This is a genomic window from Pseudomonas sp. GD03875 (genome assembly GCF_029840585.1).
Classification (GTDB): Bacteria; Pseudomonadota; Gammaproteobacteria; order Pseudomonadales; family Pseudomonadaceae; genus Aquipseudomonas; species Aquipseudomonas paralcaligenes.
This window is the reverse complement of record NZ_JAOCCV010000034.1, coordinates 1-54,905: the sequence shown is the minus strand read 5'-3', so window position 1 is coordinate 54,905 and position 54,905 is coordinate 1. Positions and strand designations below refer to the sequence as shown.

56 protein-coding genes and 1 pseudogene (1 of these 57 running past the window's edge) are annotated in these 54,905 nt (G+C 67.3%); 36 read left to right on the top strand and 21 right to left on the bottom strand.

Annotated elements, in window-relative coordinates; all coding sequences use genetic code 11:
• On the bottom strand, nt 1–592 hold the 5' end (the start) of the coding sequence (locus N5D30_RS22220) for a thiolase family protein (protein WP_279910705.1). 653 nt of this gene lie to the left of the window's left edge; only the first 592 of its 1,245 coding nucleotides appear in the window; the start codon lies at nt 590–592; the stop codon falls past the left edge of the window.
• A 9-nt stretch (nt 593–601) separates the two neighbouring features.
• Nucleotides 602–1,834 (bottom strand): acyl-CoA dehydrogenase, encoded by a 1,233-nt coding sequence (locus tag N5D30_RS22215; protein ID WP_279910704.1) that lies wholly within the window; start codon nt 1,832–1,834, stop codon nt 602–604.
• Between the two features lie 125 nt (nt 1,835–1,959).
• On the opposite strand from N5D30_RS22215, the gene N5D30_RS22210 reads away from it, so the two are divergent.
• From N5D30_RS22210 to N5D30_RS22195, 4 genes are all read left to right on the top strand, one after another.
• Entirely contained in the window at nt 1,960–4,602 is a 2,643-nt protein-coding gene (locus tag N5D30_RS22210; RefSeq protein ID WP_279910703.1) for a LuxR C-terminal-related transcriptional regulator, read from the top strand.
• A gap of 117 nt (nt 4,603–4,719) precedes the next feature.
• Nucleotides 4,720–5,979: an ATP-binding protein gene (locus tag N5D30_RS22205; protein WP_279910702.1), complete on the top strand. Its 1,260-nt coding sequence runs from the start codon at nt 4,720–4,722 to the stop codon at nt 5,977–5,979.
• Nucleotides 5,980–6,064: 85 nt separating this feature from the next.
• Nucleotides 6,065–6,625: a response regulator transcription factor gene (locus N5D30_RS22200; protein ID WP_220815411.1), complete on the top strand. Its 561-nt coding sequence runs from the start codon at nt 6,065–6,067 to the stop codon at nt 6,623–6,625.
• Between the two features lie 104 nt (nt 6,626–6,729).
• Complete coding sequence (locus N5D30_RS22195) at nt 6,730–7,671, top strand: AEC family transporter (RefSeq protein WP_279910701.1); 942 nt, start codon at nt 6,730–6,732, stop codon at nt 7,669–7,671.
• Between the two features lie 10 nt (nt 7,672–7,681).
• Here the strand turns inward: N5D30_RS22195 and N5D30_RS22190 are convergent, their stop codons facing one another.
• The 5 genes and pseudogenes from N5D30_RS22190 to gatC form a co-directional block, all read right to left on the bottom strand.
• Nucleotides 7,682–8,053: a carboxymuconolactone decarboxylase family protein gene (locus N5D30_RS22190; protein ID WP_279904674.1), complete on the bottom strand. Its 372-nt coding sequence runs from the start codon at nt 8,051–8,053 to the stop codon at nt 7,682–7,684.
• Nucleotides 8,054–8,066: 13 nt separating this feature from the next.
• A pseudogene (locus N5D30_RS22185) lies at nt 8,067–8,478 on the bottom strand (septal ring lytic transglycosylase RlpA family protein).
• Nucleotides 8,479–8,546: 68 nt separating this feature from the next.
• The gene (gene gatB / locus N5D30_RS22180) at nt 8,547–9,995 is read right to left on the bottom strand and encodes an Asp-tRNA(Asn)/Glu-tRNA(Gln) amidotransferase subunit GatB (protein ID WP_220813869.1); all 1,449 of its coding nucleotides are present in this window, start codon (nt 9,993–9,995) and stop codon (nt 8,547–8,549) included.
• A 14-nt stretch (nt 9,996–10,009) separates the two neighbouring features.
• Nucleotides 10,010–11,461, bottom strand: coding sequence for an Asp-tRNA(Asn)/Glu-tRNA(Gln) amidotransferase subunit GatA (gatA, locus tag N5D30_RS22175; RefSeq protein ID WP_279904676.1), 1,452 nt, complete (start codon nt 11,459–11,461; stop codon nt 10,010–10,012).
• A gap of 16 nt (nt 11,462–11,477) precedes the next feature.
• Nucleotides 11,478–11,765 carry an Asp-tRNA(Asn)/Glu-tRNA(Gln) amidotransferase subunit GatC gene (gatC, locus tag N5D30_RS22170; protein WP_220813871.1) on the bottom strand — a complete coding sequence of 96 codons (288 nt, stop codon included), beginning with the start codon at nt 11,763–11,765 and terminating at the stop codon, nt 11,478–11,480.
• A 218-nt stretch (nt 11,766–11,983) separates the two neighbouring features.
• Between gatC and mreB the strand changes: the two genes are divergently transcribed.
• The 9 genes from mreB to N5D30_RS22125 all read left to right on the top strand — a co-directional run bounded on the left by mreB (nt 11,984) and on the right by N5D30_RS22125 (nt 23,158).
• Nucleotides 11,984–13,021: a rod shape-determining protein MreB gene (mreB, locus tag N5D30_RS22165; RefSeq protein ID WP_021701292.1), complete on the top strand. Its 1,038-nt coding sequence runs from the start codon at nt 11,984–11,986 to the stop codon at nt 13,019–13,021.
• A 78-nt stretch (nt 13,022–13,099) separates the two neighbouring features.
• Complete coding sequence (gene mreC / locus N5D30_RS22160) at nt 13,100–14,095, top strand: rod shape-determining protein MreC (RefSeq protein WP_220813968.1); 996 nt, start codon at nt 13,100–13,102, stop codon at nt 14,093–14,095.
• A complete protein-coding gene (gene mreD, locus N5D30_RS22155) occupies nt 14,095–14,583 on the top strand; it encodes a rod shape-determining protein MreD (protein ID WP_279904677.1) in 489 nt (162 codons plus the stop codon). Before mreC ends, mreD begins: the two co-directional genes overlap by 1 nt.
• Before the next feature lie 76 nt (nt 14,584–14,659).
• Nucleotides 14,660–15,244, top strand: a complete 585-nt coding sequence (locus N5D30_RS22150) for a Maf family protein (RefSeq protein WP_279910700.1) — start codon at nt 14,660–14,662, stop codon at nt 15,242–15,244.
• Nucleotides 15,245–15,301: 57 nt separating this feature from the next.
• A complete protein-coding gene (gene rng, locus N5D30_RS22145; RefSeq protein WP_220813874.1) occupies nt 15,302–16,759 on the top strand; it encodes a ribonuclease G in 1,458 nt (485 codons plus the stop codon).
• A gap of 13 nt (nt 16,760–16,772) precedes the next feature.
• The gene (locus N5D30_RS22140; protein WP_279910699.1) at nt 16,773–20,612 is read left to right on the top strand and encodes a YhdP family protein; all 3,840 of its coding nucleotides are present in this window, start codon (nt 16,773–16,775) and stop codon (nt 20,610–20,612) included.
• 46 nt (nt 20,613–20,658) lie between these two features.
• Complete coding sequence (locus N5D30_RS22135; RefSeq protein ID WP_279910698.1) at nt 20,659–21,513, top strand: carbon-nitrogen hydrolase family protein; 855 nt, start codon at nt 20,659–20,661, stop codon at nt 21,511–21,513.
• Complete coding sequence (tldD, locus tag N5D30_RS22130; RefSeq protein ID WP_279910697.1) at nt 21,510–22,967, top strand: metalloprotease TldD; 1,458 nt, start codon at nt 21,510–21,512, stop codon at nt 22,965–22,967. The genes N5D30_RS22135 and tldD overlap by 4 nt, the downstream gene beginning before the upstream one ends.
• Nucleotides 22,967–23,158, top strand: coding sequence for a hypothetical protein (locus tag N5D30_RS22125; protein ID WP_220813878.1), 192 nt, complete (start codon nt 22,967–22,969; stop codon nt 23,156–23,158). The genes tldD and N5D30_RS22125 overlap by 1 nt, the downstream gene beginning before the upstream one ends.
• Nucleotides 23,159–23,188: 30 nt before the next feature.
• Here N5D30_RS22125 and yjgA read toward each other — a convergent pair whose 3' ends face one another.
• Nucleotides 23,189–23,710 (bottom strand): ribosome biogenesis factor YjgA, encoded by a 522-nt coding sequence (gene yjgA, locus N5D30_RS22120; RefSeq protein ID WP_220813879.1) that lies wholly within the window; start codon nt 23,708–23,710, stop codon nt 23,189–23,191.
• An 89-nt stretch (nt 23,711–23,799) separates the two neighbouring features.
• Between yjgA and pmbA the strand changes: the two genes are divergently transcribed.
• The 6 genes from pmbA to N5D30_RS22090 all read left to right on the top strand — a co-directional run bounded on the left by pmbA (nt 23,800) and on the right by N5D30_RS22090 (nt 29,090).
• Nucleotides 23,800–25,146: a metalloprotease PmbA gene (pmbA, locus tag N5D30_RS22115; RefSeq protein WP_279910696.1), complete on the top strand. Its 1,347-nt coding sequence runs from the start codon at nt 23,800–23,802 to the stop codon at nt 25,144–25,146.
• A gap of 146 nt (nt 25,147–25,292) precedes the next feature.
• Nucleotides 25,293–25,685 (top strand): FagA protein, encoded by a 393-nt coding sequence (locus tag N5D30_RS22110; protein ID WP_220813881.1) that lies wholly within the window; start codon nt 25,293–25,295, stop codon nt 25,683–25,685.
• Nucleotides 25,678–27,066 (top strand): class II fumarate hydratase FumC, encoded by a 1,389-nt coding sequence (gene fumC, locus N5D30_RS22105; protein WP_279910695.1) that lies wholly within the window; start codon nt 25,678–25,680, stop codon nt 27,064–27,066. Before N5D30_RS22110 ends, fumC begins: the two co-directional genes overlap by 8 nt.
• Before the next feature lie 37 nt (nt 27,067–27,103).
• Nucleotides 27,104–27,553 carry a tetratricopeptide repeat protein gene (locus N5D30_RS22100; RefSeq protein ID WP_220813883.1) on the top strand — a complete coding sequence of 150 codons (450 nt, stop codon included), beginning with the start codon at nt 27,104–27,106 and terminating at the stop codon, nt 27,551–27,553.
• A 12-nt stretch (nt 27,554–27,565) separates the two neighbouring features.
• Nucleotides 27,566–28,183 carry a superoxide dismutase gene (locus N5D30_RS22095; protein ID WP_279910694.1) on the top strand — a complete coding sequence of 206 codons (618 nt, stop codon included), beginning with the start codon at nt 27,566–27,568 and terminating at the stop codon, nt 28,181–28,183.
• A 16-nt stretch (nt 28,184–28,199) separates the two neighbouring features.
• On the top strand, nt 28,200–29,090 hold the full coding sequence (locus N5D30_RS22090; RefSeq protein ID WP_279910693.1) for a ZIP family metal transporter: 891 nt from the start codon (nt 28,200–28,202) through the stop codon (nt 29,088–29,090).
• Between the two features lie 175 nt (nt 29,091–29,265).
• On the opposite strand, the gene N5D30_RS22085 is transcribed toward N5D30_RS22090, so the two are convergent.
• From N5D30_RS22085 to N5D30_RS22040, 10 genes are all read right to left on the bottom strand, one after another.
• On the bottom strand, nt 29,266–29,538 hold the full coding sequence (locus tag N5D30_RS22085; protein WP_279910692.1) for an HPr family phosphocarrier protein: 273 nt from the start codon (nt 29,536–29,538) through the stop codon (nt 29,266–29,268).
• Nucleotides 29,539–29,546: 8 nt separating this feature from the next.
• The gene (rapZ, locus tag N5D30_RS22080; protein ID WP_220813887.1) at nt 29,547–30,404 is read right to left on the bottom strand and encodes an RNase adapter RapZ; all 858 of its coding nucleotides are present in this window, start codon (nt 30,402–30,404) and stop codon (nt 29,547–29,549) included.
• A 13-nt stretch (nt 30,405–30,417) separates the two neighbouring features.
• Entirely contained in the window at nt 30,418–30,882 is a 465-nt protein-coding gene (ptsN, locus tag N5D30_RS22075; protein WP_220813888.1) for a PTS IIA-like nitrogen regulatory protein PtsN, read from the bottom strand.
• Between the two features lie 13 nt (nt 30,883–30,895).
• Nucleotides 30,896–31,204, bottom strand: a complete 309-nt coding sequence (gene raiA / locus N5D30_RS22070; RefSeq protein WP_220813889.1) for a ribosome-associated translation inhibitor RaiA — start codon at nt 31,202–31,204, stop codon at nt 30,896–30,898.
• A 156-nt stretch (nt 31,205–31,360) separates the two neighbouring features.
• A complete protein-coding gene (locus N5D30_RS22065; RefSeq protein ID WP_220813890.1) occupies nt 31,361–32,863 on the bottom strand; it encodes an RNA polymerase factor sigma-54 in 1,503 nt (500 codons plus the stop codon).
• Nucleotides 32,864–33,005: 142 nt separating this feature from the next.
• Complete coding sequence (lptB, locus tag N5D30_RS22060; protein ID WP_220813891.1) at nt 33,006–33,731, bottom strand: LPS export ABC transporter ATP-binding protein; 726 nt, start codon at nt 33,729–33,731, stop codon at nt 33,006–33,008.
• Nucleotides 33,731–34,276 (bottom strand): lipopolysaccharide transport periplasmic protein LptA, encoded by a 546-nt coding sequence (lptA, locus tag N5D30_RS22055; RefSeq protein ID WP_220813892.1) that lies wholly within the window; start codon nt 34,274–34,276, stop codon nt 33,731–33,733. Before lptA ends, lptB begins: the two co-directional genes overlap by 1 nt.
• The gene (lptC, locus tag N5D30_RS22050; RefSeq protein ID WP_279910691.1) at nt 34,263–34,832 is read right to left on the bottom strand and encodes an LPS export ABC transporter periplasmic protein LptC; all 570 of its coding nucleotides are present in this window, start codon (nt 34,830–34,832) and stop codon (nt 34,263–34,265) included. Before lptC ends, lptA begins: the two co-directional genes overlap by 14 nt.
• Before the next feature lie 8 nt (nt 34,833–34,840).
• Entirely contained in the window at nt 34,841–35,365 is a 525-nt protein-coding gene (locus tag N5D30_RS22045) for an HAD family hydrolase (RefSeq protein WP_220813894.1), read from the bottom strand.
• Nucleotides 35,365–36,339 (bottom strand): KpsF/GutQ family sugar-phosphate isomerase, encoded by a 975-nt coding sequence (locus N5D30_RS22040; RefSeq protein ID WP_279910690.1) that lies wholly within the window; start codon nt 36,337–36,339, stop codon nt 35,365–35,367. Before N5D30_RS22040 ends, N5D30_RS22045 begins: the two co-directional genes overlap by 1 nt.
• Nucleotides 36,340–36,578: 239 nt before the next feature.
• Between N5D30_RS22040 and N5D30_RS22035 the strand changes: the two genes are divergently transcribed.
• The 10 genes from N5D30_RS22035 to hisC all read left to right on the top strand — a co-directional run bounded on the left by N5D30_RS22035 (nt 36,579) and on the right by hisC (nt 44,488).
• Nucleotides 36,579–37,388 (top strand): ABC transporter ATP-binding protein, encoded by an 810-nt coding sequence (locus tag N5D30_RS22035; RefSeq protein WP_220813896.1) that lies wholly within the window; start codon nt 36,579–36,581, stop codon nt 37,386–37,388.
• On the top strand, nt 37,388–38,185 hold the full coding sequence (gene mlaE, locus N5D30_RS22030; protein ID WP_220813897.1) for a lipid asymmetry maintenance ABC transporter permease subunit MlaE: 798 nt from the start codon (nt 37,388–37,390) through the stop codon (nt 38,183–38,185). Before N5D30_RS22035 ends, mlaE begins: the two co-directional genes overlap by 1 nt.
• Entirely contained in the window at nt 38,185–38,652 is a 468-nt protein-coding gene (mlaD, locus tag N5D30_RS22025) for an outer membrane lipid asymmetry maintenance protein MlaD (RefSeq protein WP_220813898.1), read from the top strand. Before mlaE ends, mlaD begins: the two co-directional genes overlap by 1 nt.
• Before the next feature lie 2 nt (nt 38,653–38,654).
• Nucleotides 38,655–39,299 (top strand): ABC transporter substrate-binding protein, encoded by a 645-nt coding sequence (locus N5D30_RS22020; protein ID WP_279904747.1) that lies wholly within the window; start codon nt 38,655–38,657, stop codon nt 39,297–39,299.
• Nucleotides 39,296–39,604: an STAS domain-containing protein gene (locus tag N5D30_RS22015; protein ID WP_279910689.1), complete on the top strand. Its 309-nt coding sequence runs from the start codon at nt 39,296–39,298 to the stop codon at nt 39,602–39,604. Before N5D30_RS22020 ends, N5D30_RS22015 begins: the two co-directional genes overlap by 4 nt.
• Before the next feature lie 115 nt (nt 39,605–39,719).
• Complete coding sequence (locus N5D30_RS22010; RefSeq protein ID WP_220813900.1) at nt 39,720–39,959, top strand: BolA family protein; 240 nt, start codon at nt 39,720–39,722, stop codon at nt 39,957–39,959.
• A 14-nt stretch (nt 39,960–39,973) separates the two neighbouring features.
• A complete protein-coding gene (murA, locus tag N5D30_RS22005; RefSeq protein ID WP_220813901.1) occupies nt 39,974–41,239 on the top strand; it encodes a UDP-N-acetylglucosamine 1-carboxyvinyltransferase in 1,266 nt (421 codons plus the stop codon).
• Between the two features lie 12 nt (nt 41,240–41,251).
• Nucleotides 41,252–41,881, top strand: a complete 630-nt coding sequence (gene hisG / locus N5D30_RS22000) for an ATP phosphoribosyltransferase (protein WP_279904693.1) — start codon at nt 41,252–41,254, stop codon at nt 41,879–41,881.
• Between the two features lie 124 nt (nt 41,882–42,005).
• Nucleotides 42,006–43,316 carry a histidinol dehydrogenase gene (hisD, locus tag N5D30_RS21995; RefSeq protein ID WP_279910688.1) on the top strand — a complete coding sequence of 437 codons (1,311 nt, stop codon included), beginning with the start codon at nt 42,006–42,008 and terminating at the stop codon, nt 43,314–43,316.
• Nucleotides 43,317–43,432: 116 nt separating this feature from the next.
• Nucleotides 43,433–44,488 (top strand): histidinol-phosphate transaminase, encoded by a 1,056-nt coding sequence (hisC, locus tag N5D30_RS21990; protein ID WP_279910687.1) that lies wholly within the window; start codon nt 43,433–43,435, stop codon nt 44,486–44,488.
• A 249-nt stretch (nt 44,489–44,737) separates the two neighbouring features.
• Here hisC and algW read toward each other — a convergent pair whose 3' ends face one another.
• Nucleotides 44,738–45,901: a Do family serine endopeptidase AlgW gene (algW, locus tag N5D30_RS21985; RefSeq protein WP_279904696.1), complete on the bottom strand. Its 1,164-nt coding sequence runs from the start codon at nt 45,899–45,901 to the stop codon at nt 44,738–44,740.
• Between the two features lie 201 nt (nt 45,902–46,102).
• On the bottom strand, nt 46,103–46,558 hold the full coding sequence (locus N5D30_RS21980; RefSeq protein ID WP_279910686.1) for a hypothetical protein: 456 nt from the start codon (nt 46,556–46,558) through the stop codon (nt 46,103–46,105).
• Between the two features lie 124 nt (nt 46,559–46,682).
• Between N5D30_RS21980 and N5D30_RS21975 the strand changes: the two genes are divergently transcribed.
• The 4 genes from N5D30_RS21975 (at nt 46,683) to cysN (ending at nt 50,837) form a co-directional block, all read left to right on the top strand.
• Nucleotides 46,683–47,039, top strand: coding sequence for a helix-turn-helix transcriptional regulator (locus N5D30_RS21975; protein ID WP_220813907.1), 357 nt, complete (start codon nt 46,683–46,685; stop codon nt 47,037–47,039).
• Nucleotides 47,040–47,096: 57 nt separating this feature from the next.
• On the top strand, nt 47,097–47,855 hold the full coding sequence (locus tag N5D30_RS21970) for a Nif3-like dinuclear metal center hexameric protein (RefSeq protein WP_279910685.1): 759 nt from the start codon (nt 47,097–47,099) through the stop codon (nt 47,853–47,855).
• Nucleotides 47,856–48,008: 153 nt separating this feature from the next.
• On the top strand, nt 48,009–48,926 hold the full coding sequence (gene cysD / locus N5D30_RS21965) for a sulfate adenylyltransferase subunit CysD (RefSeq protein WP_279910684.1): 918 nt from the start codon (nt 48,009–48,011) through the stop codon (nt 48,924–48,926).
• A gap of 12 nt (nt 48,927–48,938) precedes the next feature.
• On the top strand, nt 48,939–50,837 hold the full coding sequence (gene cysN, locus N5D30_RS21960; protein ID WP_279910683.1) for a sulfate adenylyltransferase subunit CysN: 1,899 nt from the start codon (nt 48,939–48,941) through the stop codon (nt 50,835–50,837).
• A gap of 305 nt (nt 50,838–51,142) precedes the next feature.
• Here cysN and N5D30_RS21955 read toward each other — a convergent pair whose 3' ends face one another.
• Nucleotides 51,143–51,577 (bottom strand): DUF1043 family protein, encoded by a 435-nt coding sequence (locus N5D30_RS21955; protein WP_220813911.1) that lies wholly within the window; start codon nt 51,575–51,577, stop codon nt 51,143–51,145.
• A 132-nt stretch (nt 51,578–51,709) separates the two neighbouring features.
• Between N5D30_RS21955 and N5D30_RS21950 the strand changes: the two genes are divergently transcribed.
• The 3 genes from N5D30_RS21950 (at nt 51,710) to zapE (ending at nt 54,874) form a co-directional block, all read left to right on the top strand.
• Nucleotides 51,710–52,342 (top strand): alpha/beta fold hydrolase, encoded by a 633-nt coding sequence (locus N5D30_RS21950; RefSeq protein WP_279910708.1) that lies wholly within the window; start codon nt 51,710–51,712, stop codon nt 52,340–52,342.
• Between the two features lie 17 nt (nt 52,343–52,359).
• Nucleotides 52,360–53,703, top strand: a complete 1,344-nt coding sequence (locus N5D30_RS21945) for a tryptophan--tRNA ligase (protein WP_279910682.1) — start codon at nt 52,360–52,362, stop codon at nt 53,701–53,703.
• 76 nt (nt 53,704–53,779) lie between these two features.
• Entirely contained in the window at nt 53,780–54,874 is a 1,095-nt protein-coding gene (gene zapE / locus N5D30_RS21940; RefSeq protein WP_220813913.1) for a cell division protein ZapE, read from the top strand.
• The last annotated feature ends 31 nt before the right edge of the window (nt 54,875–54,905 follow it).

Here is a 54,905-nt window from a genome sequence, read left to right as displayed (position 1 = left end):
AGTTCTTCGCCGCGATCATGGCGAAATGGCGGGCGGTGGAGCCGTGCCGCTTCATGTGCTTCTTCGCCATCATGGCGTAGATGTCCATGAACACCGAGCGGCTGCTGCCGGCGCCGGCGGCGTCGAAGGGCTCGCCGATGGCCTCGGCGAGCTTCTTCACCACGTTCACCGCGCCGTCAGGGTCTTCCACGTCCACCGCGCTGGAGAAGGCGCCCAGGCTGCGCGCCTTGTCCTCGTGGAACAGCTTCTCGTAGCCGCACACCAGCGCCACGTCGTAGCAACCGGCGCTGACCATGGCGCAGGCCTGCTGGAAGGCGGTGGAGGAGGAGGCGCAGGCGTTCTCCACGTTGACCACCGGAATCCTGCCGATGCCCAGGCCGCGCAGCACCACCTGGCCACGGATCATCTCCTGGCCGGTGACCACGCCGGCCGCCGCGTTGCCCATCCAGGCCGCCTGCAGCTGCGACTTGTCCAGGCCGGCGTCGGCCAGGGCCAGCTCGATGGCCTGGCCGGCCAGGCGCTTGAGGGTCTTGTCCAGGTGCTTGCCGAACGGGACCATGCCCACCCCGGCGATATACGCATTCATCTTCATGGCGGGGCCTCAGAGCTGGGAAATCAGGGTGCCGCCCTTGATGGCGAGCATTTCGTTGCAGCCGTCCTCGATCATCGAGGCGCGGGCGTCGCGCAGCAGCTTCTCCACCGGGTACTCGCGGGTGACGCCGTTGCCGCCGAGCATCTGGATGGCCTGGGAGGCGACGTCGAAGGCGGTCTGGGTGGCGGTGATCTTGCTGGCGATAGAGCCCTGCAGCGCCGGGGCCGGCGCCACCTCGTTGAACAGCACGGCGCGGCGCGCCAGGGCGCGGGCCGCCTCGACCCGGGCGAACATGTGGAACAGGCGGTGGCGCACGTTCTGGTGCTGGACGATCGGCACGCCGCCCTGCTTGCGCTGGTGCGCGTATTCGTAGGCGTGCTCGTAGGCGGCGCGGGCGGCGCCGGTCCACATCACGCCCATCAGCGCGTTGGCCTCGGCGAGCACGCCCTGCTCGGCGCGCACGTAGTCCTCGGGGCCGGCCACCAGGTGGTCCAGCGGCAGGCGGACGTTGTCGAAGTACAGCTCGCCCTGGGGCAGGGCACGCTGGCCCATCTTGTCCAGCGGCGCGCCACGGCTGACGCCGGCGCTGTCCAGCGGCACCAGCACCACGCAGCGGCGGTCCTCGCCCGAGCCGTCGTCGAAGCCGCAGAACAGGATGCAGGTCTGGGCGATGGGACCGTTGGAGACCCAGGCCGACTTCTGCCCGTTGATCACGATGTGCTCGCCCTGGAGTCTGGCGTGGCAGTTCAGGCGGCCGTGGCCGACGCCGGGGTGGCGGGCGTGGCCGCTGCTGTCGAGCATGTCCGAGCCGTGGTCCGGCTCGGTGATGCCCCAGCAGCCGATCGGCCTGTCGGCGTAGCGCGCGATCAGGTCGTGGCGCTCCAGCTGGTGCAGAACGATGCCAGGGATCATCGCCGCGCCGAGCACAACCGCCAGACCGCCGTCGCCGTAGCCCAGCTCCTCGAACACCAGGCACATCAGGCGGGCGCGCTCGGTGGCCGGCAGCTCCAGCATGTCGCCCAGGCTCAGGCCGAGCTTGTCGAACTCGACGAATACCTGCCACAGCGGCGAATTCGCGGCGATGACCTGGTCCGGCTCCATCCGGTCGAGCAGCTGGCCAAGGGGCCGCATGACCTTGCGGGCGAAGCGCCGCGCGTTGAGCTGGATGACCGATTCCAGCTCGTTGAGATCGGCATCGAGGCCGGTGGGTTCGAGTTCGACCCTCGGGGCATTCCCGGACATTGTTGTTCTCCCTGGCAGGTGATGGCGCCCGGCAACAGCGGCGTTTCGTGGCTGTCCCGGGGTGGGTGAGTTGGATACTATTCGGGGACAATTCCAAGATTGACCCCCTTAATGGGGGATGCCAGATGCCCACTGCCGCCACGCCTACACCGCTGTTCTCGCCCCTCCTGGCGACCAAGCTCATGCCGCCCCGCCGGGGGCGCGGCACCCTGCCGCGACCGCGCCTGGAACACCTGATCGAGCGCATCGCCGAATCCAGTCTGAGCGTGCTCAAGGCCCCGCCCGGCTTCGGCAAGAGCACCCTGGCCAGCGCCTGGGCGGAGGCCGCGCTGGCCCGCGGCGCCCAGGTGGCCTGGTTGACCCTGGACGAGAACGACGACTCGCCGGAACGGCTGCTGCTCTACGTGGCGGCGGCGATCCGGCGTGGCTTCGACGGCGGGGGAGAGGGCGACGAAGACCTCTCGATGCTGCCGGCGCAGCACCTGGCCACCCTGTTGCTGAACGACCTGGAGCGGCGCTCGGAGCACTGCTTCCTGTTCATCGACGACTACCACAGCGTGCCGCCGGAAACCCTGGTCGCCGCCTTCGATCCGCTGGTGCGCTACGCGCCGGAGAACCTGCACCTGGTGTTCTGTGGGCGCACCGACCTGCCGCCGAGCTTCTTCGTCCACCTGTATCGCGACACCTGCCTGGAGGTGGACGCCGCCCAGCTGCGCTTCGACCTCGACGAGACCCGCGACCTGCTGCTGCGCAACGGCGGGCAGACGCTGGAGGCCGGCGAGCTGGTGGCCCTGCACCACGCCACCGAGGGCTGGATCGCCGCCCTGCGCGCCAGCCTGCTGTCGCTGCGCCAGCGCCCGGCCGGTGGCGCAGCGCTGCCGAAGAACATCAGCGGCCTGCTCGACGAGCTGCTAGCGCAACTGCCGGAGGAACTGGTGCGGCAGTTGGCCTGCCTGGCCGCCGTGGAGAAGTTCAGCGCCGCGCTGGCCGAGCGTCTGACCGGCTGCGCCAGCGGCCAGGCGCTGATCGACGAGCTGGAGCGTCGCCAGCTGTTCCTCGCCGGCCTCGACGCCAGCGCCGAATGGTTCAGCCTGCACCCGCTGTTCCGCGAGCACCTGCGCCGGCGCCTGCACCCGCCGCAACTGGCCGAGGCGCTGCACGTCGCCGCGCGCTGGTTCGCCGAGCAGCGCTCGTGGCCGGACGCGGTGCGCTGCGCGCTGGCCGCCGGCGACGACGAGAGCGCCTGCGAGTGGGTTGCCCACTGCGCCATGGGCATGGTCGAGCGCGGCGACATCATGATCCTGCTCGACTGGCAGCGGCAGTTGCAGGGCCACCTGCTGCAGAGCCCGTGGCAGCTCAAGTTCGCCCTGGCCTGGGGCGCCGCACTGGGCATGAACTGCGGCTCGGCCCGGCAGCTGCTGGACGAGGTGCGCGGCAGCGCGCAGGACGGCGGTGCCATCCTGCAGTGGCAGTGCCAGGCGCTGGAGGCCACGCTGCTGGCCCTGGAGGACCACGTCTCGGCCGGCGCCCGGCTGGCCGCCGCCTGCCTGCCGCACCTGGGCGAACACCCCTGGATCATCAACACGCTGTTCAGCGTGGTGAGCTTCGGCCACCTGTGCGAGAGCCGCTGGGAGGACTTCTACGTCGTGCCGCCGGTGCGCGGCAATCCGCTGGAGCACAGCCGCTACCTGTTCAACCAGGACTATCGCCTGTGCATCCTGGGCTTCGGCGAACTGCTGCAGGGGCGCCTCGCCCAGGCCACCGCGCTGCTCGAGGAGGCCCTGGGCTTCACCGGCCACCCGTTGCTGCGCGCCCTGCCGGCGGCCTTCCTGATCCAGGTGCACTACCTGCGCGGCCAGCTCGACCAGGCCGCCCGGCTGAGCCTGGAATACCTCGAACTGGTCACCCTGGGCGCGCCGCTGGACTTCGTCGCCAGCACGCTCACCACCCTGGTCAGGCTGAGCAGCCGCCACGCCGGGCAGCATGGCGCCCGCCACTTCATCGAACAGGGCGAGCGCCTGGCCCAGGCCCGCAAGTGGCCGCGCCTGCACGTCCACATGCTGCTGGAGCGCACGCGCTTCGGCCTGCTCGAACACAAGCCGCAGGAGGCGCTGGCCTGCAGCCAGCAGCTCGACAACCTGCTGGCCCAGGAGCAGGCCAGGGCCACCGAGTGCCACGACGACTACGCCTACCTGGCCTGCCTGGCCGCGCTCTGGTGCGAGGCCGCCGGCACGCCGCGCCAGGCCGACCTGGAGCAGGCCGAGGCGCTGCGCCTGCGCGCCCGGCGGCACAACCGGCGGCCGATGCAGATCCGCCTGGGTGGCGCCCTGGCCCTGGTGTACTGGCGCCAGCGGCGGGGCGAGGCCGCCACGGCCTGCCTGCTGGAGGCGGTGCAACTGGCGCAGGACTGCGACGCCTGGCAACTGCTGTTCGACCTGCCCGGGCTCGACGCCCTGCAGCAGCTGGCGGCGCATGCGCTGCAGGCCCCGGCGCCGGACGAGGAGCAGCGGAACCTGCTGCGGCGCCTGCTGCCGTCCGCCGACGGCATCGACGCGCCGCCGCCGGATCGCGCGGCGAACGCTCTGACCGGCAAGGAGCGTCACGTGCTGGAGCTGGTCGCCCAGGGCAAGTCCAACAAGGAAATGGCCCGGCTGCTGGGCATCGCCCCCGAGACGATCAAGAGCCACATGAAGAAGATCTTCGCCAAGCTGGAGGTCGAGAGCCGCGCCCAGGCCGCCGTGGTAGCCAAGGCCAACGGCCTGATCTAGCGCGGAACCCGTTCTCCGCGACCGTGGCGAGCGGGCCGGCGGCACTGCGTCCGGTTGACGCAGGTAGCCGGCCACCCCGGACCTCTGGTTATACTCGCCGGCATGTCACCTTCCTCCATGTACGCCCCCGTCCAGCTGTTGTCCGCGAGCCGCCAGAATCTCTGGCGGCTGACCTTGATCCGCCTGCTGGTGCTCGCCGCCCAGGCCGGCTCGGTGGGCATCGCCTACCTGTCGGACCTGCTGCCGCTGCCCTGGCTGCCGCTGTGCATCACCCTCGGCGTGTCGCTCTGCCTGTGCCTGCTGACCGCCCTGCGCCTGCGCGGGCCGTGGCCGGTCACCGAGCTGGAGTACACGGTGCAGCTGGCCTGCGACCTGGTGATCCACAGCGTCCTGCTGTACTACTCGGGCGGCTCCACCAACCCATTCGTCTCCTACTACCTGGTGCCGCTGACCATCGCCGCGGCGACCCTGCCCTGGTTCTTCTCCATGTTCCTCGCCGGGCTGGCGCTGACCGGCTACACGGCGTTGCTGATCTGGTACCACCCGCTGCACCTGAACAACGTGCAGCACGAGGCCATGCTGATCAGCCTGCACCTGTTCGGCATGTGGCTGAACTTCCTGCTGTCCGCGGCCTTCATCACCTTCTTCGTGGTCAAGATGGCCGGCGCCCTGCGCCGCCAGGACGAGTTGCAGGCGCTGCGCCGCGAGGAGGGCATGCGCGACCAGCAGCTGCTGGCCGTGGCCACCCAGGCCGCCGGCGCGGCCCACGAGCTGGGCACGCCGCTGGCGACCATGAGCGTGCTGCTCACCGAACTGCGCCAGGAGAACCGCGACAAGCCCGCCCTGCAGGACGACCTGGCCCTGCTGCAGGAACAGGTCAAGCTGTGCAAGGACACCCTGCAGCAACTGGTGCGCGCCGCCGAGGCCGAGCGCCGCCAGGCGGTGGAGGAGCAGACCGCGGTGCAGTGGCTGGAGACGACCCTCAACCGCTGGCACCTGATGCGCCCCGAGGCCACCTACCGCTTCCAGTGCCTGGGCGCGGGCGCGGTGCCGCGCCTGCTGCCGCCGGCGGACCTGACCCAGGCCCTGCTCAACCTGCTCAACAACGCCGCCGACGCCTGCCCGGACAAACTGGACATCCGCCTGGACTGGGACGAGCAGTGGATCGCCCTGAGCATCCGCGACCACGGCGTCGGCGTGCCGCTGGCCATCGCCGAGCAGATCGGCCGGCCCTTCTTCACCACCAAGGGCAAGGGCTTCGGCCTCGGCCTGTTCCTCAGCCAGGCCAGCGTGACGCGGGCCGGCGGTTCGGTGAAACTCTACAACCACGAAGAGGGCGGGACGCTGACGGAACTGCGCCTGCCCAGGCTGGCGTAGCCGGGCGAACATCGATCGGGTGTCGCCTGCGGTGTGCGCGGCGCACCCTACGGCGGCTTCGGACGCGACACTACGGGAGAACGACATGTCTGACGAACAGTTGAACGAGCAGGAAGAGCAGCCGCACCTGCTGCTGGTGGACGACGATCCCACCTTCACCCGGGTCATGGCGCGGGCCATGGAGCGCCGCGGCCTGCGCGTGAGCGTGGCCAACTCGGCGGAGGAGGGCCTGGTGCTGGCCAAGGACGACCTGCCGGACTACGCCGTGCTCGACCTGAAGATGGACGGCGACTCCGGCCTGGTGCTGCTGCCCAAGCTGCTGGAGCTGGACGGCGAGATGCGCGTGGTGATCCTCACCGGCTATTCGAGCATCGCCACCGCGGTGGAGGCGATCAAGCGCGGCGCCACCAACTACCTGTGCAAGCCGGCCGACGCCGACGACGTGCTCACCGCGCTGCTCTCCGAGCATGCCGACCTCAATACGCTGGTGCCGGAAAACCCGATGTCGGTGGACCGCCTGCAGTGGGAGCACATCCAGCGCGTGCTGGCCGAGCACGACGGCAACATCTCCGCCACCGCCCGCGCCCTGGGCATGCACCGCCGCACCCTGCAGCGCAAGTTGCAGAAGCGCCCGGTCCGTCGCTGATCGCAGGTGAAACCCCGCGCCGAACCGCGCGGGTTGCACCCGCCCTACGGCTTTCCTGCTGTTATCATTAGCCCCCTAACCAAATAGTCAGGTTCGGGGCTCCCATGCTTGCCGTCATCCAGCAGACCGTCGCCATCACCGCGCCGGTCTTCTCCATGTTGTTCCTCGGGGTGGCCCTCAAGCGCCTCGGCCTGATCGACGCGCACTTCATCGCCACCGCCTCGTCGCTGGTGTTCAACGTCAGCATGCCGGTGATGCTGTTCCTCGCCATCCTCCACGCCGACCTGGCGACGGCGCTGCAGCCGGCCGTGCTCGGCTACTTCGCCGTCGCCACGCTGCTTGGCTTCCTGCTGGCGTGGGGCTGGGCGATCTGGCGGGTGCCACGCGCCGAGCGCGGGGTCTACGTGCAGGGGGCGTTCCGCGGCAACAACGGCATCATCGGCCTGGCCCTGGCGACCAGCCTGTACGGCGACTACGGCCTGTCCCTCGGCGGCATCCTCGGCGGGGTGGTGATCCTCTGCTACAACACCCTCTCGGTGATCGTGCTGGAGACCTACAACCCCGCGGGCAGCACCCGGCCCTGGGCGCTGCTCAAGAGCATCCTGCGCAACCCGCTGATCATCGGTGTGCTGGCGGCGATCCCGTTCGCCTACTGGCGGATCGGCCTGCCGGCCTGGCTGATCACCTCGGGCCAGTACCTGGCCGAACTGACCCTGCCGCTGGCGCTGATCTGCATCGGCGGCACCCTGTCGCTGGCCTCGCTGCGGGCGAGCAGCGGGCTGGCCATCGGCGCCAGCCTGATGAAGATGATCTGGCTGCCGCTGCTGGCCACCGCCGGCGCCTTCGCCCTGGGTTTCCGCAACGCCGAGCTGGCGATCCTGTTCCTCTACTTCGCCAGCCCGACGGCGGCGGCCAGCTTCGTCATGGCCCGGGCGGCCGGCGGCAACCACGAACTGGCGGCGGCGATCATCGTGATCACCACCCTGGTGGCGGTGGTGACCACCAACATCGGGCTGTTCGCGCTGCGCTGGGGCGGCTGGATCTGATCGCCGGGCCTCAGCCCTGCTGCTCGATCACTTCCTGGGCCGCGCGGAAGGCGTCGATGGCCGCCGGCACGCCGGCGTAGACGGCGCAGTGCAGCAGCGCCTCGCGGATTTCCTCCACGCTGCAGCCGTTGTTCAGCGCGCCGCGCACGTGGCCCTTCAGCTCCTGCGGGCATTTCAGGGCGGTCAGCGCGGCCAGGGTGATCAGGCTGCGGGTCTTGCGGTCCAGGCCGTCGCGGTTCCACACGCCACCCCAGGCGTGCTCGTTGACGAAGTCCTGCAGCGGCTGGGTGAATTCGGTGGCGTTGCCGAGGGCGCGGTCGACGAAGGCGTCGCCCATGACTTCCCGGCGTACCTGCAGGCCTGGTTTGCGTTCTTCGCTCATGAAAGGTGCTCCGTCAGTCGAGTGATTGCACGCGGACCGGCGCGGTGCCGCTCCGCAGCATGTCCAGTTGCTCGGCCGCCCGGCGCGAGACGTCGATGATGCGTCCGCGTGTGCGGGCCGCGGTCGTTGATGCGCACCACCACGCTGCGGTCGTTGTTCAGATTGGTCACCCGGACCCGGGTGCCGAAGGGCAGGCTGCGGTGGGCGGCGGTCAGCGCGTGCTGGTCGAAGCGCTCGCCGCTGGCGGTCTTCAGCCCGTGATGGCGGGCGCCGTAGTAGGAAGCCTTGCCGGTCTCGCCGGCGCCGCCACCCAGGGTGGAGCAGCCGGCGACAGCGCCGAGCAGGCCGAGCAATGCCAGTGTCCGTAGCCCGGATGCAATCCGGGGAGCGCGTTCCCGGATGGTATCCGGGCTACCGGTGAGCATCGCGCGATTCTCCAGGGCATGGAGCGGCCAACGCATGGGTTGGCGCTCTCAGGAAAAGAAGGGCCGGCTCACCCTTCGAGTTTTTTCTTCAGCAGTTCGTTGACCTGGCCGGGGTTGGCCTTGCCCTTGGAGGCCTTCATGGCCTGGCCGACGAAGAAGCCGAACATCTTGCCGCGCTTGGCCTCGTCGCTGGCGCGGTACTGCTCGACCTGCTCGGCGTTGGCCGCCAGCACTTCGTCCAGCATGGCCTCGATGGCGCCGGAGTCGGTGACCTGCTTGAGGCCCTTCTTCTCGATCACCTCGTCGGCGCTGGCGCCTTCGCCGGCGGCCAGGGCCTCGAACACCATCTTGGCGATCTTGCCGCTGATGGTGTTGTCCTTGATGCGCAGGATCATGCCGCCCAGCTGCGCGGCGGACACCGGCGACTGGTCGATCTCCAGGTTGTCCTTGTTGAGCAGGCTGGACAGCTCGCCCATTACCCAGTTGGCGGCCAGCTTGGCGTCGCCGCAGGTCTGCTGGACCTGCTCGAAGTAGTCGGCCAGCTCGCGGCTGGCGGCCAGCACGCTGGCGTCGTAGGCGGACAGGCCGAACTGCGACTCGAAGCGCTCGCGCTTCTGCACCGGCAGCTCCGGCAGGCCGGCGCGCACCTCGTCGAGGAAGCTCTGCTCGATCACCACCGGCAGCAGGTCGGGGCAGGGGAAGTAACGATAGTCGTTGGCTTCTTCCTTGCTGCGCATGGAGCGCGTCTCGTTGGCCGCCACGTCGTACAGCACGGTCTCCTGGACGATCTTGCGGCCGGATTCCAGCTCGTCGATCTGCCAGGCGATCTCGGTGTTGATGGCGCGCTCGATGAACTTGAACGAGTTGACGTTCTTGATCTCGCGGCGGGTGCCGAACTCGGCCTGCCCCTTGGGCCGCACCGAGACGTTGCAGTCGCAGCGCAGCGAGCCTTCGGCCATGTTGCCGTCGCAGATGCCGAGGTAGCGCACCAGGGCGTGGATCGCCTTGGCGTAGGCCACGGCTTCCTTGGCGCTGCGCATTTCCGGCTCGGAGACGATTTCCAGCAGCGGCGTGCCGGCGCGGTTCAGGTCGATGCCGCTCATGCCGTGGAAGTCTTCGTGCAGGCTCTTGCCGGCGTCTTCTTCCAGGTGCGCGCGGGTGATGCCGATGCGCTTGACGGTGCCGTCTTCCAGGGTGATGTCGAGGAAGCCCTTGCCGACGATGGGGTGGTCCATCTGGCTGGTCTGGTAGCCCTTGGGCAGGTCCGGGTAGAAGTAGTTCTTGCGCGCGAAGACGTTGGTTGGCGCGATCTCGGCGTCGATTGCCAGGCCGAACTTGCAGGCCATGCGCACGGCCTCGGCATTCAGCACCGGCAGGGTGCCGGGCATGCCCAGGTCGACCAGGCTGGCCTGGGTGTTGGGCTCGGCGCCGAAGGTGGTGGCGCTACCGGAGAAGATTTTCGATTGGGTGCTGAGCTGAGCGTGGATCTCGAGCCCGATCACGGTTTCCCATTGCATGTCTTGATCCTTCCTCAGAATCCGCTCGGTGCTTGTTTGTGCCAGTCGCTGACCTGCTGGTACTGGTGCGCGACATTCAACAGGCGACCTTCCTGGAAGTAGTTGCCGAGCAACTGCACGCCGACCGGCAGGCCGTCGACGAAGCCCGCGGGCATCGACAGGCCGGGAATGCCGGCCAGGTTGGCGGTGATGGTGTAGATGTCTTCCAGGTAGGCGGAAACCGGGTCGTCGTTCTTCGCGCCGAGCTTCCAGGCCAGGTTGGGCGTGGTCGGGCCGAGGATCACGTCGACCTCGTTGAAGGCGGCGACGAAGTCGTTCTTGATCAGCCGGCGGATCTGCTGGGCCTTGATGTAGTAGGCGTCGTAGTAGCCGGCGGACAGGGCGTAGGTGCCGACCATGATGCGCCGCTTCACCTCCGCGCCGAAGCCTTCGCCGCGCGAGCGCTTGTACAGGTCCTGCAGGTCCTTCGGGTTCTCGCAGCGGTAGCCGAAGCGCACGCCGTCGAAGCGCGACAGGTTGGAGCTGGCCTCCGCCGGGGCGATCACGTAGTAGGCCGGGATCGCATGCTGCATGTTCGGCAGGCTGATGTCCTTGACCGTGGCGCCGAGTTTCTTCAGCGCCTCGACCACCGCCAGCACGGCGTCGGCGATGCGGCTGTCGAGGCCGGCGCCGAAGTATTCCTTCGGCAGGCCGATGCGCAGGCCGGCCAGCGGCTGGGTCAGGGCGGCCAGGTAGTCGTCGACCGGCTGGTCGACGCTGGTCGAGTCCTTCGGATCGAAGCCGGCCATGGCGCCGAGCAGCAGGGCGCAGTCCTCGGCGGTGCGGGCCAGCGGGCCGCCCTGGTCGAGGCTGGAGGCGTAGGCGATCATGCCCCAGCGCGAGACCCGGCCGTAGGTGGGCTTGATGCCGGTGAGGCTGGTCAGCGCGGCCGGTTGGCGGATTGAGCCGCCGGTGTCGGTACCGGTAGCGGCCGGCAGCAGGCGCGCGGCCACGGCGGCGGCGCTGCCGCCCGAGGAGCCGCCCGGTACGCGGGTCAGGTCCCAGGGGTTCTTGACCGCGCCGTAGTGGCTGGATTCGTTGGCCGAGCCCATGGCGAACTCGTCCATGTTCAGCTTGCCTAGGGTCACGGTGCCGGCGGCGGCCAGCTTCTCGACCACGGTGGCGTCGTAGGGCGCCTTGAAGCCGGTGAGGATCTTCGAGGCGCAGCTGGTCAGCACATCTTTCGTGCAGAACAGGTCCTTGTGGCCGATCGGCGCGCCGAGCAGGGCGCCGTCTTCACCATTGGCGCGGCGGGCGTCGGCGGCCTTGGCCTGCTCCAGCGCCAGGTCGGCGGTGACGGTGATGAAGCTGTTCAGTTGCGGGTCGAGCTGCTGGATACGGGCCAGCAGGGCGCCGGTCAGCTCGGCGGAGGAGAAGGTCTTGTCCTTCAGGCCGCGAGCGATCTCGGCCAGGGTCAGTTGATGCATGGGAAAACCCTTTCCTTTATTCGATGACTTTCGGCACGAGGAACAGGCCGCTTTCCACGGCCGGGGCGACCGCCTGGTAGGCGTCGCGCTGGTTCTTCTCGGTGACCACGTCGGCGCGCAGGCGCTGGGTGGCTTCCAGCGGGTGGGCCAGCGGCTCGATGCCGGTGGTATCGACCGCCTGCATGGCGTCGATCAGGCCGAGGATGCTGTTGAGGGTCGCGGTGGTTTGTGGAACTTCGCCTTCGCTCAGGCCGAGACGGGCCAGATGGGCGATTTTTTCCACGTCGGAGCGTTCGAGCGCCATCGTGATTCTCCAGGAAGCGGGCGGATGACCGGGCGGAAGCGGGACGGGGAACGGATACCGCGCGGGGCGGTCAGATGCCGCGTTTTGTGGGCCTAAAGCCCGGAAAAGCGGGCAATTTAGCACAGAGCGCGCCTTGCCCAAAAGGCCGCTCGTTGATAGAGTTTGCCGCACTTTTTTACCCAGCGTTTTCATCGCGCTCTGTCTAGGGCTTCTTTCCCATGTTCAAGAAACTGCGTGGCATGTTCTCCAGCGATCTGTCGATCGACCTGGGCACGGCCAATACCCTGATCTATGTCCGCGAGCGTGGCATCGTCCTCAACGAACCTTCCGTGGTCGCCATCCGTAGCAGTGGCAACCAGAAATCCGTGGTCGCCGTCGGCACCGAGGCCAAGCGCATGCTGGGCCGGACCCCGGGCAACATTTCCGCCATTCGTCCGATGAAGGACGGCGTGATCGCCGACTTCAGCGTCTGCGAGAAGATGCTGCAGTACTTCATCAACAAGGTTCACGAGAACAGCTTCCTGCAGCCGTCGCCGCGCGTGCTGATCTGCGTGCCGTGCAAGTCGACCCAGGTCGAGCGCCGCGCCATCCGCGAATCCGCCCTCGGTGCCGGTGCCCGTGAAGTGTTCCTGATCGAAGAGCCGATGGCCGCCGCCATCGGCGCCGGCCTGCCGGTCGAAGAGGCCCGCGGCTCGATGGTCGTCGACATCGGCGGCGGCACCACCGAGATCGCCCTGATCTCGCTGAACGGCGTGGTCTACGCCGAATCCGTCCGCGTCGGCGGCGACCGTTTCGACGAAGCCATCATCACCTACGTGCGCCGCAACTACGGCTCGCTGATCGGCGAGTCCACCGCCGAGCGCATCAAGCAGGAAATCGGTACCGCCTACGCCGGCGGCGACGTGCGTGAAGTCGACGTCCGTGGCCGCAACCTGGCGGAGGGCGTGCCGCGCAGCTTCACCCTCAATTCCAACGAAGTGCTGGAGGCTCTGCAGGAGTCGCTGGCGACCATCGTCCAGGCGGTCAAGAGCGCCCTGGAGCAGTCCCCGCCGGAACTGGCCTCGGACATCGCCGAGCGCGGCCTGGTGCTGACCGGTGGCGGCGCGCTGCTGCGCGACCTGGACAAGCTGCTGGCCCAGGAAACCGGCCTGCCGGTGATCGTCGCCGAAGACCCGCTGACCTGCGTGGCCCGTGGCGGTGGTCGTGCCCTGGAGATGATGGACCGTCACTCCATGGACCTGCTGTCCACCGAGTGATCCTGAAGTGGTGACCCGAAGCCGGAAGCTGGTTCTTCCGGCTTCGTGTTTTCCAGCCGTCAGCCGAGGGTAGCCATCATCAAACCGCTATTTGCCAAGGGGCCATCGCTGGGAGTACGACTGCTGGTGCTGGTCGTGCTTTCGGTCGTGCTGATGGTGGTGGATGCGCGTTTCGAGGTGCTTCATCCGCTGCGCTCGCAGGTCGGCGTCATCACCGAGCCCGCCTACCGCGTGGCGCGCATGCCGCTGACCCTGTGGGAAGGGGCGACCCAGCAGTTCACCAGCCGCAGCGAGCTGATGGCCGAGAACGAGAAGCTCAAGGCCGAGGCGCTGCTGATGCAGGGCCGCCTGCAGAAGCTGGCCACCCTCACCGAGCAGAACGTGCGCCTGCGCGAGCTGCTCAATTCCGCCGCCCTGGTGGACGAGCGGGTGCTGGTCACCGAGCTGATCGGCGTCGACCCCAACCCCTTCACCCACCGCATCCTGATCGACAAGGGCGAGAAGGACGGCCTGTTCCTCGGCCAGCCGGTGCTCGACGCCCGCGGCCTGATGGGCCAGGTGGTCGAGGTGATGCCCTATACCGCGCGCGTGCTGCTGCTCACCGATACCAACCACAGCATCCCGGTGCAGGTGAACCGCAACGGCCTGCGCGCCATCGCCGCCGGCAGCGGCAACCCGGAGCGGTTGGAGCTGCGCCACGTGGCCGACACGGCGGATATAAAGGAAGGCGACCTGCTGGTCAGCTCCGGCATGGGCCAGCGCTTCCCGGCCGGTTACCCGGTGGCGACCGTCAGCGAGGTCATCCACGACTCGGGGCAGCCCTTCGCCATCGTCCGCGCCGTGCCTACCGCCGCGCTGAACCGCAGCCGCTACATGCTGCTGGTGTTCACCGACGACAGGACGCCGGAGGAACGCGCCACCGAGGCGGCCGAAGCGCAGGAGGCCGCGGATCGCGAGGCCGCCGATGCCGCCCGCGCGCAGCCGGCGCCCGCCGCGCAACCGTCGCAGACGCCAGCCGGTTCTGCGCCGCCCGCCGCACCTTCCGCACCGGCTGCAGAACGAGGGAGTCGCTGATGGCGCAGGCGAGGGCACGCAATGGCTGGGTGATCTGGCTGACCCTGGTACTGGCACTGCTGCTGAGCGTCGCCCCCATGCCGCCGTTCATGGAAATCGGCCGCCCTCTGTGGCTGGCGCTGTTCCTGACCTTCTGGGTGCTGGTGCTGCCGCATCGCATCGGCATGATCAGCGCCTGGTGCCTGGGGCTGGTGGAAGACGTACTGTTCGGCTCCCTGCTGGGGCAGAACGCGCTGATCCTGACCCTGATCATCTTCCTGGTGCTGTCCCTGCACCGGCGCCTGCAGATGTTCCCCATGTGGCAGCAGAGCCTGGTGCTGCTGGTGGTGTTCGGCATCGCCCAGCTGGTGCAGCTGTGGCTCAACGCCCTGACCGGCAATCGGCCGCCGACCCTGGCCTTCGTCCTGCCCGCGCTGATCAGTGCCTTGCTCTGGCCCTGGGTGTTCGCCATCCTGCGGGGACTGCAGCAGCGTTTCGCCGTGCGCTGAGGCTGCACGTTCGTCCTTCTTGAGCGTCCCGCGCCTGCGGCGGGGCCGCCCATCCACTCTGACAGGGAGATGTCACATGGCCACGCTCCACCTGGCCTCGGGTTCCCCTCGCCGGCGCGAACTGCTGGCGCAGATCGGTGTGCCCTTCGTCACGCTAATCGCCTCCATTGATGAAACGGCATTGCCCGACGAGCCCGCGCAGCGCTATGTAGAGCGCCTGGCGCGGGAGAAGGCGCAGGCCGGGCTGGCCACGCTGGAGCGGCCGGAAGGCGCCGTGGTGCTCGGTGCCGACACCGCCGTCGTGCTCGACGGGCGGATTCTCGGCAAGCCGAACGACCGCGCCGACGCCTTGTCTACGCTGGCTGCGCTGTCCGGACGGGAGCACGAGGTGATGACCGCCGTGGCGCTGGCCGCCACCGACCGCGTCGGATCGCGGGTGGTGGTCAGCCGGGTGCGCTTCCGCCCGTTGCGGCCCGGCGAGGCCGAGGCCTACTGGGCCACCGGCGAGCCGCGCGACAAGGCCGGCGGCTATGGTATTCAGGGATTGGCGGCGGTCTTCGTCAGCCAGCTCGAAGGCAGCTATTCGGCCGTGGTCGGCCTGCCGCTGTGCGAAACCGCGCAGTTGCTGGAGGTGTTCGGCATTCCGTGCTGGCAGAGCTGATCTGCCGGCCCACAACAGACAGCGCGCGGCGCCTGGCCGCCACGCAGAGTAGGACGCATGAGCGAAGAGATCCTGATCAACATCACGCCGATGGAGTCGCGCGTGGCGGTGGTGGAAAACGGTGTGCTGCAGGAGGTGCATGTCGAGCGCACCCAGAAGCGTGGCATCGTCGGCAACATCTATAAGGGCAAGGTGGTGCGGGTGCTGCCGGGCATGCAGGCCGCGTTCGTCGACATCGGCCTGGAGCGCGCGGCCTTCATCCATGCGGCGGAGATCTCGACCCGCGAGGGCAGCGCGCAGGAGTCCATCGGCGCGCTGGTCCACGAGGGGCAGAGCCTGGTGGTGCAGGTGACCAAGGACCCGATCGGCACCAAGGGCGCGCGCCTGACCACCCACCTGTCCATCCCGTCGCGCTACCTGGTGTACATGCCGCGCACCAGCCACGTCGGCATTTCCCTGAAGATCGAGGACGAAGGCGAGCGCGAGCGCCTCAAGAAAGTGGTGGCCGACTGCGTGGCGGCCGAGGGCATCGAGGAAGTCGGCGGCTTCATCCTGCGCACCGCCGCCGAGGGCGCCGGTGCCGACGAGATCCTCGCCGACATCCGCTACCTGCGTCGCCTGTGGGAGCAGATCGCCGGGCAGATGCAGACCGCCACCACGCCCTCGGTGATCTACGAGGACCTGTCCCTGGCCCTGCGCACGCTGCGCGACCTGGTCAACCCGAAGATCGAGAAGATCCGCGTCGATTCGCGGGAAACCTTCGGCAAGATCACCCAGTTCGTCGACGAGCTGATGCCCGAGGTCGCCGACCGCCTGGAGCACTATCCCGGCGAACGGCCGATCTTCGACCTGTACGGCGTCGAGGACGAGATCCAGCGCGCCCTGGAGCGCAAGGTGCCGCTCAAGTCCGGTGGCTACCTGATCGTCGACCCGGCCGAGGCGATGACCACCATCGACGTCAACACCGGCGCCTTCGTCGGCCACCGCACCCTCGAAGAGACCATCTTCAAGACCAATCTCGAGGCGGCGACCGCCATCGCCCGCCAGCTGCGCCTGCGCAACCTGGGCGGGATCATCATCATCGACTTCATCGACATGGAGGACGAGGAGCACCAGCGCCAGGTCCTGCGCACGCTGGAAAAGCAGCTGGAGCGCGACCATGCCAAGACCAACATCATCGGCATCACCGAGCTGGGCCTGGTGCAGATGACCCGCAAGCGCACCCGCGAGAGCCTCGAACAGGTGCTCTGCGAGCCGTGCAGCGCCTGCCAGGGGCGCGGCAAGCTGAAGACGCCGGAGACCATCTGCTACGAGATCTTCCGCGAGATCCTGCGCGAGGCCCGCGCCTACCAGGCGGAAGGCTACCTGGTGCTGGCCGAGCAGAAGGTGGTCGACCGCCTGCTCGACGAGGAGTCGGGCAACGTCGCCGACCTGGAGGCCTTCATCGGCCGCACCATCAAGTTCCAGGTGGAAAGCATGTATTCCCAGGAACAGTACGACGTGGTGCTGCTGTGAACCGGCGCGCCGAATGAACTTCCTCCTTGGCCTGGTCGCCAGGCTGCTGCGCTGGGGACTGGGGCTGTGCGCGCTGGGGCTGGTACTGGCCGCGCTCTACGTCAGCCTCGGCCGCGAACTGGTGCCGCTGGTGGCCGAGTATCGCGAAGAAGTCGAGGCCAGGGCCGCGACGGCGCTGGACATGCCGCTCGCCATCGGCAGCCTGGAAGGCGGCTGGCGCGGTTTCTCGCCGATACTCACCGCCCACGACGTGCTGCTGGGCGAGGGCGACAGCGCGGTGCGCCTGGACCAGGTGCGGGTGGTGCCGGATGTGCTGGCCAGCCTGCTGGCGCGCCAACCGCGCCTCGCCAACCTGCAGCTCGAAGGGCTGCAGCTCAGCCTGCGGCAGGACGGGGAAGGGCGCTGGGCGGTGGAAGGCCTGCCGCAGCGCGAGCCCGCCCGCCCACTCGACCCGCAGAAGCTGATCGACGGCCTGGCCATGGTCGAGCGGGTCTCGCTGCTGGGCAGCCAGCTGACCTTCGAGCCCTTCGAGCAGGCGCCGCGCAGCCTCACCTACATCGACGTCACCCTGCGCAGCGGCGTGGTGCGCCATCGTCTCGACGGCCGCCTGCGCCTGCCGGACGGCCAGCCGCTGGCGTTCAGCCTGCGCACGCGCCTGGATCGCGCGGACTGGCGCGCGAGCAGCGCCCAGGCCTACCTCAGCCTGCCGCAGAGCGACTGGGCCGCCTGGCTGCCCGCAGGCCTGACCCGCGACTGGCGGCTGAGCAAGGCCCAGGCCGGTGGTGAGTTCTGGCTGGACTGGGACCAGGGCCAGGTGCAACGCGGCGTCGCCCGTCTGCACGCGCCGGAGATCGCCGGTCGCTACGCCGGGCAAGAGCCGGTGGAGATCGATGACCTGAACCTGAACGCCTACTTCGAGCGCCGCGCCGACGGCTTCGACCTGCTGCTCGACTCCCTCGCCCTGAGCCTCGGCGAGACGCGCTGGGGCGAGGTGCAGCTGGCGCTGGCACAGCAGCTCGATGCCGACGGCCAGATCGAACGCTGGCGGCTGAGCGCCGACCACCTCGACCTCACGCCGCTGACCCCGGTGGTACTGGCCCTGGCGCCGCTACCGGAGGCGGCCGGCGAGGCCGTCGGCGAACTGGACCCACGCGGCACGCTGCGCAACGTGCAGCTGGAATACTTCCCGCAACTGACCGACGCCAGTCGCGTGCGCTTCTCCGGCAACCTCGACCGGGTCAGCATCGGCGCCTGGCACGGCGTGCCGGCGGTGGAAAACGCCAGCGGCAGCGTGCGCGGCGACCTGGGCGGCGGCGAGGGCCTGGCAGACAGCGAGAACTTCGGCCTGCACTTCCCCAACCTGTTCCCCGAGATGTGGCACTACCGCCAGGCCGGCGCCCGGCTGCGCTGGGAGCTGGACGACGAGGGCTTCACCCTGTACAGCCCCTACCTGCAGGTGGTGGGCGAGGAAGGGCGGATCGCCGGCGACTTCATGGTGCGGCTGAAGAAGGACCCGGCCCAGGAAGACTACATGGACCTGCGCGTCGGCCTGCACGACGGCGACGCCCTGAAGGCCAAGAAATACCTGCCGACCCGCTCGCCAGGGCTCAGCCCGGCGCTGGCCGAATGGCTGCAGACCGCCATCCGTGGCGGCCATATCGAGGACGGCTGGTTCGAGTACCAGGGCGCCCTGGCCAAGGAGGCCGCCGACGAAGCGCGCAGCATCGGCCTGTACTTCCTGGTCGACAACGCCGAACTGGCCTTCCAGCCGGGCTGGCCGGTGCTGCGCGACGCCCGCGGCGAGGTGCTGATCGAGGACGACGGCGTCGAGGTGCGGGTGCCCGAGGCGCGCATCCTCGACAGTCGCGTCAGCAACGTCACGGTCAACGTGCCCAGGGCGCCGCGCGGCCAGGCGCCGCGCCTGGCCCTGGAGGGAGAGGTGCAGAGCAGCCTGCCCGACGCGCTGAAGATCCTGCGGGAGGCGCCGATCGGCACCGCCGACATCTTCGCCGGCTGGCAGGGCCAGGGCCCGCTGAGCGGCAGGTTGAAGCTGGACATACCGCTGGCCAAGGGCGAGAAGCCCCAGGTACAGGTGGACTTCGCCACCGAGGGCGCGCGGTTGGAGATCGCCACGCCGAAGCTGGCCTTCAACCAGCTCAAGGGCGCCTTCCGCTTCGACACCGCCCGCGGCCTCAGCGCGCCGGACATCCGTGCCCACGCCCTGGGCCACGCGGTGCGCGGCCGCGCCCTGGCCGACGGCGCGCGAGGCAACGCCCGTACCCGCATCGAGGCCAGCGGCCGGATTCCGCTGGAGCAGCTGACCGGCTGGCTGGGGGTGACCCAGCCATTGCCGGTGAGCGGGGAAATCCCCTACCGGCTCGACCTGGCCCTGGACGGCGGCAACAGCCAGTTGCGCGTCGACTCCGACCTCAAGGGCCTGGCCGCCGAGCTGCCGGCGCCCTTCGCCAAGGCCGCTTCGGATTCGCGTGCCGCCAGCTGGCGCATGACCCTGCAGGGCGCGGAGCGGCGCTACTGGTTCGACTACGGTGGCGTCGCCAGCCTGGCCTTCGCCGGGCCGGTTGAGCAACCCTTGCAGGGCCGAGGCGAACTGCGCCTCGGCGGCGAGGCCGCCAGCCTGCCGCCGGGACAGGGGTTGCGCGTGGTCGGTCGCGTCGACGAACTGGACTGGAGTGCCTGGCAGGCCGCCGCCAAGCCCTACCTGGGGCTGGCCGACGACGGCCAGAGCCGCCAGCTCTTCCGTGGCGCCGACCTGCGCATCGGCCGCTTCGACGGCTTCGGCACCCAGGTCGACGACCTCGGCGTCAAGCTTGCCCGGGCCAACGCGGCCTGGCGCCTGGACCTCGACAGCGCCCTGCTGGAGGGCCGGGTCACGCTGCCCGACGCTGGCGGCGCACCCATGGTCATCGACCTGGCGCGCCTGAGCTTCCCGCCTGCCGAGCCGCGCAGCGAGGCAGCGGCCGACGAGCCGGATGCCCCCGACATGCTGGCCGCCGTCGACCCGCGGCAGATTCCCGCGCTCGACCTGCGCATCGCCCGGGTCATGCAGGGCGACGTGCTGGTCGGCGCCTGGTCGCTCAAGGCGCGGCCGACTTCGACCGGCGTGCGCTTCGACGACCTGTCCCTGCAGCTCAAGGGCCTGCAGCTGGGCGGCAGCGCCGGCTGGGATGGCGCGCCCGGCGCCAGTGGCAGCTGGTACAAGGGGCGCCTGGAGGGCGACAACCTGGCCGACGTGCTCAAGGCCTGGGGCTACGCGCCCAGCGCCACCAGCGAGCGCTTCCGCCTGGACGTGGACGGCAGCTGGCCCGGCTCGCCGGCCTGGTTCAGCATGAAGCGCCTGTCCGGCCGCCTGGACGCCAGCCTACGCCATGGCCAGTTCGTCGAGGTGCAGGGTTCGGCCTCCGCGCTGCGCGTGTTCGGCCTGCTCAACTTCAACTCCATCAGCCGCCGCCTGCGCCTGGACTTCTCCGACCTGCTCGGCAAGGGCTTCAGCTACGACACCACCAAGACCCTGCTGGTCGGCAAGAGCGGCGTGTTCGTGACCCGCGAGCCGCTGCGCGTGGTCGGCCCGTCCAGCACCCTGGAGCTGGACGGCACCCTCGACATGGCGCGGGACGAGATAGACGCCAAGCTGCTGGTGACCCTGCCGGTGACCAACAACCTGCCGCTGGCCGCGCTGATCGTCGGCGCGCCGGCGGTGGGTGGCGCGCTGTTCGTGGTCGACAAGCTGCTCGGCGACCGGGTCGCCCGCTTCGCCAGCGTGCAGTACCGGGTCAAGGGCCCCTGGCAGGAGCCCGAGATCAGCTTCGACAAGCCCTTCGAGGCGCCGCGGTGAAGCCAGCCCAGGCGACATGGGTTAGCATGCGGGCAAGGAGGCGTTCATGTCCCTCGCCGTAATCCAGATGGTCAGCCAGGACGATGTCCCGGCCAATCTCGCCGCCGCCCGTCGCCTGTTGCAGGAGGCGGCCGAGCGTGGCGCGCGCCTGGCCGTGCTGCCGGAAAACTTTGCCGCCATGGGCCGTCGCGACCAGGCCGCCCTCGGTCGCGCCGAGGCCGATGGCAGCGGCCCCATCCTGCCCTGGTTGAAACGGACCGCCCGCGACCTCAGGTTATGGATAGTCGCGGGCACCATTCCCCTGCCGCCGGACGGACGGCCCGAGGCCCGCGCCCACGCCTGCTCGCTGCTGGTCGACGAGGATGGCGAACGGGCGGCCCGCTACGACAAGCTGCACCTGTTCGACGTCGATGTGGCCGACAGCCGCGGCCGTTACCGGGAGTCGGACGACTATGCTTTCGGGGAGCAGGTGGTGGTGGCCGAGACGCCGGTGGGACGCCTCGGCCTGAGCGTGTGTTACGACCTGCGCTTCCCCGAGCTGTACACCCGGCTGCGCGAAGCCGGCGCCGAACTGATCAGCGCGCCGGCGGCCTTCACCGCCGTCACCGGCGCCGCCCACTGGCAGGTGCTGACCCGCGCCCGCGCCATCGAGACCCAGTGCTACGTGCTGGCGGCGGGGCAGGGCGGCAGCCATCCGGGCGGCCGCGAGACCTTCGGCCACTCGGCCATCATCGACCCCTGGGGGCGGGTGCTGGCCGAACGATCCAGCGGCGAAGCGGTTCTGCTCGCCGAACGCGACGCCGCCGAACAGGCGGCCGTGCGCCAGCGCATGCCGGTGGCACGCCACAGACGATTCATCGCGCCGGTCCAGCCCGGTCCGGCGCCCACGGAGCAGTTATGAGCGACATCCTCGGCCGCGTCAGCGGCCACCTGCTGGCCCCCGGCAACCTGACCATCGAGCAGTTGCCGGCCATCCTCGGCGAACTCGCCGGCCCCGGCATCGACGCGGCGGACCTGTACTTCCAGAGCCAGGTCTCCGAGTCCTGGGTGCTGGAAGACGGCATCGTCAAGGAAGGCAGCTTCAACCTCGACCAGGGTGTGGGCGTGCGCGCTCAGTCCGGCGAGAAGACCGGCTTCGCCTACAGCAACGCCATCCACGCCGAGGCCCTGGGCCAGGCGGCGCGTGCCGCCCGCTCGATCGCCCGCGCCGGCCAGCAGGGCCGGGTGCAGGCGTTCGCCAGCCCGGCGGTCACCGCGCTCTATGCTCAGGACAACCCGCTGGAAGTGCTGGAGCGCGCCGAGAAGGTCGAGCTGCTCAAGCGCATCGACGTGTTCACCCGCACCCTCGACCCGCGCATCAAACAGGTCACCGTCAGCCTGGCCGGGGTCTGGGACCATGTGCTGGTGGCCGCCAGCGACGGCAGCCTGGGCGCGGACATCCGCCCGCTGGTGCGCTTCAACGTCAGCGTCATCGTCGAGCAGAACGGCCGCCGCGAGCGTGGCGGCCATGGCGGCGGCGGGCGTACCGACTACCGCTACTTCCTCGAACGCGACGGCAACGGCGAGGAGCGCGCCATGGGCTACGCCCGCGAGGCGCTGCGCCAGGCGCTGGTCAATCTGGAAGCGGTCCCCGCGCCGGCCGGTACGCTGCCGGTGGTGATGGGCGCCGGCTGGTCCGGCGTGCTGCTGCACGAGGCGGTCGGCCACGGCCTGGAAGGCGACTTCAACCGCAAGGGCAGCTCGGCCTACAGCGGCCGCATCGGCCAGCCGGTGGCGTCCAAGCTGTGCACCATCGTCGACGACGGCACCCTGGCCGGCCGCCGCGGTTCGCTGAGCCTGGACGATGAGGGCACCCGCACCCAGTGCACCACGCTGATCGAGAACGGCGTGCTCAAGGGCTACATGCAGGACAAGCTCAATGCCCGCCTGATGGGCGTGGCGCCGACCGGCAACGGCCGTCGCGAGTCCTACGCGCACCTGCCGATGCCGCGCATGACCAACACCTACATGCTGGCCGGCGAGAGCGACCCGGAAGAAATCATCCGCTCGGTGAAGCGCGGTATCTACTGCGCCAACCTGGGCGGCGGCCAGGTGGACATCACCAGCGGCAAGTTCGTGTTCTCCACCAGCGAGGCCTACCTGATCGAGGACGGCAGGATCACCACCCCGGTCAAGGGCGCGACCCTGATCGGCAACGGCCCGGAAGCCATGAGCAAAGTGTCCATGGTCGGCAACGACCTGGCCCTGGACAGCGGCGTGGGCACCTGTGGCAAGGACGGCCAGTCGGTGCCGGTGGGCGTCGGCCAGCCGACCCTGAAGATCGATGCGATCACCGTCGGCGGTACCGGTGCCTGATGCTGGAGGTGCTGTTTCACCTGCTGTTCGAGGTGCTGCTGTACGGCAAGGGCTACTGGACGCTGCGCCTGCTCTCGGGCGGGCGGATCAAGCCGGACAAGTGGAATGACGGAGTCGTCACCCTGATAGGGCTGCTCGCCACTGCCGCCTGGTGCGTGCCGCTGGTGATCTGGCTGGCGAGCGATAGTTGAGGCATGGCCCGGATCGCCCGGGCCGCCGTGTTACTTGAGGCCGCGCTGGACCTCGTCCAGGTCGCGGATGTACTTGAAGATCTTGCGCGCGGCGCTCGGCGGCTTGTTTCGCGTCGCCTCGTGCTGGGCATGACGGATCAGGCTGCGCAGGTGCTGGCGGTCGGCTTCCGGGTAGTCGGCGACGAAGCTCTCCAGGGTGGCGTCGTCGCCCGCGATCAGGCGGTCGCGCCAGCGCTCGAGGGCGTGGAAGCGCTCGTTGTATTCGCGGGTGGAGCTGTCGACCTGGTCGATCAGGGCGAGGATGCCCTCGATGTCCTGGTCGCGCATGAGCTTGCCGATGAACTGGACGTGGCGTTTCTTGGCGGCATTGGCCGTGTGTTTCGGGGCCTCGGCCAAAGCCTTGCGCAGGCCGTCGGTGAGCGGCAGCCTGGCGATCAGATCGGGCTTGAGGGTGGTCAGGCGGGCGCCGAGGTCCTGCAGGGCATGCAGCTCGCGCTTGATCTGGGTCTTGCTCTTCTCGCCGGAGAAGTCTTCGTCGTAGGAATCAGCCATGGGGGCGGTCCGAATGGAAACGTCGCCATGATAACGAGTCAGGGGTTGCCTGTCCCTCGCGGGCGGCGGCTCCAGCAGTGGAGTGCAACATGAGTTCAGCACAAGCAGTGGGCCCGCAGGCCCTGCCGGACCTGCAGGCGCAGGTCGAGCGGATCATCGCCGAGGCGCGCCGCCAGGGCGCCAGCGCCTGCGAGGTGGCGGTGTCGATGGAGCAGGGGCTGTCCACCACGGTGCGCCAGGGCGAGGTCGAGACGGTCGAGTTCAATCGCGACCAGGGCTTCGGCATCACCCTCTACGTCGGCCAGCGCAAGGGCTCGGCCAGCACCTCGGCGAGCGGCGAGGCGGCCATCCAGGAGACGGTGGCGGCGGCCCTGGCCATCGCCAAACACGCCTCCGAGGACGCGTCCGCCGGCCTCGCCGATGCCGCGCTGATGGCCCGCGAGCTGCCCGAACTCGACCTCTACCATCCCTGGGCGATCACCCCGGAGCAGGCGGTGGAGCTGGCCCTGGCCTGCGAGTCGGCCGCCTTCGCCACCGACCCGCGTATCGGCAATGCCGACGGCACTAGCCTCAGCACCCACCAGGGCTGCCGGGTCTATGGCAACAGCCACGGCTTCGTCGGCGGCTACGCCAGCACCCGCCACAGCCTGAGCTGCGTGATGATCGCCGAGGGCGAGGGGCAGATGCAGCGCGACTACTGGTACGACGTCAACCGCCAGGGCGAGCTGCTGGCCGATCCGGCCAGGATCGGCCGCCTGGCCGCCGAACGCAGCGTGGCGCGCCTCGGCGCCCGGCCGGTGCCGACCTGCGAGGTGCCGGTGCTGTTCGCCCCCGAACTGGCCACCGGCCTGTTCGGCCACTTCCTGGCCGCCATCTCCGGCGGCAACCTGTACCGCCATTCCTCGTTCCTCGAAGGGGCACTGGGCCAGCGCCTGTTCCCCGAGTGGCTGAGCCTCGACGAGCGCCCTCACATCCCCCGCGCCATGGGCAGCGCCGCCTTCGACGGCGACGGCCTGGCCACCTACGCCAAGCCCTTCGTGGCCGGCGGCGAGCTGGTCTCCTACATCCTCGGCACCTATTCCGGGCGCAAGCTGGGCCTGCCCAGCACGGCCAACGCCGGCGGTGTACACAACCTGTTCGTCAGCCACGGCGACGAGGACCAGAAGGCGCTGCTGCGCCGCATGGGCCGCGGCCTGCTGGTCACCGAACTGATGGGGCAGGGCCTCAACCTGGTCACCGGCGACTACTCGCGCGGTGCCGCCGGATACTGGGTGGAGAACGGCGAAATCCAGTTCCCGGTGCAGGAAGTCACCATCGCCGGCAACCTGAAGGACATGTTCCGCCAGATCGTCGCCGTGGGCAGCGACCTCGAACTGCGCGGCAACATCCGCACCGGCTCGGTGCTGATCGAGCGGATGACCGTCGCCGGCAGCTGACCGCGATTCCGCCCACAAAATCCGGCGTGCCGCCACGGACGCCGGGTTTTTTCATGCCCGCATCCGGCAAGTCCACACAAACTGTGGTATTGATTATTCTTACCATTCAAGAATAAATATCATTATCGAGTCAGAGTGGACGCTTCATGTCCTTCCTTTTCTTCACCCCCTGCCTGGACTGCTGGCACTGGCAAGGCTTCCGCATCCGCTGCGCACTGCTGCCGGACGAGCCGCGCCTGCTCGACCAGTACGAATTCCACGGCTGCCAGTTGGTGGCCAGCGGGCGCCTCGACGCCTGGCGCATGTCGGTGCTGGTGTTCGAGTTGCTGCTCGACACCGCCTGCGATCCGGCACTGCCCTGGCACTGGCGCAGCCTCTGCCTGGATCGCGCCTGGCGTCCCCTGCACAGCCTGGAAAAGCTCGCCTGCAACCTGGAGCGGCAGCGCAGCCTGATCCGCCTGCGCAACCGGCTGGCCACCCTGCGCCTGCCGCCCTCTCTCACATTCAACGAACCGGTAGAAGGTAATTCTCATGAGTGATAACCGCAGTGGCACCCGTATCGAACGCGACAGCATGGGTGAGCTGGACGTCCCGGCCGAGGCGCTCTACGGCGCGCAGACCCAGCGCGCGGTGAACAACTTCCCGGTTTCCGGCCAGCGCATGCCGGCGCCCTTCATCCGCGCGCTGATCCTGGCCAAGGCCGCCGCGGCGCGGGCCAACGTGGAGCTGGAGCAGCTCAGCCCGGCGCTGGGCGACGCCATCGTCGCGGCCTGCCAGCAACTGCTGGACGGCGACTTCATGGCGCACTTCCCGGTCGACGTGTTCCAGACCGGCTCCGGCACCAGCTCGAACATGAACGCCAACGAGGTGATCGCCACCCTGGCCAGCCGCATCCTGGGCGACAACGTCAGCGCCAACGACCACGTCAACTGCGGCCAGAGCAGCAACGACATCATCCCCACCACCATCCACGTCAGCGCCGCCATCGAGCTGCACGAAAGCCTGCTGCCGGCCCTGGGGCACCTGCTCACCGTGCTCTGCGACAAGTCGCTGGAAGTGCAGCCCTTCGTCAAGACCGGCCGCACCCACCTGATGGACGCCATGCCGGTGCGCATGAGCCAGGTGTTGGACGGCTGGGGCCAGCAGATCCAGGCCAACATCCAGCACCTGCGCGCCCTGCAGCCGAGCCTGCAGGCGCTGGCCCAGGGCGGCACCGCGGTGGGCACCGGCGTCAACGCCCACCCGCGCTTCGCCGAGCACTTCTGCCGGGAGCTGAGCGCGCTGAGCGGCGTGACCTTCACCCCGGGCACCAACTTCTTCGCCCTGATCGGCTCCCAGGACACCGCCGTGGCCGTCTCCGGTCAGCTCAAGACGGTGGCGGTATCGCTGATGAAGATCGCCAACGACCTGCGCTGGATGAACTCCGGCCCGCTCGCCGGCCTCGCCGAGATCGAGCTGGAGGCGCTACAGCCGGGCTCCTCGATCATGCCCGGCAAGGTCAACCCGGTGATCCCGGAGGCCACCGCCATGGTCGCCGCCCAGGTCATTGGCAACGACGCGGCTATCGCCATCGCCGGCCAGTCCGGCAACTTCGAGCTGAACGTGATGCTGCCACTGGTGGCGGACAACCTGCTGCACAGCATCCAGCTGCTCGGCAACGTCAGCCGCCTGCTGGCGGACCGCGCCATCGCCAGCTTCAAGGTCAACCAGCCGAAGCTGAAGGAAGCGCTGGACCGCAACCCGATCCTGGTCACCGCACTCAACCCGATCATCGGCTACCTGAAGGCCGCCGAGATCGCCAAGCAGGCCTACCGAGAAGGCCGGCCGATCATCGAGGTGGCGCTGGAGAACACCGACCTGTCGCGGCAGCAGCTCGAACAACTGCTCAATCCGGAAAAGCTCACTGAAGGCGGCCTCTGAGGTCGCCACCATCCGCCGTGTGCGAGGAGGTCAGGCAATGGAGCACTGGAAGATAACCATCGAGGCGGGCAATCGCTGCTACGCCGAGGGCGACTGGGTGCAGGCGCGTGAGCTCTACCTGCAGGCGCTGGCCGAGGCCCAGGTGCTGTTCGGCCGCTGGGCCGACCACGACATGGCGGTCGCCGCCTTCGTCATCTCCCACCACAACCTGGCCGACCTGCACCTGATGCTCGGCCAGCCCGAGGAGGCTGCCGAGAACCTCTGCGCCAGCCACGAACGCCTGCTGCAGACCCTCGCCGACGACTCGCTGGCCGAGGGTCTGCGCACCGCCGCGATGCACCACAGCCGGCGCACCTACCTGGAGCTGCTGCAGTTCATCGCCGAACACGGCGCCTTTCCCCGCACCGACCGCCTGCTCGGCGCGCCGCAACGCCATGCCTGGCGGCAGCGTGCCGGGGCCTCCGCCCCCGGTCGGCACTATCACTGAAGGAGACACTCCATGCCCCACAGCCTGCCGGCGCTGCCCTACGCCTACGATGCCCTGGAACCGCACATCGATGCCCAGACCATGGAAATCCACCACAGCAAGCATCACCAGACCTACATCAACAACCTGAACGCGGCGCTCGAAGGGTCGTCCTATGTCGAGTGGCCGGTGGAAGAACTGCTGTCGCGCCTGGCCGAACTGCCCCAGGCACTGCACGGCGCGGTGATCAACCAGGGTGGCGGGCACGCCAACCACACACTGTTCTGGACGGTGATGTCGCCGTCCGGCGGTGGCGAACCGAGCGGCGAGCTGGCCGCCGCCATCGACGAGCAGATCGGCGGCTTCGCCGCGTTCAAGGAGGCCTTCACCAAGGCCGCGCTGACCCGTTTCGGCAGCGGCTGGGCATGGCTCAGCGTGACGCCGGACAAGCGCCTGGTGGTGGAGAGCAGCGCCAACCAGGACAGCCCGCTGATGAACGGCAACACGCCGATCCTCGGGCTGGACGTGTGGGAGCACGCCTACTACCTGCGCTACCAGAACCGCCGGCCGGAGTACATCGGCGCCTTCTACAACGTGATCGACTGGGACGAGGTGGCGCGGCGCTACCGTGACGCCCTGTCGGCCGGCTGAACGGAGCTATAACGGCATGCTGCAGAGCTTTTCCTCGAGCGGGGGGCGAACCTTGCGCTATCTGATCGGCTTCTCCGTGGTGCTGCTCGGCTGCAGCCTGCTGCTGATGCAGGCCAGCACGGTCGCCGAACAGGCCATCGAGCCGCAGATCTGGCGGGCGTTGCAGGGCGGCCTTCTGTGCGCCCTGGGCACCGCGCTGGGGGCTCTGCCGGTGTTGTTCATGCGCAGCATCTCGACCCGCTTCGCCGATACCCTGCTGGGTTTCGGCGGCGGCGTGATGCTGGCCGCCACGGTGTTCTCGTTGCTGATCCCGGCGCTGGGCGCGGCCGAGGAACTCGGTTTCTCCAAATGGGGCGCCGGCTTCCTCGCCAGCCTGGGCCTGCTGATCGGTGCCGGCGCGCTGTTCGGGCTGGGCCGCTTCCTGCCGGAGGTGCAGATGCGTGCCGCCAACGGCGAGCTGCAGGTGCTGGCGCCGAACATCCTGCTGTTCGTCGTCGCCATCGTGCTGCACAACATTCCCGAGGGCATGGCGGTGGGCGTTTCCGCCGGCGCCGGCCTGGAGGGCGCCGACACGCTGGCCATGGGCATCGCCCTGCAGGACCTGCCCGAGGGGCTGATCATCGCCCTGGTGCTTGCCGGTGGCGGCATGGGGCGGGGCAAGGCGCTACTGATCGGCGCGGCTTCCGGGCTGGTCGAGCCGCTGTTCGCGGTGCTCTGCGCCTGGCTGATGGGGGTGTCCGCGCTGCTGCTGCCCTGGGGGCTCTCGCTGGCCGCCGGTGCCATGCTGTTCGCCGTGGTCCACGAGATCATCCCCGAGTCGCACCGCAAGGGCTACGCCACCGAGGCCAGCCTGGGGCTGGCGGCGGGTTTCTGTCTGATGATGGTGCTGGATACCGCGCTCGGCTGAGAACCTGTTTACGATCTCCCGGCTGTCGGCCATACCGCGTTAAAACGGTCCGGGACGCGGCGTCTCGGATGCTCATTTACCACTCGTAAACTGCGCTTCCTCGGCCGTTTTTGCGGGGCTGCCTAGGCCTTGTATGGCTCTAATCCAGAAGATCGTAAATAGGTTCTTGGCGGCGTTATTCGCCTTCGCCGAACTTGTCGTTGACCAGGGCGACCAGCGCGTCCAGCGCTTCTTCGGCACGCTCGCCTTCGCTGGACAGTTGCAGGCTGGTGCCCTTGCCGGCGGCCAGCATCATCACCGACATGATGCTCTTGCCGTCCACCTGGCTTTCCAGCGAGCGGCCGATGCGGATCTGGCAGGGGAAGCCGCTGGCGACCCCGACGAACTTGGCGGCGGCCCTGGCGTGCAGGCCGAGCTTGTTGACGATGGTGATCTCGCGGGTGGGCATCGCAGTCCTTAGCCGAGGTCGCGGTGGCGGACCTGGACGTTCTTCAATACGGGTTTCAGGGCTTCGCCCAGGCGGTTGGCCAGGTACACAGAGCGATGGTGGCCGCCGGTGCAGCCGATGGCAATGGTCACGTAGGATCGGTTGCTGGCGGCGAAGCGTGGCAGCCACTTGTGCAGGTAGGCGTGGATGTCCTGGTACATCTCTTCCACGTCCGGCTGTGCCGCGAGGTACTCGGCCACCGGCGCCTCCAGGCCGGACATGTCGCGCAGGTCCGGTTTCCAGTAGGGATTGGGCAGGCACCTGACGTCGAACACCAGGTCGGCATCGACCGGCATGCCGCGCTTGAAGCCGAACGATTCGACCAGGAACGCGGTACCCGGTTCCGGCTTGTTCAGCAGGCGCAGCTTGATGGTGTCGCGCAGCTGGTAGAGGTTCAGGTGGGTGGTGTCGATCTTCAGGTCGGCGAGGTCGATGATCGGCTGCAGCAGCTGGGTTTCGTCGCGGATGGCTTCGGCCAGGGCGCGCTTCTCGTTGGTCAGCGGGTGGCGCCGGCGGGTCTCGGAGAAGCGCTTGAGCAGGGTTTCCTCGTCGGCGTCGAGATACAGCACGTCACACTGGATATGACGGCCACGTACCTCGTCGAGCAGCTCCGGGAAGCGCTTGAGCTGGCTGGGCAGGTTGCGCGCATCGACCGACACGGCAACCTGCGGGTGCAGCAGCTCGGTCTGCAGCAGGGAACGTTCCGCCAGGTCAGGCAGGAGCCCGGCAGGCAGGTTGTCGATGCAGTAGAAACCGTTGTCTTCCAGTACGTCGAGGGCGGTGCTCTTGCCCGAGCCGGAACGCCCGCTGACGATGATCAGACGCATGCCGCCCCCCTGTTCAAAGGCCGTTCTGTACGTCGACCACGACCTGGTACAGATCCTCGTTGCTCTGCGCCTGGCGCAGGCGCTCGCGCACCTCGGCACGGTCCAGCATGCTGGCGATCTGGCGCAGCAGTTCGAGGTGCTCGTCGGTCGCCGCCTCCGGCACCAGCAGGACGAACAGCAGGTCCACCGGCGCGCCGTCGATGGCGTCGAAGTCCACGGCCGCTTCCAGGTGCAGCACGGCGCTGATCGGCGCATTGCAGCCGGCCAGGCGGCAGTGGGGAATGGCGATGCCGTTGCCGAAGCCGGTGGAGCCGAGCTTCTCGCGGGCGATCAGGTTTTCGAAGATGTCCTGGGCATCCAGATCGGGCAGATCACGGGCGACCAGATTGGCAATCTGTTCGAGTACACGCTTCTTGCTGCCTCCCGGCACGTTCACGGGGGAACGTGCGGGAGTCAGGATGGTTTCGAGTCGGATCATGGAGGGGGAGGTATCAGCGTGCGGTGGCGCCCTGCAGGCGGCCCAGCTGCTTTTCCTTGTGCTTGATCAGTTGGCGGTCGAGTTTGTCGGTCAGCAGGTCGATGGCGGCGTACATGTCTTCGTGCTCGGCGTTGGCGACCACCTCACCGCCGGCAATGTGCAGGGTCGCTTCGATCTTCTGCTTCAGCTTCTCGACCTCCATGATGACCTGCACATTGGTGATCTTGTCGAAATGGCGCTCCAGCCGGCCCAACTTCTCGCCGACATAGTCACGCAGGGCGTCTGTCACATCCAGTTGATGTCCACTGATGTTGACTTGCATAACGCATCTCCTTGTTGCCTTGTGTAAGAGACAGGCTATCGGGCCTGCCGCCGTAACACGCTGGCTGGGAGGGTGCTGCACTGCTGGCCGTGGTTTCCCCGTGGCAGGGTATCCGGCGCTCGATACGGTGTGCAGAAACCTTCCGCTCAGGGCCGCTTACATCAGTCGCTTGCGTTCGCTGGACGGCGCTATGCCGAGGGACTCACGGTACTTGGCGACGGTGCGGCGGGCTACCTGAATGCCCTGTGCCTCCAGTAAACCAGCGATCTTGCTGTCACTCAACGGCTTTTTCGCGTTTTCCGCGGCCACCAGTTTCTTGATGATGGCGCGGATCGCGGTGGACGAGCATTCGCCGCCCTCGGAGGTGCTGACATGGCTGGAGAAGAAGTACTTCAGCTCGTAGATGCCGCGCGGGGTGTGCATGAATTTCTGCGTGGTGACCCGCGAGATGGTCGACTCGTGCATGCCCACCGCCTCGGCGATGTCATGCAGCACCAGGGGCTTCATGGCCTCGTCGCCGTATTCGAGGAAGCCGCGCTGGTGCTCGACGATCTGCGTCGCCACCTTCATCAGCGTCTCGTTGCGGCTCTGCAGGCTCTTGATGAACCAGCGCGCCTCCTGCAGCTGGTTGCGCATGAAGGTGTTGTCCGCGCTGGAGTCGGCGCGGCGGACGAAGCCGGCGTACTGCGGGTTGACCCGCAGGCGCGGCACGGCTTCCTGGTTCAGTTCGACCAGCCAGCGTTCGTTGTGCTTGCGCACGATCACGTCCGGCACCACGTATTCCGGCTCGCCGGCCTCGATCTGCGATCCGGGGCGCGGGTTGAGGCTCTGGATCAGTTCGATCACCTGGCGCAGCTCGTCTTCCTTGAGCTTCAGGCGGCGCATCAGCTGGCTGTAGTCGCGGCTGCCGAGCACATCGAGGTGCTCGCCGGCCAGGCGCTGGGCCTCGCTCAGCCAGGGTGTGCCGGCCGGCAGCTGGCGCAGTTGCAGCAGCAGGCATTCGCGCAGGTCGCGGGCGCCGATGCCGGCCGGCTCGAAATGCTGGATGCGATGCAGGACGGCTTCGACCTCGTCGGCCTCGATCTCCAGTTCGGGATCGAAGGACTCGACGATCTCGTCGATGGACTCTTCCAGGTAACCCTGGTTGTTGATGCAGTCGATGATGGTGACGCCGATCAGCTTGTCGGTATCGGACATCGGCACCAGGTTGAGCTGCCACAGCAGATGGCTCTGCAGGCTCTCGCCGGCCGACGTGCGCGTGGTGAAGTCCCACTCGTCGTCATCGTTGCTCGGCAGGCTGCTGGCGCTGGTCTGGTAGACGTCTTCCCAGGCGGTGTCGACGGGCAGCTCGCTGGGGATGCGGTCATGCCACTCACCGTCCTCGGCGCTCTCGCTGTTGTTCACCGCGACGGTGCTGTCCTGGAAGCTGGAGCTGTCCTGTTGGGCCGGGCCTGCCTGTTCGGCGGCGTCGGCCATGGGATCGGAGTTATCGAAGTCTTCGCCGTCTTCCTGGCGCTCCAGCATGGGGTTGGATTCCAGCGCTTCCTGGATTTCCTGCTGCAGGTCCAGGGTGGAAAGCTGGAGGAGGCGGATGGCCTGTTGCAGCTGCGGGGTCATCGTCAGCTGCTGGCCCATCTTGAGGACTAGCGACGGTTTCATGGTGTGGGGCTGGGTACCTTGTTCACTTGCCGGCGCGGGGCGCCATCCAACTGCGAGGCGGCGGGCCGCCCCAGGAAGCAAATTATATGCCTGACCTTGAATGATTCCAGCCGTTTGCGCAAGTCCCGCACGCGGGAGGGGCTCAGAGGCGGAATTCGTGGCCCAGGTAGACTTCCTTGACCAGTTGATTGGCGAGGATGGTCTCGGCGTCGCCTTCGGCGATCAACTGGCCGTCGTTGACAATGTAGGCGGTCTCGCAGATGTCCAGGGTCTCGCGCACGTTGTGATCGGTGATCAGTACGCCGATGCCCTTGGCCTTCAGGTGATGGATGATCTGCTTGATGTCACCCACCGAGATCGGGTCCACGCCGGCGAAGGGTTCGTCGAGCAGGATGAACTTCGGCTCGGTGGCCAGGGCGCGGGCGATCTCCACGCGGCGACGCTCGCCGCCGGACAGGCTCATGCCGAGGCTGTCGCGGATGTGGTTGATGTGGAACTCCTGCAGCAGGGCTTCCAGGGCGCTCTGGCGGCCGGCGCGGTCGAGATCCTTGCGGGTCTCGAGGATCGCCATGATGTTGTCGGCCACGCTCAGCTTGCGGAAGATCGAGGCTTCCTGCGGCAGGTAGCCGATGCCGGAGCGCGCGCGGCCGTGCATGGGCTGGTGGCTGATGTCGTCGCTGTCGATCAGCACGCGGCCCTGATCGGCCTGGACCAGGCCGACGATCATGTAGAAGCAGGTGGTCTTGCCGGCGCCGTTGGGGCCGAGCAGGCCGACGATTTGCCCGCTGTCGATGGACAGGCTGACGTCGCGGACCACCTGGCGGCCCTTGTAGCTCTTGGCCAGGTGCTGGGCTTTGAGGGTCGCCATTACTGCGCCTGCTCCGGCTGGCCGTTCTTCTTGCGCGGCTGCAGGATCATGTCGATGCGCGGGCGCGGCACCGATACGCTGCTGCCCGTGGCGCGGCCGGCGTTGACGATCTGGCGCTGGGTGTCGTAGACGATCTTCTCGCCTTCGAAGGTGTTGCCCTGCTGGATCACCTTGGCCTGGTCGATCAGCACGATGCGCTCGTTGCTCGCGAAGTACTGGATGGTCTTGCCGTAGGCCTTGACGATGTCCTTGTCCACGGACGGCTTCTGCTCGTAGTAGGCCGGGTGGCCCACCGAGGTGAAGACTTCGATCTCGCCGTTGGCGTCCTGGGTGATGGTCACGGTGTCGCCGGTGATCTTCAGGGTGCCCTGGGTGATCACCACGCCGCCGCGGTAGACGGCCACACCTTGCTTGTCATCCAGTTCCGCGCTGTCCGCCTGGACCCGGATCGGCTGATCGCGGTCGCTGGGCAGGGCCCAGGCGGCAGCGCTTCCCAGCGCGGCGCCCAGGCTGAGCAATAGGGGGAAGGTTTTAACGAACCTCATGCTGGCCTCTTACGTTGGACAGCAAGTCGATCTTGCCGTCGTTCATGTACGCTTTCATTCCCTGTGCCGTGGTCACCCCGTTGGCGGCCTCGATTCTAACGGCTTGCTGGGTCTGCGCATATTCTTCGTCGGGAAACACGGTGACCCGGCTGCTGGTGATCACGGTCGGGCGATTCTTGGCGTCGGTGCGGGCGATGCGCACGTTGTCGATCAGTTCGACCTGCTTGCCCTCCGGGGCGACCTCGCCCTTGTCGCTGCGCACGTGCCAGGGATACTGGGTGCCGCGGTAGAGCTGCAGGTCCGGCTTGTCGAGCAGGGTCACGTCGGTGGCCTTGATGTGCTTGACCTTGGCGGCAGTCATCTCGTAGCGCAGCTTGCCGTCTTCCTGGAACTGCCGGGTAGTGGCGCCGACCACGTAGAAGTCGATGGCGTTCTCGGCTTCGGCGGCGGCCTTCTTCTCCATGAAGCTCTCGGGGCGGACGTTCCAGTAGCCCAGCGCGCCGACCAGGACGATCGCCACCAGGGCCATGAGGTAGTTGCGCAGCTTGCCGTTCATGAGCGGTCCTAGAGGTAGGCGGCCTGGGCGGCTTCGAGCGTGCCCTGGCCGCGCATGATCAGTTCGCAGAACTCGCGGGCCGCGCCTTCGCCGCCCCGCGCGGCGGTCACGCCGTGGGCGTGCTGACGGACGAAGGCGTCGGCGCTGGCCACGGCCATGCCGAGGCCGACGCGGCGGATTACCGGCAGGTCGGGCAGGTCGTCACCCAGGTAGGCGACCTGTTCATAGCTCAGGCCCAGCTCGCCGAGCAGTTCATCCAGTACCACCAGCTTGTCCTCGCGGCCCTGGTACAGGTGCTGGATGCCGAGGTTCTGCGCACGGCGCTCGACCACCGGGGTCTTGCGCCCGCTGATGATCGCGGTGCGCACGCCGGAGTTGATCAGCATCTTGATGCCGTGGCCGTCGAGGGTGTTGAAGGTCTTGAATTCGCTGCCGTCGGTGAGGAAGTACAGACGACCATCGGTGAGCACGCCATCGACGTCGAAGATGGCGAGGCGGATGGCCTTGGTGCGCTGCAGGAGATCGGCGGTCATCACAGTACTCCGGCGCGCAGCAGGTCGTGCATGTTGAGGGCGCCGACCGGGCGGTCCTCATCGTCCACCACTACCAGCGAGTTGATCTTGTGGTCTTCCATGATTCTCAGGGCCTCGGCGGCGAGCATCTCGGCGCGGGCGATCTTGCCATGGACGGTCATCACTTGGTCGATGCTCGCCTGGCGCACGTCGATGCCCTTGTCCAGGGTGCGGCGCAGGTCACCGTCGGTGAAGATGCCGGCCAGCTTGCCGTCGGCCTCGACGATCACTGTCATGCCCAGGCCCTTGCGGGTCATTTCCAGCAGCGCCTCGCGCAGCGACGTGCCGCGCGGTACCAGCGGCAGGCGCTCGCCGGCGTGCATCACGTTCTCCACCTTGAGCAGCAGACGTCGGCCGAGGGCGCCGCCCGGATGGGAGAAGGCGAAGTCCTCGGCGGTGAAGCCGCGGGCCTCCAGCAGGGCGATGGCAAGGGCGTCGCCGAGTACCAGGGACACGGTGGTGGAGGAGGTCGGTGCCAGGTTCAGCGGGCAGGCTTCCTGGGGCACGCAGGCGTCGAGATTGACCTCGGCGGCCTTGGCCAGCGGCGATTCGGGATTGCCGGTCATGCTGATGAGCTGGATGCCCAGGCGCTTGATCAGTGGCAGCAGGGTGACGATCTCGGCGGTGGAGCCGGAGTTGGACAGGGCCAGGACCACGTCGTCGCGGGTGATCATGCCCATGTCGCCATGGCTGGCCTCGGCGGGATGGACGAAGAAAGAGGGGGTGCCGGTGCTCGCCAGGGTGGCGGCGATCTTGTTGCCGATGTGGCCGGACTTGCCCATGCCGACCACGACCACCCGACCCTTGCAGGCCAGGAGCATTTCACAGGCGCGAACGAAGTCTGCATCGATGCGGCTGAGCAGGCTCTCCACGGCCTCGGCCTCGAGGCGGATGGTGCGCTGTGCGGACTGGATCAGATCGCTGGTCTGGTTCATGCGTTGTGATACTGGGCCTAAAAGGCGAGGAGTATAACGGTAAAGGCGATCGGGCTCACGTGGAGCGCTCCGCACTGAGCGTATGTTGTGACCAATTGTTATGAAAAAGTTGCAGTGCCTTGGGCTGCAATCATGCCGATGCTATATTCCGCGCCCTGTTCGGCCTGACCACGGCGCGAGGTGTCCCTGCCGTGGAAACCTGCGTCTGTCCATGGAGGGCCGCATCTCAAGGAGTTTGGATGAGCGCCGAGAATGCCTATGCCGTCGAGTTGAAGGGACTGACCTTCAAACGCGGCGCGCGCAACATCTTTGACAACGTCGATATCCGCATTCCCCGTGGCAAGGTCACCGGCATCATGGGACCGTCCGGTTGCGGCAAGACCACCCTGTTGCGCCTGATCGCCGCACAGCTCAAGCCCGCCAGCGGCGAAGTCTGGGTCAACGGGCAGAACCTGCCCGAACTCTCCCGCCCCGATCTGTTCGACATGCGTAAGCAGTTCGGCGTGCTGTTCCAGAGTGGTGCGCTGTTTACCGATCTCGACGTGTTCGAGAACGTCGCCTTCCCGCTCCGCGTGCATACCCAGCTGTCCGACGAGATGATCCGCGACATCGTGCTGATGAAGCTGCAGGCAGTTGGCCTGCGCGGTGCGGTCGACCTCATGCCGGACGAGCTGTCCGGCGGCATGAAGCGCCGTGTGGCGCTGGCCCGGGCGATCGCGCTGGACCCGCAGATCCTGATGTACGACGAGCCGTTCGTCGGTCAGGACCCCATCGCCATGGGCGTGCTGGTGCGCCTGATTCGCCTGCTCAACGATGCCCTCGGCATCACCAGCATCGTGGTGTCCCACGACCTGGCCGAGACCGCCAGCATCGCCGACTACATCTATGTGGTGGGCGATGCCCAGGTGCTGGGGCAGGGCACGCCGGCGGAGCTGCGGAACTCGGATAACCCGCGTATCCAGCAGTTCATGAAGGGCATTCCCGATGGCCCGGTGCCGTTCCACTATCCGGCGCCGAATTATCTCGACGATCTGCTGGGGGCGCGCTGATGCGCAGGAAGTCTCTTCTCGAACGCATCGCGCTGCTCGGTCGCGCCGGTATCGACGTGGTCCAGGCCATGGGGCGCTCGACCCTGTTCCTGTTCGCCTCGCTGCTCGGCCGCGGCGGCCTGCGCAACGGCGGCCAACTGCTGATCCGCCAGCTCTACTCGGTGGGCGTGCTGTCGTTGCCGATCATCGTGGTGGCCGGCCTGTTCATCGGCATGGTGCTGGCGTTGCAGGGCTATAACATCCTGACCAGCTATGGTTCCGAGCAGGCCGTGGGGCAGATGGTGGCCCTGACCCTGCTGCGCGAACTCGGCCCGGTGGTCACCGGCCTGCTGTTCGCCGGCCGCGCCGGTTCGGCGCTGACCGCCGAGATCGGCAACATGAAATCCACCGAGCAGCTGTCCAGCCTGGAAATGATCGGCGTCGATCCGCTCAAGTACATCATCGCCCCGCGTCTGTGGGCCGGCTTCATCTCCATGCCGCTGCTGGCCGCGATCTTCAGTGTCGTCGGCATCTGGGGCGGGGCGATGGTCGCCGTCGACTGGCTGGGCGTATACGAAGGCTCGTTCTGGTCGAACATGCAGAACAGCGTGGAATTCGTCGACGACGTGCTCAACGGTGTGATCAAGAGCGTGGTGTTCGCCTTCGTGGTGACCTGGATCGCCGTGTTCCAGGGCTACGACTGCGAGCCGACCTCGGAAGGCATCAGTCGTGCCACGACCAAGACCGTGGTCTATGCCTCTCTGGCCGTGCTCGGACTCGACTTTATTCTGACCGCCCTGATGTTTGGAGATTTCTGATGCAAAGCCGCTCCCTGGAAATCGGCGTAGGCCTGTTCCTGCTGGCCGGACTGCTGGCGCTGCTGCTGCTCGCCCTGCGCGTGAGCGGGCTGTCGGCCACCGGCTCCAGCGATACCTACAAGTTGTATGCGAACTTCGACAACATCGCCGGTCTTACAGTCAGGGCCAAGGTGACCATGGCCGGTGTGACCATCGGCAAGGTGACCGCCGTCGATCTGGACCGCGACAGCTACACCGGTCGCGTGACCATGGAGATCGAGCAGCGGGTCGACAACCTGCCCGTGGACTCCACGGCCTCGATCCTCACCGCCGGCCTGCTGGGCGAGAAATACATCGGCATCAGCGTCGGTGGCGAGGAAGACCTGCTCAAGGACGGCAGCACCATCCACGACACCCAGTCGTCGCTGGTGCTGGAAGACCTGATCGGCAAGTTCCTGATGAACTCGGTGAATAAGGAAAGCAAATGAGCATGTTCAAAATCCTGCGTCGCGGCCTGCTGGTCCTGCTGGCAAGCTTGCCCCTGGTGGCCTTCGCCGCTCCCGGCGCCTTCGATGTGGTCAAGGGCACCACCGACGAGCTGCTCGGTGACCTGCAGGCCAACAAGGCCGCCTACAAGCAGAACCCGGAGAAGTTCTACGACAGCCTGGAGCGCATCCTCGGGCCGGTGGTGGACAGCGAGGGCATTTCCCGCAGCATCATGACCGTCAAGTACTCGCGCAAGGCGAGCGATGCGCAGATCAAGCGCTTCGAGGAGAACTTCAAGCGTGGCCTGATGCAGTTCTACGGCAATGCTCTGCTCGAATACGACAACCAGGACATCCGCGTGCTGCCGGCCAAGGCCGATGGCGACGAGCGCGCCAGCGTGGGCATGGAAGTGAAGGACGCCAAGGGCGCCGTCTACCCGGTGTCCTACACCATGGTGCGGATCGACGGCCAGTGGATGCTGCGCAACGTGATCATCAACGGCATCAACGTCGGCAAGCTGTTCCGCGACCAGTTCGCCGACAGCATGCAGCGCAACGGCAATGACCTCGACAAGACCATCGACGGCTGGGGCGCCGTGGTGGCCAAGGCCAAGGAAAGCGCCGAAGGCCAGCAGGCGGGCGGTCAATGAGCGAAACCGCCATCCGCCAGGGTGCGGGCGGCGAGCTTCTGCTCTCCGGCGTGCTCGACTACCGCAGCGGCCCGGCCCTGCGTGAGCAGGGGCGCGAGCTGATCCGCTCGGCCCCGGCCGCCGAACTGGTGGTCGACTGCTCGGCGGTGGAGAAGTCCAGCAGTGTCGGTCTGTCGCTGCTGCTGGCATTCATGCGTGACGCCAAGGCGGCTGGCAAGAAGCTGAGTGTGCGTGGACTGCCGCAGGACATGCAGGGCATCGCCCGGGTATCCGGCCTGCACGAGCTGCTCGGCCTGCCGGCCTGACCCGCCAAGCAGCCCTCCGTCTGCCGGGCTTCGCAGGCGGGGGGCTTTTTTGTATGATTGCCGACCCGCGAGCCCAGGCCCGCCACCGAATCCTTTTGCGCCATCGAGGTCGAGCATGCAGGCCGTAGAAGTTAAGAACCTCCTGGAGGCCAAGCTGCCCAACACCCTCGTCGAGGTGGAAGGCGAAGGCTGCAACTTCCAGTTGAACCTGATCAGCGACGAGCTGGCCGCGCTCAGCCCGGTCAAGCGCCAGCAACAGATCTACGCCCATCTCAATGCATGGATCGCCGATGGCAGCATCCACGCCGTCACCATGAAATTCTTCAGCCAGGCCGCCTGGGCCGAGCGTTCTTGAGCCCCGAGACCCGAATGGACAAACTGATCATCACCGGCGGTATCCGCCTCGACGGCGAAATCCGCATTTCCGGCGCGAAGAACTCCGCGCTGCCGATTCTCGCCGCCACCCTGCTGGCCGATACCCCGGTCACCGTGTGCAACCTGCCGCACCTGCACGACATCACCACCATGATCGAGCTGTTCGGCCGCATGGGCGTGCAGCCGATCATCGACGAGAAGCTCAGCGTCGAAGTCGACGCCAGCAGCATCAAGACCCTGGTCGCGCCCTACGAGCTGGTGAAGACCATGCGCGCGTCGATCCTGGTGCTCGGCCCGATGGTCGCCCGTTTCGGCGAGGCCGAGGTGGCCCTGCCCGGTGGCTGCGCCATCGGTTCGCGTCCGGTCGACCTGCACATCCGCGGTCTCGAGGCCATGGGCGCCGAGATTCTCGTCGAAGGCGGCTACATCAAGGCCAAGGCTCCGGCCGGTGGTCTGCGCGGCGCGCACTTCTTCTTCGACATCGTCAGCGTGACCGGCACCGAGAACATCATGATGGCCGCGTCCCTGGCCAAGGGTCGCACCGTGCTGGAAAACGCCGCACGCGAACCGGAAGTGGTCGACCTGGCCAACTTCATCAACGCCATGGGCGGCAAGGTCAGCGGTGCCGGTACCGATACCATCGTCATCGACGGCGTGGACCGCCTGGGCGGCGGTCGCTACAGCGTCATGCCCGACCGCATCGAAACCGGCACCTACCTGGTGGCGGCCGCCGCCACCGGCGGTCGGGTCAAGCTGAAGGACACCGACCCGACCATCCTCGAGGCCGTGCTGGCAAAGCTGCAGGAAGCGGGCGCCGAGATCACTACCGGCAAGGACTGGATCGAGCTGGACATGAAGGGCAAGCGGCCGAAGGCCGTCAACGTGCGCACCGCGCCGTACCCGGCCTTCCCGACCGACATGCAGGCCCAGTTCATCTCCCTCAACGCCATCGCCGAGGGTACCGGCACCGTCATCGAGACGGTGTTCGAGAACCGCTTCATGCACGTCTACGAGATGAACCGCATGGGCGCGCAGATTCTGGTCGAGGGCAACACCGCCATCGTCACCGGCGTGCCGGCGCTCAAGGGCGCACCGGTCATGGCTACCGACCTGCGCGCTTCCGCCAGCCTGGTGATCGCCGCACTGGTGGCCGAGGGCGAAACCCTGATCGACCGCATCTACCACATCGACCGTGGTTACGAGTGCATCGAGGAAAAACTGCAGTTGCTCGGCGCCAAGATCCGCCGCGTGCCGGGCTAGTAAGGGCATTTCATGCTGACCATCGCGCTGTCCAAGGGCCGCATTCTCGACGACACCCTGCCGCTGCTCGCCGCGGCAGGTATCGAACCGACCGAGAATCCGGAAAAGAGCCGCAAGCTGATCATCCCGACCACTCAGGATGACGTGCAGCTGCTGATCGTGCGCGCCACCGACGTGCCGACCTATGTCGAGCACGGCGCCGCCGACCTCGGCGTGGCCGGCAAGGACGTGCTGATGGAGTACGGCGGCCAGGGCCTGTACGAGCCGCTGGACCTGCAGATCGCCAACTGCAAGCTGATGACCGCCGGCAAGGTCGGTGCGCCGGAGCCGAAAGGCCGCCTGCGCGTCGCCACCAAGTTCGTCAACGTGGCCAAGCGTTACTACGCCGAACAGGGCCGTCAGGTCGACGTGATCAAGCTGTACGGCTCCATGGAGCTGGCCCCGCTGGTCGGCTTGGCCGACAAGATCATCGACGTGGTCGACACCGGCAACACTCTGCGTGCCAACGGTCTGGAGCCCCAGGAGCTGATCGCCCACGTCAGCTCGCGCCTGATCGTCAACAAGGCCTCGATGAAGATGCAGCATGGCCGCATCCAGGCGCTGATCGAGACCCTGCGCGACGCGGTCGACCACCGAAGCTGATACCTCCAGTGCGGCCCTGCGCCGCACGCGCCTATCCGTGTCATAGCCAGAATTCTCAGGTGCCCGCACGGTACGGCTGGTACTCTACGGGCGCCTGAGCAATAGCCAATCAAGAGGCCTCGCTATGACCGCTCCCACCGCCATCCGCCGACTCAATGCCGCTGACCAGGACTTCGCGCGACACCTGGATCATCTGCTGAGCTGGGAAAGCGTGTCGGACGACGCGGTCAACCAGCGCGTGCTGGACATCATCGCTGCCGTTCGCGCGCGCGGCGACGCCGCCCTGGTCGAGTTCACCGAGAAGTTCGATGGTCTGGAAGTCGCTTCCATGGCTGACCTGATCCTGCCGCGCGAGCGCCTGGAGCTGGCCCTGACCCGCATCAGTTCCGAGCAGCGTGCCGCCCTGGAGAAGGCCGCCGAGCGCGTGCGCCTCTACCACGAGCGGCAGAAGCAGGACTCCTGGACCTACACCGAGGCCGACGGCACGGTGCTGGGGCAGAAGGTCACCCCGCTGGACCGCGCCGGCCTGTACGTGCCGGGCGGCAAGGCATCGTACCCGTCTTCGGTGCTGATGAACGCGATTCCGGCCAAGGTCGCCGGCGTGCCGGAAGTGGTGATGGTGGTGCCGACCCCGCGTGGCGAGATCAACGAGATCGTCCTGGCCGCCGCTGCGATCGCCGGTGTCGACCGCGTGTTCACCATCGGTGGCGCCCAGGCCGTGGCCGCGCTGGCCTACGGCACCGAGAGCGTGCCGCCGGTGGACAAGATCGTCGGCCCCGGCAACATCTATGTGGCCACCGCCAAGCGCCATGTGTTCGGCAAGGTCGGCATCGACATGATCGCCGGTCCGTCCGAGATTCTCGTGGTCTGCGACGGCCAGACCGATCCGGACTGGATCGCCATGGACCTGTTCTCCCAGGCCGAGCACGATGAGGATGCCCAGTCCATCCTGGTCAGCCCCGATGCGGCGTTCCTCGACAAGGTCGCCGAGAGCATCGCCAGGCTGCTGCCGACCCTGGAGCGCGAGACCATCGCCCGCACCTCCATGGAGGGGCGCGGCGCGCTGATCCAGGTCGCCGACATGGCGCAGGCCATCGAGGTGGCCAATCGCATCGCGCCTGAGCACCTGGAGCTGTCGGTGGAGAACCCCGAGCAGTACCTGCCCGAGATTCGCCATGCCGGCGCCATCTTCATGGGACGCTACACTGCGGAAGCGCTGGGCGACTACTGCGCAGGCCCCAACCACGTGCTGCCGACTTCCGGCACCGCGCGCTTCTCCTCGCCACTGGGCGTGTACGACTTCCAGAAGCGCTCGTCGATCATCCATTGCTCGGCCGATGGCGCGTCCGAGCTGGGCAAGGTCGCGTCGGTACTGGCCCGTGGCGAGTCGCTGACCGCCCACGCGCGCAGCGCCGAGTACCGTATCAAGCCGTAAGCTTACTGACCGCTGTAGGAGCGAGCTCTGCTCGCGAAGCTTTTAAGCGAGCCATTCGCGAGCAGAGCTCGCTCCTACGAAAAGCAACACGAACCAATTCGAGGAGAGAAGGGCAGATGAGCAAATTCTGGAGCCCCTTCGTCAAGGACCTGGTGCCCTACGTGCCGGGCGAGCAGCCGAAACTGACCAAGCTGGTCAAGCTGAACACCAACGAGAACCCCTACGGCCCATCGCCCAAGGCGGTCGCCGCCATGCAGGCCGAGCTGGGCGACAGCCTGCGCCTGTACCCGGACCCGAACAGCGACCGCCTCAAGCAGGCGGTGGCCGACTACTACGGCGTGAGCACCGCCCAGGTATTCGTCGGCAACGGCTCCGACGAGGTACTGGCGCACGCCTTCCACGGCCTGTTCCAGAACGGCCGGCCGCTGCTGTTCCCCGACGTGACCTACAGCTTCTACCCGGTCTACTGCGGCCTGTACGGCATTCCCTATGAGGCGCTGGCGCTGGACGATGATTTCCAGATTCGCGTCGAGGATTACTCGCGGCCCAACGGCGGCATCATCTTCCCCAACCCTAACGCGCCAACCGGCTGCCTGCTGCCGCTGGAGGCCATCGAACGGATGCTCCAGGCCAGCCCGGACAGCGTGGTGGTGGTGGACGAGGCGTACATCGACTTCGGCGGCGATACCGCGATCAAGCTGGTGGATCGCTATCCGAACCTGCTGGTGACCCAGACCCTGTCCAAGTCGCGCTCCCTGGCGGGCCTGCGGGTCGGCATCGCGGTCGGCCACCCGGACCTGATCGAGGCGCTGGAGCGGGTCAAGAACAGCTTCAACTCCTACCCGCTGGACCGCATGGCCATCGTCGGCGCGGCGGCGGCCTTCGAGGACGAGGCCTACTTCCGCGAGACCTGCCAGCGGGTGATCGACAGCCGCGAGCAGCTGGTCGCCTCGCTCGCCGGACTGGGCTTCGAGGTGCTGCCGTCAGCGGCCAACTTCGTCTTCGCTCGCCACCCGCAGAAGGATGCCGGTGAGCTGGCCGCGGCGCTGCGCGAGCACGGCGTGATCGTGCGCCACTTCAAGCAGCAGCGCATCGCCCAGTTCCTGCGCATCACCATCGGCAACCCGGAGCAGAACCAGGCACTGCTGGATGCGCTGGGGCAGGTTCTGTAACGACCGCCGCAACGAAAAAGGCGCCCCGCGGGGCGCCTTTTTTCATGGCCATGCCCCCGTTGTTACGTGTTGCGCAGGCAAGCCCCTCTGTCTGAACACTGCAGTTGCCTGTCCCTGGATCCCCGCCTTTGCGGGGATGACGAGGTAGGGGGAATCTTCCGAAACCGTCATCCCCGCGCAGGCGGGGATCCAAAAGGGGTCAGGGCACTACACAACTAACGAGGACATAGCCTTTTTCATGGCCGCTTCTCAGGGTTGTTGCGGCTGCTGCACCTCGGCCGAGGCCGGCGGGCGCACGCCGATCTCGGCGGTCAGCTTCAGGGTCTCGCCGCCGCGCAGCACCTCGATATTCACCTTCTCGCCGGGCTGGGTGCGCGCCACCTGGTTCATCGAGCGGCGGCCGTCTACTGCAGCCTCGTCGCCGATCTTGAGGATCAGGTCACCCGGCTGCAGACCGGCCTTCTGTGCCGGACCGCCGCGGTAGATGCCGGCGACAAGGATTCCGGCGCGCCCCTGCAGGCCGAAGGATTCGGCCAGCTCCGGGGTCAACGGTTGTACCTCGATGCCCAGCCAGCCGCGGATCACCTGGCCCTGCTCGATGATCGCCTTCATCACGTCGCGGGCCAGCTTGACCGGGATGGCGAAGCCGATGCCCTGGGAGCCGCCGGACTTGGAGAAGATCGCGGTGTTGATGCCGATCAGGTTGCCGTGGGCGTCCACCAGCGCGCCGCCGGAGTTGCCGGGGTTGATCGCCGCGTCGGTCTGGATGAAGTCCTCGTAGGTGTTGAGACCCAGCTGGTTGCGCCCGGTGGCGCTGATGATGCCCATGGTCACGGTCTGGCCGACGCCGAAAGGGTTGCCGATGGCCAGGGTGACGTCGCCGATCTGGATCTGGTCGGAGCGGCCGAGGGTGATGGCCGGCAGGTTCTTCAGGTCGATCTTGAGCACCGCCAGGTCGGTCTCGGGGTCGCTGCCGATCAGGCGGGCCAGGGTCTCGCGGCCGTCCTTGAGCGCCACCACGATCTGGTCCGCATCCGCCACCACGTGGTTGTTGGTCAGCAGGTAGCCTTCCGGGCTCATGATCACGGCCGAGCCCAGGCTCGACTCCATGCGCCGCTGGCGGGGCAGGTTGTCGCCGAAGAAGCGGCGGAACACCGGGTCGTCCAGCAGCGGATGGCTGGACTTGCTGACCATCTTGGTGGTGTACAGGTTGGCCACGGAAGGGGCTGCGCGGCTCACCGCGTCGGCATAGGAGACCGGACCTTCCTGGGCGATGCCGTAGCGCGGGGCCTGCTGCAGATGCACCTCGTTGCCGGGCATGCCGACCCACTGCGGGTAGCGCTGGATCAGCAGCAACGCCAGCAACAGACCGGCCACGAGAGGCCAGCCGAGAAAACGCAATGCCTTGAGCATCGGAAGAAAGGTCCTGTTGGAAGAGGCCGCCGCGGTTGCGGGCATTGTCCTGCGAGTGGGGCGCAGGCGTGCCCGGACGGGCCTGATAGCGACGGCATTATAAGGGGGCTTTCGGCAAATACGAGGGGGCAGCCGCACTCTCCGACCAAGTCTCGGGTGCGCTGTAGCGGGGCGGGGAAGGGCCCGTCGAAGGGCGTCGGGTCAGATGTCGATCACGGCCTTGGGGTTCCTGCTGCGCACCCGCTCGGCGAGCAGTTCGGCCAGGCTGCGGTCGTCCAGGCCGGCGGGCATGCGGTAGTGCTGCAGGGCGATGGCATGGCCGCTGTGCCCGCCCTTCAGCCGGAGCTGCCGGTCGTGCGCGCCATAGCGGCGATAGAGCACGAGGGCGATGTCGTGGTAGGCGAGCGACTGGCCGGGCCAGGCGATGCCGTCCGCGTCGATGCGGATGACTTCCCGGCGCAGGCGCCGTTCGGCCAGGGGATACCAGAGCAGCCCGGCCAGGGCATAGAGCAGCAGCGCAATGGCGCACATTGCCAGCCAGTCATTGTCCAACCACAGGAGCGCACCGCCGAGCAGGCCCGCGACGAGGCTCCTCGCCATGCTGCGGACGATTATTCCGGGCGGTACCTGCGACGGCTCGAGGATGATCGGTGGCATGGCCTTCCAGTTCAGCGGGGAAAGGCCAGAGTATCGTTCTTCCATATATTGTTGGTCAATTTCAGCCATACGACACCGATCAGGCCGCTCCCTACACTCTGCGCATCAATGAGAAGAGTAGGTCATGAGCGCTTTCGGCAGAACCTTGCGTAGAGCCCGCCTTGCGGCCGGCCTGACCCAGGAGCAACTGGGCTTCGAGGTCGGCGTGACCAAGGCCTCGGTCTCCGCGTGGGAGAACAGCCGCGAAACGCCGAGCTTCGCCGTGCTGCTGCTCCTGCGCCAGGTGCTGAAGATATCCCTGGACGTGCTGGTCGACGGCTGGCCCGAAGAGGCGCCCAACCTGCAGGAAGACACTTCCAACTACCTGGCCGACCCGCGGCGCATCCGCAGCGAGCGGGAATTCGACCTGCTGCAGCGCTTCCGCACCATGAGCGGCCGCCGGCAGGAGGCCTTTCTCGAGATCATGCGGCCTTCCGAGTAGACTCCCGCTGCCAGGCTGCGCCCTCGCGCAGCCGACCGTTATAGAGAGGAGACGACCTTGGCCATTGCCCTGACCACCCTGGTGGAGGAAGCCGACCGTTTCCTCGGCGCCGCGCGTATCAGCGACTACTGCCCCAACGGCCTGCAGGTCGAGGGCAGACCGCAGGTGCGCCGTATCGTCAGCGGCGTCACCGCCAGCCAGGCATTGCTGGATGCGGCGGTGGAGGCGGAGGCCGATGTGGTGCTGGTCCACCATGGCTATTTCTGGAAGGGCGAGAACGCCTGCATCACCGGCATGAAGCGCCGCCGCCTGCAGACCCTGCTCGGCAACGACATCAGCCTGCTCGCCTACCACCTGCCGCTGGACCTGCACCCCGAGGTCGGCAACAACGTGCAACTGGCCCGCCAGCTCGACATCACCGTGGAGGGCCCGCTCGATCCGGACAATCCCAGGGTGGTCGGCCTGCTCGGCTCGCTGGCCGAACCGCTGTCGCCGCGCGACTTCGCCCGTCGCGTGCAGGACGTGCTGGGGCGCGAGCCGCTGCTGGTGGAAGGGCAGGGCATGGTGCGCCGCATCGGCTGGTGCACCGGCGGCGGTCAGGGCTACATCGACTACGCCATTGCCGCCGGGGTCGACCTGTTCCTCACCGGCGAGGCCTCGGAGCAGACCTTCCACAGCGCCCGGGAGAACGGCATCAGCTTCGTCGCCGCCGGCCACCATGCCACCGAGCGCTACGGTGTGCAGGCGCTGGGCGATCATCTGGCGCGGCGCTTCGCCCTAGAGCACCTGTTCATCGACTGTCCGAATCCGGTTTGAAAGGCTGCCTGGCCTCGCTGGAAAGTCCCTGATTTTCGGGCATAAAACTAGATCGTTTAGTTCTAAGTGGGCGCCTGAATAGAAGAGGGCGCTGTGCTAGAGTGCGCGCTCGTCCACGGCCCGCCGGCCGTCCATCCCAGACCGTGATAAGCCATGCTCGACAAACTGACGCACCTGAAACAGCTCGAGGCGGAAAGCATCCACATCATTCGTGAGGTGGCCGCCGAGTTCGACAACCCGGTGATGCTGTACTCCATCGGCAAAGATTCCGCGGTGATGCTGCACCTGGCCCGCAAGGCCTTCTTCCCTGGCAAGCTGCCGTTCCCGGTGATGCATGTCGACACCCGCTGGAAGTTCCAGGAGATGTACAGCTTCCGCGACAAGATGGTCGCGGAGATGGGGTTGGACCTGATCACCCACGTCAACCCGGACGGCGTCGCCCAGGGCATCAACCCCTTCACCCACGGCAGCGCCAAGCACACCGACATCATGAAGACCGAGGGCCTCAAGCAGGCGCTCGACAAGTACGGCTTCGACGCCGCCTTCGGTGGTGCCCGCCGCGACGAGGAGAAGTCCCGCGCCAAGGAGCGCGTGTACTCCTTCCGAGACAGCAAGCACCGCTGGGATCCGAAGAACCAGCGCCCCGAGCTGTGGAACGTGTACAACGGCAAGGTCAAGAAGGGCGAGTCGATCCGCGTGTTCCCGCTCTCCAACTGGACCGAGCTGGACATCTGGCAGTACATCTATCTGGAGCAGATTCCGATCGTTCCGCTGTACTTCGCCGCCGAACGCGACGTGATCGAGAAGAACGGCACCCTGATCATGATCGACGACGAGCGCATCCTCGAACACCTGTCGGACGAGGAGACGGCTCGCATCCAGAAGAAGATGGTGCGTTTCCGCACCCTCGGCTGCTACCCGCTGACCGGCGCAGTGGAGTCGGAGGCGACCAGCCTGACCGACATCATCCAGGAAATGCTCCTGACCCGTACTTCCGAACGCCAGGGCCGTGTGATCGATCACGACGGCGCCGGTTCGATGGAAGAGAAGAAACGTCAGGGCTATTTCTAAGGATTCCGCACCATGAGTCATCAATCCGATCTGATCAGCCAGGACATCGTTGCGTACCTGGCCCAGCACGAGCGCAAGGAACTGCTGCGCTTCCTCACCTGCGGCAACGTCGACGACGGCAAGAGCACCCTGATCGGGCGCCTGCTGCACGATTCCAAGATGATCTACGAAGATCATCTGGAAGCCATCACCAAGGACTCCAAGAAGGTCGGCACCACGGGCGACGAGGTCGACCTGGCGCTGCTGGTGGACGGCCTGCAGGCCGAGCGCGAGCAGGGCATCACCATCGACGTGGCCTACCGCTACTTCAGCACCGCCAAGCGCAAGTTCATCATCGCCGACACCCCCGGCCATGAGCAGTACACCCGCAACATGGCCACCGGCGCCTCCACCTGCGACCTAGCCATCATCCTGATCGACGCCCGCTACGGTGTGCAGACCCAGACCCGACGCCACAGCTTTATCGCCTCCTTGCTCGGGATCAAGCACATTGTCGTCGCCATCAACAAGATGGACCTCAAGGGCTTCGACCAGGGCGTGTTCGAGCAGATCAAGGCCGACTACCTGCAGTTCGCCGAGAAGATTGACCTGAAGACCAGTTCGCTGCACTTCGTGCCGATGTCGGCGCTGAAGGGCGACAACGTGGTCAACAAGTCCGAGCGCTCGCCGTGGTACCAGGGCCAGTCGCTGATGGAAATCCTCGAGACCGTCGAGGTTTCCGGCGATCGCAACCTCAACGACATGCGCTTCCCGGTGCAGTACGTCAATCGCCCGAACCTGAACTTCCGCGGCTTTGCCGGCACCCTGGCCAGCGGCATCGTGCGCAAGGGCGACGAAGTGGTTGCGCTGCCGTCCGGCAAGGGCAGCAAGGTCAAGTCCATCGTCACCTACGAAGGTGAGCTGGAGCAGGCCGGCCCGGGCCAGGCCATCACCCTGACCCTGGAAGACGAGATCGACGTGTCGCGCGGCGACATGCTGGTGCATGCCGACAACCTTCCGCTGGTCGCCGATGGCTTCGAGGCGATGCTGGTATGGATGGCCGAGGAACCGATGCTCCCCGGCAAGAAGTACGATATCAAGCGCGCCACCAGCTATGTGCCGGGCTCGATTCCGAGCATCAGCCACAAGGTCGATGTGAACACGCTGGAGGAGACCGCCGCGAGCAGCCTGCAGCTGAACGAGATCGCCCGGGTCAAGGTCGCCCTCGACGCACCCATCGCCCTCGACGGCTACGGACAGAACCGCACCACCGGTGCCTTCATCGTCATCGACCGTCTGACCAACGGCACCGTCGGCGCCGGCATGATCATCGCCGCGCCGCAGGCTGGCCAGGGCGGCGGTCATCACGGCAAGCTGGCCCACGTCTCCACCGAAGAGCGCGCCGCGCGCTTCGGCCAGCAACCGGCCACCGTGCTGTTCAGCGGTCTGTCCGGCGCCGGCAAGAGCACCCTGGCCTATGCCGTGGAGCGCAAGCTGTTCGACATGGGCCGTGCGGTCTACGTCCTCGACGGCCAGAACCTGCGCCACGACCTGAACAAGGGGCTGCCGCAGGATCGCGCCGGACGCACCGAGAACTGGCGCCGCGCCGCCCATGTCGCCCGCCAGTTCAACGAGGCCGGCCTGCTGACCCTGGCCGCCTTCGTTGCCCCGGATGCCGAAGGTCGCGAGCAGGCCAGGGCGCTGATCGGCGAGGATCGCCTGATCACGGTGTACGTCCAGGCTTCGCCGGCGGCGTGCCGCGAGCGCGATCCGCAGGGGCTGTACGCCGCCGCTGGCGACAACATCCCGGGCGAGTCCTTCCCCTACGACGTGCCGCTGAACGCCGATCTGGTGATCGACACCCAGTCGGTCTCGGTGGAAGAGGGCGTCAGGCAGGTGCTGGACCTGCTGCGTTCGCGCGGGGCGATCTGATCGAGCCTCATGCGAAAAGCCCCGCCTGGTGTGGGGCTTTTCCGTGGGGTGCGCCGCACGCACCGGTATTCCGCTCGCGGTGCGTGTAGCGCACCTGCCCCTGGGCATTTACCAACATCCAATAAAAAGCCCCGCACTGGCGGGGCTTTTTATTGGCTATGTCCACGTTAGTTGTTGCACACCTTGTGGGAGCGGATTTATCCGCGAATTTCGCGGCCAATCGGAATGCCGCCCAGCCGCTCCCACAAGAGCAGAATTGCGTCACCAACACGTAACGGGGACATAGCCTTTCTATTGAGATGGATTCAGCGCTTGAGGCCGAAGGTTTCGTCCAGGGTGCCGGGGCTGTCCGGGTCCTTGGTTGCGTAGTCCTTGGGCGCCTCGGTGCTCTTCGGCGGGGTCAGGCGTTCGCGCGAGGCTTTGCTCTCATCAGTGTTCAGGGCGGCCAGCAGGCGCTGGCGGGTCAGTTCGTCGGCGGCCAGGCGGCTGGCGCCGAGGGACAGGTGTTCCTGCACGTCTTGGTAGCTCTGGGTGAGCTTCTTCACCAGGCTGGCGGTGGTGTTGAAATGGGTGACCACTTCGCTCTGGTAACTGTCGAAGCGCTGCTGCAGTTCGTCCAGCTGGCGCTGGGTGCGGCCGGGGGCGGTGTTGGGCAGCAGGCGCGCCGCCAGGAAGCCGACAGCGACGCCGACCAGCAGGGCGATGGCGGGCAGCAGCCAGGGGGTGAGCGATTGTTCCACGAGTCCTTCCTCTGAAAGCGGCTTTGCTTTACGGTAGCGGCTCTCGCCGACACTGTATACCGCGGCAAAGCCCTGTTGTGCGATGTGCCTAACCAAGACGTGTCGACCCTGCCCGGGGTCACGGAGTTCCTGCTGTTGATCCGCGAAAATCCTCTGCAGCTCGACGGTCCCTGCGGCCCGCTCGAGGCCCTGTTCTGTGAAGTGCCGGACGCCCGCGGCGTCGCCCTGATCTGCCATCCCAATCCGGTCCAGGGCGGCACCATGCTCAACAAGGTGGTCTCCACCCTGCAGCGCGCGGTGCGCGACATGGGCCACCACACCCTGCGCTTCAACTACCGCGGCGTCGGCGCCAGCGCCGGCAGCCACGACATGGGCACGGGCGAGGTGGATGACGCCGAGGCGGTCGCGCACTGGCTGCGCGAGCATTACCCACAGCTGCCATTGACCTTGCTCGGCTTCTCCTTCGGCGGCTTCGTCGCCGGTGCCCTGGCCGGCCGCCTGGAGGACCAGGGCGTGGCGATTCCCCGCCTGTTCATGGTCGCCCCCGCCGTGCACCGCCTGCAGGCGCCCGAGCATCTGCCCCGGAGTGGCGCGCTGGTCGTGATCCAGCCGGAGCAGGACGAGGTGGTCGAGCCCGAGTCCGTCTACGCCTGGTCGGCGGACCTTCCCCGTGCCCATGAGCTGCTGAAGGTGGCAGAATGCGGCCACTTTTTTCATGGCAAGTTGCCCGAACTGAAAGAGCTTGTGCAGCCGCGCCTCCAATAAGTCGAAGCGAATTCCAGATGACCACCCGAATCCTCACCGGCATCACCACCACCGGCACCCCGCACCTGGGCAACTACGCCGGCGCCATCCGCCCGGCCATCGTCGCCAGCCGCGCCGCCGACGCAGACTCCTTCTATTTCCTCGCCGACTACCACGCGCTGATCAAGTGCGACGAGCCGGCGCGTATCCAGCGTTCGCGCCTGGAGATCGCCGCCACTTGGCTGGCCTGTGGCCTGGACGTGAACAAGGCGACCTTCTATCGCCAGTCCGACATCCCTGAGATTCCCGAGCTGTGCTGGCTGCTCACCTGCGTCGCCGGCAAGGGCCTGCTCAACCGTGCCCACGCCTACAAGGCCTCGGTGGACAAGAACGTCGAACAGGGCGAAGACCCGGACGCCGGCGTGACCATGGGCCTGTTCAGCTACCCGGTGCTGATGGCGGCGGACATCCTGATGTTCAACGCGCACAAGGTGCCGGTCGGCCGCGACCAGATCCAGCACGTAGAGATGGCCCGTGACATCGGCCAGCGCTTCAACCACCTGTTCGGCGCCGGCAAGGAACTGTTCACCCTGCCCGAGGCGGTGATCGAGGAAGAAGTGGCGACCCTGCCCGGTCTCGACGGCCGCAAGATGAGCAAGAGCTACGACAACACCATCCCGCTGTTCGGCAGCGCCAAGCAGCTGAAGGAGGCGATCGCCCGCATCGTCACCGACTCCAGGCTGCCGGGCGAGCCCAAGGATGCCGACGGCTCGCACCTGTTCACCCTCTACCAGGCCTTCGCCACCCAGGCCCAGCAGGCCGAGTTCCGCGCCGAACTGGAAGGCGGCCTGGCCTGGGGCGAGGCGAAGAGCCGCCTGTTCCAGCTGCTCGACGCCGAGCTGGGCGAGGCCCGCGAGCGCTACCACGCACTGATCGCCAAGCCGGCCGACCTGGAGGACATTCTCCTGGCCGGCGCCGCCAAGGCGCGCCGGATCGCCACGCCGTTCCTCGGCGAGCTGCGCGAGGCGGTGGGCCTACGCTCGTTCCGCGAGCAGGTGCAGGTGGCGGGCGAGAAGAAGAAGGCGACCAAGAGTGCGCGCATCGTCAGCTTCCGCGACGATGACGGCAGCTTCCGCTTCCGTCTGCTGGACACCGCCGGCGAGCAGCTGCTGTTGTCCAGGTCGTTCGCCGACGGCAAGGCGGCGGGCCAGGCCAGCAAGCGCCTGAAGTCCGGCGAGGCGCTGGATGTGCGCGCCCAAGGCGAGAGTTTCTCCGTGTGGCTGGACGACGAGCCAATCGGCGAGAGCCCGGCTTTCGCCGATGCCGCTGCGCGGGATGACGCCATCGCCCGCCTGCGCGAGGCGCTCGCCCCGCAGGAGTGAGGCACACGGCGTGATTGCCAAGCAACGGGGCCGTCGCTAAAGTGACCGCCCCGTTTTTGTTACCGAAGTTCCCAGCATGACTCCTCTTGAGCGTTATCAGGCCGATCTGAAGCGGCCGGACTTCTTCCACGACGCCGCGCAGGAAAACGCCGTGCGCCACCTGCAGCGCCTGTACGACGATCTCGTGGCGGACTCGCAGGCGTCCTCCGGGCTGCTCGGCAAGCTGTTCGGCAAGAAGCGCCAGGGACCGGTCAAGGGCATCTACTTCTGGGGCGGCGTCGGCCGCGGCAAGACCTATCTGGTCGACACCTTCTTCGATGCGCTGCCCTTCGAACAGAAGATGCGCACCCATTTCCACCGCTTCATGAAGCGCGTCCACGAGGAGATGAAGACCCTCAAGGGCGAGCGCAACCCGCTGACCATCATCGGCAAGCGTTTCGCCGACGAGGCGCGGGTGATCTGCTTCGACGAGTTCTTCGTCTCCGACATCACCGACGCGATGATCCTCGCGACTCTGCTGGAAGAGCTGTTCAAGAATGGCGTGAGCCTGGTGGCCACCTCCAACATCGTGCCGGACGGCCTGTACAAGGACGGTCTGCAGCGCTCGCGCTTCCTGCCGGCCATCGCCCTGGTCAAGGAATACACCGAGGTGGTCAATGTCGACAGCGGCGTGGACTACCGCCTGCGTGCCCTGGAGCAGGCCGAGCTGTTCCACTGGCCGCTGGATGCCGAGGCCGAGACCAGTCTCAAGCAGAGCTTCCAGAGCCTGCTGCCGGATTGCACCCACGCGATGGAGAACGAGGCGCTGATCATCGAGAACCGCGCGATCAATGCCGTGCGCGTCTGCGAGGACGTGGCCTGGTTCGAGTTCCGCGAGCTGTGCGACGGCCCGCGCAGCCAGAACGACTACATCGAGCTGGGCAAGATCTTCCACGCGGTGATCCTGGCCAACGTCGAGCAGATGGGCGTGGCCAAGGACGACATGGCGCGGCGTTTCATCAACCTGGTGGACGAGTTCTACGACCGCAACGTCAAGCTGATCATCTCGGCCGAGGTGGAGCTGAAGGACCTGTACAGCGGCGGGCGCCTGAACTTCGAGTTCCAGCGCACCCTCAGCCGCTTGCTGGAGATGCAGTCGCACGAGTTCCTGTCGCGCCCGCACAAGCCGTAACGGCGCCAACGTCCGCCAGTTACGAAAACGC

Excerpts from the sequence above, each read along its gene's own strand:
- ptsN (WP_220813888.1), bottom strand. The coding sequence starts at position 30,882 with ATGATCCGACTCGAAACCATCCTGACTCCCGCACGTTCCCCCGTGAAC.
- N5D30_RS22020 (WP_279904747.1), top strand. The coding sequence starts at position 38,655 with ATGTTCAAAATCCTGCGTCGCGGCCTGCTGGTCCTGCTGGCAAGCTTG.
- mlaE (WP_220813897.1), top strand. The coding sequence starts at position 37,388 with ATGCGCAGGAAGTCTCTTCTCGAACGCATCGCGCTGCTCGGTCGCGCC.
- N5D30_RS22210 (WP_279910703.1), top strand. The coding sequence starts at position 1,960 with ATGCCCACTGCCGCCACGCCTACACCGCTGTTCTCGCCCCTCCTGGCG.
- algW (WP_279904696.1), bottom strand. The coding sequence starts at position 45,901 with ATGCTCAAGGCATTGCGTTTTCTCGGCTGGCCTCTCGTGGCCGGTCTG.
- lptC (WP_279910691.1), bottom strand. The coding sequence starts at position 34,832 with ATGAACGGCAAGCTGCGCAACTACCTCATGGCCCTGGTGGCGATCGTC.
- hisC (WP_279910687.1), top strand. The coding sequence starts at position 43,433 with ATGAGCAAATTCTGGAGCCCCTTCGTCAAGGACCTGGTGCCCTACGTG.
- gatC (WP_220813871.1), bottom strand. The coding sequence starts at position 11,765 with ATGGCGCTCGAACGCTCCGACGTGGAAAAAATCGCCCATCTGGCCCGT.
- N5D30_RS22045 (WP_220813894.1), bottom strand. The coding sequence starts at position 35,365 with ATGACCGCCGATCTCCTGCAGCGCACCAAGGCCATCCGCCTCGCCATC.
- N5D30_RS21975 (WP_220813907.1), top strand. The coding sequence starts at position 46,683 with ATGAGCGCTTTCGGCAGAACCTTGCGTAGAGCCCGCCTTGCGGCCGGC.
- cysN (WP_279910683.1), top strand. The coding sequence starts at position 48,939 with ATGAGTCATCAATCCGATCTGATCAGCCAGGACATCGTTGCGTACCTG.
- hisD (WP_279910688.1), top strand. The coding sequence starts at position 42,006 with ATGACCGCTCCCACCGCCATCCGCCGACTCAATGCCGCTGACCAGGAC.
- N5D30_RS22085 (WP_279910692.1), bottom strand. The coding sequence starts at position 29,538 with ATGCCCACCCGCGAGATCACCATCGTCAACAAGCTCGGCCTGCACGCC.
- murA (WP_220813901.1), top strand. The coding sequence starts at position 39,974 with ATGGACAAACTGATCATCACCGGCGGTATCCGCCTCGACGGCGAAATC.
- N5D30_RS22125 (WP_220813878.1), top strand. The coding sequence starts at position 22,967 with ATGCTGGAGGTGCTGTTTCACCTGCTGTTCGAGGTGCTGCTGTACGGC.
- N5D30_RS22205 (WP_279910702.1), top strand. The coding sequence starts at position 4,720 with ATGTACGCCCCCGTCCAGCTGTTGTCCGCGAGCCGCCAGAATCTCTGG.
- N5D30_RS22100 (WP_220813883.1), top strand. The coding sequence starts at position 27,104 with ATGGAGCACTGGAAGATAACCATCGAGGCGGGCAATCGCTGCTACGCC.
- N5D30_RS22040 (WP_279910690.1), bottom strand. The coding sequence starts at position 36,339 with ATGAACCAGACCAGCGATCTGATCCAGTCCGCACAGCGCACCATCCGC.
- N5D30_RS22135 (WP_279910698.1), top strand. The coding sequence starts at position 20,659 with ATGTCCCTCGCCGTAATCCAGATGGTCAGCCAGGACGATGTCCCGGCC.
- N5D30_RS22010 (WP_220813900.1), top strand. The coding sequence starts at position 39,720 with ATGCAGGCCGTAGAAGTTAAGAACCTCCTGGAGGCCAAGCTGCCCAAC.
- N5D30_RS22035 (WP_220813896.1), top strand. The coding sequence starts at position 36,579 with ATGAGCGCCGAGAATGCCTATGCCGTCGAGTTGAAGGGACTGACCTTC.
- N5D30_RS22015 (WP_279910689.1), top strand. The coding sequence starts at position 39,296 with ATGAGCGAAACCGCCATCCGCCAGGGTGCGGGCGGCGAGCTTCTGCTC.
- rapZ (WP_220813887.1), bottom strand. The coding sequence starts at position 30,404 with ATGCGTCTGATCATCGTCAGCGGGCGTTCCGGCTCGGGCAAGAGCACC.
- N5D30_RS22095 (WP_279910694.1), top strand. The coding sequence starts at position 27,566 with ATGCCCCACAGCCTGCCGGCGCTGCCCTACGCCTACGATGCCCTGGAA.
- hisG (WP_279904693.1), top strand. The coding sequence starts at position 41,252 with ATGCTGACCATCGCGCTGTCCAAGGGCCGCATTCTCGACGACACCCTG.
- pmbA (WP_279910696.1), top strand. The coding sequence starts at position 23,800 with ATGAGTTCAGCACAAGCAGTGGGCCCGCAGGCCCTGCCGGACCTGCAG.
- gatB (WP_220813869.1), bottom strand. The coding sequence starts at position 9,995 with ATGCAATGGGAAACCGTGATCGGGCTCGAGATCCACGCTCAGCTCAGC.
- lptA (WP_220813892.1), bottom strand. The coding sequence starts at position 34,276 with ATGAGGTTCGTTAAAACCTTCCCCCTATTGCTCAGCCTGGGCGCCGCG.
- yjgA (WP_220813879.1), bottom strand. The coding sequence starts at position 23,710 with ATGGCTGATTCCTACGACGAAGACTTCTCCGGCGAGAAGAGCAAGACC.
- rng (WP_220813874.1), top strand. The coding sequence starts at position 15,302 with ATGAGCGAAGAGATCCTGATCAACATCACGCCGATGGAGTCGCGCGTG.
- N5D30_RS22190 (WP_279904674.1), bottom strand. The coding sequence starts at position 8,053 with ATGAGCGAAGAACGCAAACCAGGCCTGCAGGTACGCCGGGAAGTCATG.
- N5D30_RS22090 (WP_279910693.1), top strand. The coding sequence starts at position 28,200 with ATGCTGCAGAGCTTTTCCTCGAGCGGGGGGCGAACCTTGCGCTATCTG.
- cysD (WP_279910684.1), top strand. The coding sequence starts at position 48,009 with ATGCTCGACAAACTGACGCACCTGAAACAGCTCGAGGCGGAAAGCATC.
- lptB (WP_220813891.1), bottom strand. The coding sequence starts at position 33,731 with ATGGCGACCCTCAAAGCCCAGCACCTGGCCAAGAGCTACAAGGGCCGC.
- N5D30_RS22150 (WP_279910700.1), top strand. The coding sequence starts at position 14,660 with ATGGCCACGCTCCACCTGGCCTCGGGTTCCCCTCGCCGGCGCGAACTG.
- gatA (WP_279904676.1), bottom strand. The coding sequence starts at position 11,461 with ATGCATCAACTGACCCTGGCCGAGATCGCTCGCGGCCTGAAGGACAAG.
- zapE (WP_220813913.1), top strand. The coding sequence starts at position 53,780 with ATGACTCCTCTTGAGCGTTATCAGGCCGATCTGAAGCGGCCGGACTTC.
- N5D30_RS22195 (WP_279910701.1), top strand. The coding sequence starts at position 6,730 with ATGCTTGCCGTCATCCAGCAGACCGTCGCCATCACCGCGCCGGTCTTC.
- mreD (WP_279904677.1), top strand. The coding sequence starts at position 14,095 with ATGGCGCAGGCGAGGGCACGCAATGGCTGGGTGATCTGGCTGACCCTG.
- fumC (WP_279910695.1), top strand. The coding sequence starts at position 25,678 with ATGAGTGATAACCGCAGTGGCACCCGTATCGAACGCGACAGCATGGGT.
- tldD (WP_279910697.1), top strand. The coding sequence starts at position 21,510 with ATGAGCGACATCCTCGGCCGCGTCAGCGGCCACCTGCTGGCCCCCGGC.
- N5D30_RS21980 (WP_279910686.1), bottom strand. The coding sequence starts at position 46,558 with ATGCCACCGATCATCCTCGAGCCGTCGCAGGTACCGCCCGGAATAATC.
- raiA (WP_220813889.1), bottom strand. The coding sequence starts at position 31,204 with ATGCAAGTCAACATCAGTGGACATCAACTGGATGTGACAGACGCCCTG.
- N5D30_RS22215 (WP_279910704.1), bottom strand. The coding sequence starts at position 1,834 with ATGTCCGGGAATGCCCCGAGGGTCGAACTCGAACCCACCGGCCTCGAT.
- N5D30_RS21945 (WP_279910682.1), top strand. The coding sequence starts at position 52,360 with ATGACCACCCGAATCCTCACCGGCATCACCACCACCGGCACCCCGCAC.
- N5D30_RS22110 (WP_220813881.1), top strand. The coding sequence starts at position 25,293 with ATGTCCTTCCTTTTCTTCACCCCCTGCCTGGACTGCTGGCACTGGCAA.
- N5D30_RS22200 (WP_220815411.1), top strand. The coding sequence starts at position 6,065 with ATGTCTGACGAACAGTTGAACGAGCAGGAAGAGCAGCCGCACCTGCTG.
- mlaD (WP_220813898.1), top strand. The coding sequence starts at position 38,185 with ATGCAAAGCCGCTCCCTGGAAATCGGCGTAGGCCTGTTCCTGCTGGCC.
- mreB (WP_021701292.1), top strand. The coding sequence starts at position 11,984 with ATGTTCAAGAAACTGCGTGGCATGTTCTCCAGCGATCTGTCGATCGAC.
- N5D30_RS22140 (WP_279910699.1), top strand. The coding sequence starts at position 16,773 with ATGAACTTCCTCCTTGGCCTGGTCGCCAGGCTGCTGCGCTGGGGACTG.
- N5D30_RS22065 (WP_220813890.1), bottom strand. The coding sequence starts at position 32,863 with ATGAAACCGTCGCTAGTCCTCAAGATGGGCCAGCAGCTGACGATGACC.